Source organism: Sphingomonas sp. GW821-FHT12D09 (genome assembly GCF_058807215.1).
In genome coordinates this window covers 720,229-773,411 of record NZ_JBXAQL010000002.1, presented here as the reverse complement: position 1 = coordinate 773,411, position 53,183 = coordinate 720,229, and the positions used below count along the sequence as shown (strand labels likewise).

The window sequence follows — 53,183 nt, the reverse complement described above, 5'->3', positions numbered from 1 at the left end:
GAACACGAATACCAAATGCCAATCGTCGTCGAGCCCGAGCGCCCGAGAAGAGAACGCGCCGGTCCTTTCCTTCTGCCGATCCCCGGGTGCCCAGGCACGCCGGGCTATCGGCGCATCCCCACCAGCGCCTCCACCAGCGGCACATCCGCCGGCGGCATCGGCATCCCGCGCATCTCCGCCGGGGTCACCCAGCGCAGCTCGGTCGCGTGGTGGGCGACGGGCTCGCCCTGCCAGTCGCGCAGGCCGTAGAGCAGCAGGAGCAGGTGGCGGCCTTCCAGGGGTTCGCTGGCAAAGGCGATGGGGCTCAGGTCTTTTACGCTAAGGGTTATTCCCAGTTCCTCGTGGAGCTCGCGCGCCAAGGCGGCTTCGGGGCGCTCGCCGGGCTCGATCTTGCCTCCCGGGAACTCCCACAGCCCTGCCATCGGCTTGCCCGGCGGGCGCTGCTGGAGGAGCACGCGACCCTCCCCATCTTGCATCGCCACCGCAACGACCAGCAACATATCTGCAACGCGCATCGACACTTCGTTAAGCCTCTTTGGCTAATTTCCGGGCATCCTTGGAGAAGAAGTGCCGTCAATGCGAGCCCTGGTCCACCTTATCCGCACCGCGATCCTCGACAGCCGTGCGGCTACCGCGATCGAATATGGCCTGATCGTCGCCCTCATCGTGATCGCGATGATCGCCAGCCTGCAGGGCGTCGCCGGCACGACTATCGGCATGTGGGGCAATGTGAACAACAAGGTCGCCGCCGCTTCGCAATAGTTTGGTTACGGCATCGTAACGCTTGGTCTTAGGCGTTTTTTTACTTCCGGTTCGTAGTTTGAGCTTGCCGAATCGGAGTCACCTCCGGGCCGGCCGGGTGAATGAAGCTACATTTGAACACTGGAGACCGGTTATGATGAAGATCCGCAACTTCCTTAAGAATTCCAAGGGTGCCACCGCAATCGAGTACGGCCTGATCGCCGCTCTGATCGCCGTTGCCGCGATTGCCGCGATGCAGGGCCTGGGCAACACCCTGAAGTCGACCTTCACCAACGTTTCGTCGAGCATGAAGGTCGGCTAAGCCGAACCTTCCGACAAACGGAAGCGAATTGGGGCGGCGGGACTTCGGTCTCGCCGCCCTTTTTCATTTCCGGTCGGCGCGGGCGCACGCCCCTCAGGACTTTTCCTGAACCCCGGAAAACCAGCCGCTTCAGCCGGCGTACATGCCGACTCCGCTATAAGGAGAGGATGAAGCAGCTATCCTCCAAAAAGGCCGTGACGCCGATCGAGCTGGTGCTGGTCGCGTTCCTTGCGATCTGCGCGATCCTTGCCGTCGTCCAGGGCCTGGGCATGCTGGGCGCGAGCCTGGCCGCCAGCGAGCACAGCGCGCCGGTCCGCTAGGCGAATCGCGTCAGATCCGGCCCATCGCCAGGAACTTGGCGCGGCGGGCCTGGCGCAGGCCCTCGGGCGACATGCCGTCGAGCCTCGCCAGCGATTCCTCGATCGCGTCGCCCAGCGCATGCACCGCGGCGCCGGCATCGCGGTGCGCGCCACCCAGCGGCTCCCCGACGATCCGGTCGATCACCTTCAGTTCCTTCAGATGCTGCGCGGTGACCTTCATCGCCTCCGCGGCGTCGGCCGCCTTGTCCGAGGTGCGCCACAGGATCGAGGCGCAGCCTTCGGGCGAGATCACCGAATAGACCGCATGCTCCATCATCAGCACGGTGTTGCCCGCCGCGAGCGCGACTGCGCCGCCCGAGCCACCTTCGCCGAGGATCGAGGCGATCAGCGGCACGCCCAGGTTGAGGCAGGCCTCGGTCGAGCGCGCGATGGCTTCGGCCTGGCCGCGCTCCTCGGCCTGCACGCCCGGGAACGCGCCCGAGGTGTCGACCAGGGTGATCACCGGTAGGTTGAACTTGTTGGCGAGCGCCATCAGGCGGATCGCCTTGCGATAGCCCTCGGGCTTTCCCATGCCGAAATTGTGCTTGAGCCGGCTGGCGGTATCGTCGCCCTTCTCATGGCCGATCACCATGACGCGGCGCCCGCGGAAGCGGCCCAGGCCGCCCTGGATCGCATTGTCGTCGGCAAAGGCGCGGTCGCCGCCCAGCGGCATGAACTCTTCGATCAGCCCGGCGACATAATGCTTGAAGTGCGGGCGCTCCGGATGGCGGGCGACCTGGGTCTTCTGCCAGGGCGTGAGCTTGGCATAGGTGTCCTTGAGGAGCTTCTCGGCCTTGGCCTGGAGCGGGCCGATCTCGGCATCGATGTTCACCTCGCCGCCCGCGGCGGTCTGGCGCAGTTCGTCGATGCGGGTCTGAAGCTCGGCGATCGGCTTCTCGAAGTCGAGGAAAGTGGTCATCGGTGCGGGGGCTAACCTTGCCGTGTCTTCACGTCAACGAGTGCTTCCCCCAAAGGATGCCGCTGGTTGACCAGTTCGACCAGCCGGCGGCTGTCGACATGCGTGTAGATCTCGGTCGTCGCGATGTCTGCATGCCCCAGCATCGCCTGCAACGCGCGCAGGTCCGCACCGCCATCGAGCAGGTGCGTGGCGAAGGCGTGGCGCAGGACGTGCGGGCTGACGCGATCGGGCGGGATACCCGCCTCCCCGGCCAGCGCGCGGACGAGCTGGTAGAGCCGGACGCGCGAGAGATGGCCCTTGCCCGAAGGGAAGAGGAAGGGCCGGCCGGGCGCGACATGTTCGCGCCATTCGGCCACCGCGGCACGGGCGCGGTCCGAGATCGGCACCAGCCGCTCGCGCCCGCCCTTGCCCTTGAGGATCAGATACGGCCGGTCGGGTGACACGGCGTTGCGCGGGAGCGAGACCAGTTCGGTGGCGCGCAGGCCCGAGCCGTAGAGCAGCTCGATCAGCGCCTGGAGGCGAAGGTCATTCGGATCGGCAGGGACACGCGCGATGCGATCGGCGATCGCCGCGAACATCCGGTCGACATCCTCGATGCTGAGGATCTTGGGGAGCCCGCGCGAAGTGCCGGGACGCGGGAGCGCGGCGGAAGGATCGTCGGCGCGCAGGCCTTCGTCAGCGAGGAAGGCGTAGAAGCGGCGCAGCGACGCCGATTTGCGGGCGACGCTGGCACGGGAGAGCGGCTGCCATTCGGCAGCCAGCTTCTCGAGCTCGGGCCGCCCTGCCCCGCCCAGCCTGCCGCCAAGGAGCTGGGAGGCGAGGCGCAGGTCGGTGCCATAGGCGGCGATGGTATTGGCAGCGGCACCCGCCTCCGCCCGCATCATCTCGAGGAAGCGCTCGATCAGTGCGCGATCGTCGCCGGGGGCGGTCAAGCCGACCGCGTGACCGCTTCCACGGCGATCATCCGCGCATAGCTGGTCATCCCCGCCGCGCGCATCGCCGCTACGATGTGGAACAGCGCTTCGGGCGTGACATTGTCCCAGACGCGCGACTGCATGCCGACCGCGGCGAGCAAGGCGACCATCGCCGAATCGCCGCGCTTGCCGGCAGCGTCGATCGCGCGGGTCCAGTCGTTCTGCGCGCCGATCGGGACATTGAGCGCAGCCGCACCGCGCTGGGCATCGCTGGTCTCGAACCGGCCAAGGCCCGCGAGCCCGGCAAAGGCGAGCTGCGCGCGGCGCTGGCCCGCGGCATCCTTGAACGCGTCGAAATCGCCATATGCGACCGGGCCGGCGGCACCGGGATCGCCGAGCGCGAGCAGGCCCCAGCCGATGGAGCCGCGCGGCACCACGGCGCGCCATTCCATCGCCTTGGTCTCGTAGCCGGCCGAGAGCATCGAGGCGATCAGCTTCTCGGGTTCCTCGACCTTGGCGTCCGCGGGGATCCAGGACGCGGCGCGCGCAGTGAGGATCAGCCGGGCATATTGGGTGCGCGGCGTGGTTGCCTCGGTCCAGAGGGTACGGATCGCCTTTAGGCGATCGCCGACATCGCCGTCGACATAGGCGGTACGCAGGTCGCGGGCGACGGCGCCTTCGGTACTGCCGGAATCGTCGCTGTCGGCGATCTCGCTGTAGAGATCGACCAGACCGGCATTGGAGAAGACGCCGGCGGTGGCGGCGAGCTCGGCCGAAGCGGCGCGCTGCCGCGGCGAGAGCTGCGGGGCGAGCGCCTGCCAATAGCGGACCTGCGGGCCGGCGGTGCCGTAGAGCGAGAGCGGGACTTCCTGCCCGGTCGCAGTCGCCAGGCCCCAGCGCCAGGCAGTCAGGCGGGTGATGCCGGCCCATTCGAGCGTGACTGCGCGGCGGCCCTGCGCGCCGGTGCCGAGCACCTTCTCCGCGAGCAGATTGTCGATGTCGCTGGCCGGCGTGCCGCCGCGTGCCTGGTCGAGCAGTTGGCCGGCCTCATTGGGCTTGCCGGCCAACCCTGCGCACATAGCCCGGGCGAGCGCCCAGCCGCGCTGGTGGATATATTGATTGCCGCGATCGGCGATCCCGCAAAGGCCGCCCGGATCGGCAGTGGCGAGCGAGACCTGCATCGCCACCTGGAGCATGCGGGTGGTATAGTCTTCGCCGTCCACGTCGTTGATCACCGCGCGGGCAGCATTGGCCTCGCCCATGCGCAGTAGCAGCCAGGCGCGCTCGGCGGCGAAATCGGCACCGTTGATATGGGCGGGCGTGTCGAGCGGCGACATCAGCGCACGACGGAGCGCAATCGAGACCCAGCGCGAGGCGACCGGCGCGTTCGTGCGCTGCATCAGCGCTGCTAGGACGCGGCCATCGGTCTTGCCGAAGCTCTTTGCAGGGAACGGAGTGTTGCCCGCGGCGAGCACGCCGACCTTGCCCAGCGAATGCCGGGCGAATTCCGGCAGTTCGTAGCGCGAGAGATCGACCGGGCCGGTGGGCAGCGCCTCGGCCTCGGTGGTGTTGGAGAGAGCGGCAGTGTCGTTGCCGAGCGACGGCGCTACGGTAGGCGCGGCACCGGGCGTGGTCGATGCGGGCGCGGTGGCGCTCGGCGCAGGCGCGGGGCGCGGGGCCGGTGTCGGCGCGGGCTCGTCGAAGCCCGGCGGTAGCAGCGATTCGGGCTTGTCCTGCTGGCCAAGCGCGGGCACCGCCGCGCCAGCCAGCAACAGCCCCGCAAGGGCGAGGTGGCGGCCCTTAATTGGCGAGGTTGTCAAGCGGGACCACCTTCTCCATGCGCACCGGCTCCTTCTTCGTCTCGCGGCCGGCAAGGAAGAAAAGGCCGCCGATCAGGACGACAAGGATGACGATCAACGCAACGATCAAGCGGGACATGAAATTGGGTCCGGAAATTGTGAATTCTCGGGCCTTTTGCCCGAGACCCGCCCTCGCTGTATAGCCCTTCCGAACATGTTACACACGCAGGCAGTGAATACCGGGTGGACGGGCAAGCCGATCGTACTGATCGGCCTGATGGGTGCGGGCAAGACCACGGTCGGCCGGCGCCTGGCGCAGCGCATGCGGCTGTCTTTCGTCGATGCCGACCACGAGATCGAGGCCGCCGCCGGGATGACCGTGGCCGACATCTTCGAGCGCTTCGGCGAGGCGCATTTCCGCGATGGCGAGCGGCGGGTGATCGCGCGGCTGGTCGATGGCGCGCCCAAGATCATCGCCACCGGCGGCGGTGCGTTCATGCATGAAGGCACGCGCGAACTGATCCTGGCGAACGCGATCGCGGTGTGGCTGGATGCCGAGCCGGCAGTGCTCGCCGACCGGGTGCGGCGGCGCGATACGCGGCCGCTGCTGCGCGGGCGCGATCCGGAGGAAGTGCTCGTCGAGCTCGCCGCGGTGCGCAATCCCTATTACGCGCTTGCGCCGATCCGGGTGCCCAGCATAGCAGCGCCGCACGACATCACCGTCGATGCGATCCTGAAGGCGCTCAATCTGTGACTAATGTTCCCGTCGCGCTTGGCGACCGCAGCTATGATGTCCGCATCGAAGCCGGGCTGCTCGCCCGCGCCGGCGAAGCGCTCGCATTGTTCGACAAGAACCGGCGCTGGGTGATCGTCACCGACGAGAACGTCCTTCAGCACCTCGCCACGCTGCAGGCGAGCCTGGGGCCAAGCGAGGCGATCGTCCTCAAGCCCGGCGAGGGCACCAAGAGCTGGGCCCAGCTCGAGGCTTTGCTCGACAAGCTGCTGGCGCTCGGGGTCGAGCGCAGCGACCATGTCATTGCGCTGGGCGGCGGCGTGATCGGCGACCTGGTCGGCTTCGCGACCTCGGTGTTGAAGCGCGGCTGCAACTTCGTCCAGATCCCCACCACCCTGCTCGCCCAGGTGGACAGCTCGGTGGGCGGCAAGACCGCGATCAACACGCGCGCGGGCAAGAATTTGGTCGGCGCCTTCCACCAGCCCAGCCTCGTGCTGATCGACCCTCAGGTGCTCGACACCCTGCCCGCCCGTGACCTCCGCGCCGGCTATGCCGAGGTGGTGAAATACGGGCTGATCGACGATTTCGCGTTTTTCGAATGGTGCGAGGCCAATGCCGGCGCACTGATGGCCGGCGATCCGGCGGCGCGCGAAACTGCGATTTCCCATTCGGTGGGCGCCAAGGCGCGGATCGTCGCGGCAGACGAGCGCGAAACCACCGGCACCCGCGCCCTGCTCAATCTCGGCCACACCTTCGGCCATGCGCTGGAGGCCGAGGCGGGCTTCTCGAACAAGCTGCTCCACGGCGAAGGCGTAGCTGCGGGCATGGCGCTGGCCTTCGGCTTCTCGGCCGCCAAGGGCATCTGCCCCGGCCAGGATGCCGAGCGCGTCTCGGCACATCTCGCCGCGGTCGGCCTGCCCAATGGGCTGAAGGCCGCCGGGATCGACGCCAGCGGCGCGCGGCTGGTCGAGCATATGCTGCACGACAAGAAGATGAGCGCCGGCACCCTGCCCTTCCTGCTCGCCCGCGGGATCGGCCAGACCTATCTCGACAAGACTGTCGACCTTGGCGAGGTCGCGGCGTTCCTCGACGCGCAGCCGCGCTAGATCTCTCCCGTCAGCGTCAAGGTCAGCGTGCGCGGGGAGTTGGCAGTAAGCAGTCCCGAATTGCTCGGATTCCAGACGAACTTGTCGGTGAGGTTGGTGAGCCGCGCCCGTAGCGTGACCGGATAGCCCTCCAGCGCAAAGGCCTGGCGCAGGCCCAGGTTCACCGTCGCAAAGCCAGGCAGCTCGACGCGGTTTTCGCGATCGGCATAGCGGCTGCCGCGGACATTCACCCCGCCGTCCAGGGTCAGCCCTTTCAGACCCGGCACGCGCCAGGTCAGATTGGCGAGCGCGGTGACTTCGGGTCGGCCGATCGGGCGCGGCCCGATCACGCCACGCTCCACCAGCTCGCCCTCGATCGCCGCATCCAGATAGGTCGCGCCGAGCACCGCGCTCAGCCGGGGGGTAAGCGGGCCGGCAAGCGAAAGCTCGACGCCGCGGTGGCGCACCGTGCCGACGAAGTCGAAGGCGCCGTTGGCATCGATGCCGGGGGTGGGCTTGGACAAGTCGAACAGTCCGGAGATCAGCGTCGGGCCGCCGGCGAACGCATATTTCACCCCCAGCTCGGCCTGGCGTGAGATCGCAGCGGGAAGCACCGCGCCGCGATTGCCGGCATTGGCCGGCGCGACGCCGGCTTCCTCGAGTCCGCGGGCATAGCTGGCGAAGCCGATCAGGCGCGAGGTGATCCCGACCGACAGTGCGCCTCCATAGAGCCAAGGCCTGGTGCTCTGCTCGGTCACCCTGCCATCGACCGCGCGGACGCGCTTGGCATAGTCGACCCGTTGCGCATCGAGCCGCAGCTCGGCCAGCGCGCCGATCGAAAGGCGGTAGCCGAGTCCGCCGGTCCATTGCCCGACATCGTCGCGCATCCGCGCCGCGGCGCGTGCGATCGGAGGACCGGCGATCGCCGGCGGGTGGTCCACATCGGCATAGGTACCGAGGGAATAGGCCACGCCCGGATCGCTGATCGCGGTCGAATCGCGCCGCCGCGCCATGGCGAGGATGCGGTGGGTGAGCCGGCCGGTGGTGAAGCTCTTGGCGGCAGTGACTTCGCTCGACACCGCCCAGCGGTTTTCGGGGCCGAACAGCAACCCGCTCTGCACGGCCTCGTTGCCGTTGCCGGTGAAGCGCAGCAGGTTGAAGGCGCTGTGGTGATAGGGCAGCGTATTGCGGAAGATCGAGGCGCCGAAGCGCCAGCCGTTGCCCGCATCGACATCCGCCATCGCGCCGAGCAGGTCGGATTCGTTGCTGTTGCCCATCCAGTCCTGGGTGCGCTCGGTCCAGCGCCTCACGTCACGCGGCGCCCCGGCGGGATTGGCGAAGAAGGTGTCGCCTTCGCGTGGGAACCAGTTGTGGCTCCACAGGCCGGTCAGTTGCACGCCCGGCGCCGGCGACCAGCGCGGGATCAGGCCGACAGCGGTAAAATCGCCGGTGGTCCCGTCGACATAGTCTTGGGCCGGGTTGAGTTGGACGCCACCGGCAACCGAGAAGTTGCCCGTACCGGCGGCCGCCCGCACGATCGCCACCGGACCCGAGCCGCCCCACCAGCCAGTCTCCAGCGAGGCTCGCGCGCCGCTGGTCCCCGCTGGGAGCTGATATTGCACCACCCCCGAAGGCGCGGCGAAATCGGTGCGCAGGCCATTGGCGCCGACGCGGATCGCCGTGCCACCGGTCACCGGCAGCAGCATGCCGGCGACCCGGACATAATAATGGTCCTCGATCCGGTAATTGCCCGCCGCCTGGAGATCGAAGCCGCGGACCTCGCTTTCCGAATAGAGCCCCACCTCCTCATTGCCGATGCGCCGGCCGAACGCATCGTCGGCGGCGCGCACGACATCGGCGCCATTGGCCGGCGGCGGTGCGGCGGTCTGCGCCTGCGCGGCGGGCGCGGCGAGCAGCGAGAGGCAGAAGATCGAACCACGCATGACTATCCCTTTCCAAAGCCCCCGGTGCTGCGGATGCCGGGCATCGCGGGGCCAAAGGGAGCGGCGTGGGACGAACGGCGTACCGGCGTGACGAACGGCGGTTCGCGCGCGCGCGTTCGCGGGCTAGTCTGCGTGCATGCAAACGATGGTGCGCGAGTCGATCTGGAACCTGCGGGTGCCGCTGAGCGCGGCGATCGCGCTAGCGCTCTTCGCCTTTCTGCTCGGCTATGGGATGGGCGGGCTGGAAAGTGCGGGCGGCTATGCCGCCAAGCATGTCGACGAGGCGCGGCTGGCGCGGCTGCTCGTCTGGGGCGCGCTGCTCACTATTGGCTGGGCGAGCCGCAAGCCGCTGCAGGAGCTGCTCGGGCGCCCGGGCAACCCGCCGCTGCTGCTCGGCGCGCTGGGCTTCGTGCCGGTGCTGGTCGCCGAGCTCGCCGCGTCGCGCTTCACCATCGCCTTCTCACCCTATGAGTTTTGCGGGGCTGGCGGCCCGTCCCTGCCGCCGCTGGTCGATCTGCCGCGCTCGGCGATCCTCGGCACCACCGCCTTTCTCTCGCTGATGGCCTGGGGTCGGCATCTGGCGGATCGTCGCGACGGGGTGGAGGAAGAGTCGGCACCTGCCATGTGGCGCATCGCTGCCAGCGAATGGCTGGACCTTCCCGAAGCCCCGTTGCTGCGCCTGCGGGCGAGCGAAGTGTCGCACATCCGCTCGGCGGGCAATTACAGCGAGATCGTCGTGCTTGGCCGCGTCCATCTCGTCCGCGCCACGCTGTCGCAGCTGGCCGCGCGCTTCGCCGGGCACGGCTTCGTGCAGGTGCATCGCCAGGTGGTGGTGAACCGCGGCCATGTCCGCCAGATCTATCGCGAGGCGAGCGGGCGCCCGGCGGTCCAGCTCCAGTGCGGCGCGCTGCTGCCGCTTGGCCGGCGCTATCGTTCGGCGCTTGCCGCGTTCGGCTGATCCCCTACAGATTTACCCGTATCGATCAGGGAGCCGATTGCTGCTGCGCCGCGTTGTCAAACCCGAGGCTGCAGTTCCGCATGCGCAACGAGACCAAGAATGGCCGCGGTGACCCAACCGACCTTATTTGAAACGCTGGGCGAGCTTGGCCGCCTGACCGCCGCGATCGGCACGGATTCGCCGCTCGGGCCGGTCTCGACCTGGTCGAACGCGCTTGCCGCCGCCGTGGGGATGCTGCTGCCGTCGCGCGCCGAGATCGTGATGTTCTGGGGCCCGGACTTCTGCGCGCTCTACAACCAGGCCTATGCGCCGACGATCGGCGACAAGCACCCTCAGGCGCTCGGCCAGCCGGCGCGGCTGTGGTGGGGCGAGCTGTGGGACGATCTGGGACCTTTGCTCCAGGGCGTGCGCGATACCGGCGAGACCTATTGGGCGAAAGACCGCCCCTTCTATATCGAGCGCGACCAGGGGCGCGGCGGCGAGACGGTCTATTTCGACATCAGCTATTCGCCGGTTTTCGACGATGACGGGACGGTGGGCGGCGTGCTTTGCATCGTCAGCGAGACCACCGCACGCGTGGTCGCCGAGCAGGAGGCGATCGCCGAGCGCAACCGGCTGTGGACGCTGGCGCGCGACCCCTTCCTGATCGCCGATACCAAGGGCGTATGGCGTAATGTCAGCCCCGCCTGGACCGAGATCCTGGGCTGGAGCGAGGAAGAGCTGGTCGGCCGCACCTCCGAATGGATGGAGCATCCCAACGATCGTGTGCGGACGCGCGAGGAGATCGAGGACCTGGCGCATGGTGAGGCGACGTTGCGCTTCGAGAACCGCTTCCGCGGCAAGGACGGCGCCTATCGCTGGTTCAGCTGGACGGCGGTGCCCAAGGGCGAGCTGCTCTATTGCGTCGCACGCGACATCACCGCGGAGCGCGAACAGGCGGATGCGCTGGAAGCCGCCGAAGAGGCGCTGCGCCAGTCGCAGAAGATGGAGACGGTGGGCCAGCTGACCGGCGGCGTCGCGCACGATTTCAACAATCTGCTCCAGATCGTCACCGGCAATCTCGATATCCTCCAGCGCAACCTGCCGGCCGACGAGCCGAGGCTTGCACGCGCGGCAGGAGCGGCGATGAACGGGGCCCAGCGCGCCGCGGTACTCACCCAGCGCCTGCTGGCCTTCTCGCGCCGCCAGCCGCTGGCGCCCGAGAGGATCGACGCCAACCGGTTGATTGCCGGCATGTCCGACCTGCTGCACCGCAGTCTCGGTGAGACGGTCGAGCTGGAGGTCGTACAGGGCGGACGCATCTGGCCGGTCGAGGTGGATGCCAATCAGCTCGAGAACGCGCTACTCAACCTGGCGATCAATGCGCGCGACGCGATGCCGCGCGGTGGCAAGCTGACCATCGAGACCGCCAACACGCATCTCGACAGCCATTATACGGCCCGCGATGCCGAAGTGGCGCCTGGCCAATATGTGCTGCTCAGCATCTCGGATACCGGCACCGGCATGAGTGCCGAAACCCTCGCCCATGTCTTCGAGCCGTTCTTCACTACCAAGGAAGTCGGTCGCGGCACGGGCCTGGGCCTGTCGATGGTCTATGGCTTCATCAAGCAGTCCGGCGGGCATGTCCGCATCTATTCCGAAGTCGGGCACGGCACGACGGTGAAGCTCTACCTGCCGCGCTTCTTCGGCGATGCAAGCGACGTACCGGCGCCCGCCCAAAGCGAGCCGCTGCCGCAAGGCAGCCAGGACGAGACGATCCTGGTGTGCGAGGACGACGAGCATGTCCGCGCCTATACCGTCGATGCGTTGCGCGAGCTCGGCTACCGAGTGATCGAGGCAGGGCACGGCCCCGCCGCGCTCGCCGCGATCGACGCCGAGCCAGGCCGGATCGACCTGCTGTTCACCGATGTCGTGCTGCCGCGCGGGATGACCGGCGAAGTGCTCGCCGCCGAAGCGCTGCAAAGGCGGCCGGGGCTGCGGGTGCTGTTCACCACTGGCTATGCCCGCAATGCGATCGTCCACCACGGACGGCTCGATCCGGGCGTCCAGCTGCTACCCAAGCCCTTCACCTATACCGACCTGGCGGCGAAGGTGCGCGACATGCTGGATGGGTGATGCGGGGTTCCGTCCTCCGGTTGTCCGGCGTCGTCGCCGATCAGTTGCCGTTCATCGCCGATCCGCTTAGCACGCAGCCATGCGTATCTTTGCTCCCATGGCCGCCGCGATGCTGATCGCCGCGCCTGCCGCCGCCCAGACCGGCACGACGGCCCCGATCCTCACCACGCCCGAGGCGAAGGACGTGTGGACCCATGCCGAGCCCCAGGTGGCGCGCGTCACGCATGTCGATCTGGACCTCGACGTGGATTTCGCCGGCAAGACGCTGTCGGGTGTCGCGACGCTCGATGTGCTGGCGGCCAAAAGCGCGACGAAGATCGTACTTGATGTGGACGATCTCGATATCCTCTCGGTGACCTGCCCCAAGGGCAAGCCGCTGCCCTTCACGATCGGTCCGCGCGAAACCGAACTCGGGCTCGGCTCGGCGCTGACCGTGCAGCTCGAGGGCAACAAGCAGATCCTTGTGCGCTACAAGACCAGGCCCGGCGCCAGCGCGCTGCAATGGCTCGCGCCCGAGCTGACTGCGGGCAAGGCCAAGCCCTATCTGTTCAGCCAGGGCCAGCCGATCAACAATCGTAGCTGGATCCCGAGCCAGGACAGCCCCGGCATCCGCCAGACCTGGTCCGCGACGCTCACCGTGCCCGAGGGCTTCGTCGCGGTGATGAGCGCCGAGCGGCTGGACGGCGAAAAGGGCCAGCTTACCACCACCGGCAAGCGCGCCTTCCGCTTCCGCATGGACAAGCCCGTCCCGCCCTACCTGATCGCGATGGCGGTCGGCGATCTCGCCTTCAAGGCGACGGGCCCGCGCTCGGGCGTATGGGCCGAGCCGAGCCAGCTCGATGCCGCAGCCTATGAAGTCGGCGACGTCGAGAAGATGATCGACGCGGCGCAGAACCTGTACGGTCCCTATCGCTGGGGCCGCTACGACATGCTCGTGCTGCCGCCGAGCTTCCCCTATGGCGGCATGGAGAACCCCACCCTCACCTTCCTGACCCCGACGATCATCACCGGCGATCGTTCGAACACGGATGTCGTCGCGCATGAGCTGGCGCATAGCTGGTCGGGTAACCTGGTGACCAATGCGACCTGGTCGGACTCCTGGCTCAACGAGGGTTTCACGACCTATTTCGAGAGCCGGATCATGGAGGCGGTGTACGGCAAGGAGCGCGCCGCGATGTATACCGATCTCGACTGGGCCGGGATGCAGCGCGACATCAAGGATGCCGGCGGCCCCGATGCGGCGACCACCCGCCTCCACGGTGATCCCGGCGCGACCTTCGGCCAGCTCGACTATTTCAAGGGATCGGCCTTCCTGCGCACGATCGAGGCGGCAGTGGGCCGCGCGAAGTGGGACGTCTATCTGCGCGGCTATTTCGACCGCCACGCCTTCCAGCCCCAGACCACCGCCGGCTTCCTGGCGGACCTGCGCGCCAACCTGATCAAGGGCGGCAAGGCGCTCGAGGCCAAGCTGGAGCTCGATCGCTGGGCCTATATGGCCGGGCTGCCGGACAATGCGGTTCGGGTGAAGTCGCAGACGCTCGCCGCCGTCGATGCCAAGCTCGCGGCGTTCAATGCCGGCGGCCCGGCGAGCGCCGTGCAGCCCACCGGCTGGGCGACGCAGCAATGGCTGCGCTTCCTCAATGGCCTGCCTCGCCAGCAGGCCCCGGCGCGGCTCAAGGAGCTGGACGAGACGCTCGGCCTGTCGGCGTCGAACAACGCCTATGTCCGCTCCGCCTGGGCAGAACTGGCGATCGCCAACCGCTATGAGCCGGCGCTTCCCTCGATCGAGGAATTCGTCAAGCGCGTCGGTCGGGGCCTGCTGATCTATCCGATCTACAAGGACCTGATGGCCCAGGGCGACTGGGGTAAGCCGATCGCGGTTCGGTTCTACGAAGGCGCCAAGGCGGGGTATCACCCGAACGCGGCAGCTGGCGTGGCGAAGATCGTCGGGGCGGAGTAACCTTACTTCTCCTCCCTTTCAGGGCGGGGAGCAATCAGTCGAACGCGAACACCGCCGTCGGCTTGAACACGCCGTTGTCCGTCTCGGCGAACGCGTACTCCGCGAGCACCCGCAGCCGTTCCAGCGGCAACGGCGCGCGGCGGGGGTCGCCGACCAGCACTTCGATTCCCGCCGCCCGGCAGCGCGCCAGGAACGGCATGGCGCGCGCGGCCGGTTCGGGATCGTAGAAGGTATCGCCGGCCAGGATCAGATCCACCTCGGGCACCGGCCCACCGGTCAGGTCGCCCTGCACTAGATCCAGCTTTACGCCGTTCGCCGCCGCGTTGAGCCCGGCCGCAACCACCGCATAGGGATCGATATCGGTGGCCAGCACGGATGCCGCGCCCGCCTTGGCCGCAGCAATCGCCACCAGACCAGATCCGGTCCCGAGATCAAGCACCCGCCGCCCGGCCACCGTCTCCGGCCGATCCAGTACGAAGCGCGCCAGCGCCAATCCGCCGAGCCAATAATAGGCCCAATAGGGCGAGCTGAACTCCTCGTCCTCCTCCGCCAGTCGGCCGAGTCCGCTGGTGGCTACCGCCTTGTGCAGCACGATCTCCGGAATCCCGGGCACAGGCAGAACCGGCAACCGGGTGCGGATAAAATCGGTGACGTTCAGCCTGGCCGCCGCCACGCGCCGATAGCCAGGCAGACCCAGCCGGCGATCAGCGCCACGCCGCCCAGCGGGGTCACTGCGCCCAGCCAGTGCGGCGCCCCGAACGCCATCAGGTAAAGCGTGCCGGCGAACAGCGCGCCGCCACAGACGAACAGCCAGGGCGAAACCCGCTCGCCCATCCGGACCGCGACCAGCGCCGCGACGGCGTGGATCAGCTGGTAGTGCCCGCCGGTCCTGAGCCACTCGGCCGCCTGACCGCTCGCGCCATGTGCCGCGAACGCGCCCGCCGCCACGGCCAGCGCGCCCGAAAGCGCTGCGAGCACTGCCACGATCCTCAAAGCCCGATCTCCTTCAGAAACTGCGGCCCGCTCGCCACCACCATCGCAATCGCCACGAAGAGCGCAGCGAAGCTCATCACCAGCACTGCGCCGGCCAGCATATCCTTGGCGACCTTCACCGAAGGATGGATGCCCGGGTGGAGCAGGTCGATCACCGCTTCCATCGCCGAATTGACCAGTTCGAGTGCCAGTACGATAGCGCAACACACCGCGACCAGCCCCCACCAGACCGGCGCGGGCCGCAGTACGAGCAGCGCAACGATCGCCGCCCCTGCGAGCCGCGTCTGGCTGCGAAAGCTCGCCTCGCGCGCCCAACCCGTGCGGATGCCGGCGAGCGCGAAGCCCATCCGCTCGCGGAAGGGCCGCCCCTTCACCCCGAGGACTCGAGGTCGATCTCGATCGCCGCGGCCCGGCTGGCATGGGTGATCATTCCGTCGATCCCCGCACGCAAATCGCCGGTTTCGCGCTGCACATCGAGCCGGGCATTGTCGCGCTTGCGATATTCCGCCTCGGTCTTGTCGATCTCCATCTGGTCGACGCCGACGGCCTGCATCGCCTGGCGCGCCATCATCACGGCGCTCTCCAGCACTTCGCGGACGGCGCCGCCGATGGGGGCGCCCTTCATCTTGATCAGGCTGCGCCGGTCGAAGGCGCGCACGAAGATCGTTGCCTTGGGGAAGCCGTGATGGACGGCCTCGAGGAATTCGGCGTCGATCTTGTCGCCGTCATTGCAGAACATGATCAGCTCGGCCTCCGCCGCGCCGGCCTGGCGCAGCATGTCGACGCGCAGGCCATCGCCATAATAGACCTTCATGCCGAAATCGCCGGCGGTCTGGATCATCTCGACATCGATATCGATGGTGGTCACCGGAATATCCTGCGCGAGCAGCATCTGCGCCACCGTCTGGCCGAAGCGGCCATAGCCGACCACGACGGCGTTGGAGCCTTCGTGGCGCGGCAGGTCGAGGTCCTTCGCGCTCGGCGCCGGCTCGGTGCGGATGCGTTTGGTCGCCATCATCAGGAACGGCGTGGTGGCCATGGAAAGCGTGACGATCGCACCGAAGATGCTCGCCGCCTGCCCCTCGATCAGCAGTGCCGACTGGGCTTGGGCGAACAGCACGAAGCCGAACTCGCCGCCCTGGCTGAGCAGCACGCCAAGCGCGAAGGCCTGGCGCCGCGGCATGCCGAACAACATGCCGAGCAGCATGATGATCGCAGCCTTGGCGGCGATCAGCGCAAGCGCCATGCCGACCACGAAGAAGGGCCGCTCGGCGATGGCGTGCAGGTTGAGCGTCATTCCCACCGCCAGGAAGAACAGGCCGAGCAGGATCGAGCGGAACGGCTCGACATCGGCTTCCAGCTCGTGGCGATAGGGCGAGTCCGCCAGCATCACGCCGGCGATGAAGGCGCCCAGCGCCGCCGAAAGCCCGATCATCTCCATGATCGCGGCGGCGGCGATCACGGTGAACAGCCCGGCAAAGATGAACATCTCGCGCTCGCCGAGATTGCCGATCAGGCGGAACAGCGGGCGCAGCAGATAGCGGCCGGCGAGGATCAGGCCGATGATCGCCGCCACGGTATAGATGCCGAGCAGCCAGCCGGGCGTGCCGCTCGCCGCATGCGGGTTGCGTGAGAGCGCGGCGACGATGGTGATCAGCGGGACGATCGACAGGTCCTGGAACAGCAGGATGGCGAAGGCGCGCTCGCCCAGCGGGGTGCGCAGCCGGCCCGCCGATTGGAGCATCGGCAGCACCTGCGCGGTGGAGGACAGCGCCAGCGGCAAGCCGAGCGCAAGCGCCGCACCGACCGAGCTGCCGGTCGCGAACCACACCATGCCGGCGATCACCAGCCCGCAGATCGAAACCTGGAGCAGGCCGAGCCCGAAAATGTCCTTGCGCATCCGCCACAGCCGCGACGGGCTGAGCTCGAGGCCGACGAGGAACAGCAGCAGCGCGATGCCGAGTTCGGCGATGCCCATCTTGCTCTCGGCATCGCCGACAAGTCCCAGCACCTGCGGCCCGACCACGGCGCCAGCGACAAGATAGCCAAGCGTGGCGCCCAGGCCGAAGCGGCGGAAGATCAGGACGAAGACAAGCGCAAAGCCGAGCAGCGGCACATATTCGCCGAGCAGCGACGCGTCGTTGGCGTGTTCCATCAACTACGCGCCCTGCTTGCGGCATCGGCGACGGCCTCGAAGGCGAGCCGGATCGCGGCGTGGCGGCCGCGATGTTCGAGCGCGGGCGTGAACAGGTCGAGCCCCGGCCATTCGGGCGGCGTTGCCTGTTCGCCGGCGAGCCAGGCGGTCAGGCCGTCGCGCGCGGCTTCCAGCTCCTCGATCGAACGGCCGACGGCATGCGCTTCCATAAGCGCCGCCGAAGCCTGGCCGAGTGCGCAGGCGCGCACCACCAGGCCCAGCGCCTCGACCCGGCCTTCGTCGTCAAGCTTCACATCGACAGTGACGCGGCTCCCGCAGACCGGGGAGCGTTTCTCGGAAGAGGCCATCGCCCCTTGCAGCCTCGCCTCGAACGGCACGGAAGCCGCGAGACGCAGGATTTCGGTGTTGTACAGCGGCGCGTTCATTCCACTCCCGACTTAGGGGAGCGAGGCGCAATGCGCGACCCCCTATCGGGTAGAATTCGCCTCGGTTTCGTTCGCGCTGGCATTGCCATGCTCGCCACCGAACACCGGCTCGCCCTTGCGGCGGCGGTCGACGAAATCGGCGATGCTCGCGCTGGTGGCGTTGAGCAACGGATAGGTGGTCGACTTTGTCATCCATTGCGGTCGGTTGGCCGGGCCGCCGCCCACCGTGTCGAACAGCAGCACGAGCAGCAGGAAGGCGATGCTGACCAGGATCAGGCCCTTGAGCGCGCCGAAGCCAAGGCCCAACGCGCGGTCGATCGGACCGAGGAAACTCTCGCGGGTGCGCGAGCCGATCGAGCGGGCCAGCAGCCGGCCGCCGAAATAGGTGACGCCGGTCAGGATCACGAAGGAGAGCACCGCCCCGCCCTGCGCCGTGCCGACCATCCCCGCCAGCGCGGAGGCGAGCGGCGTGTGGAACAGCTTCAACGCCAGCACGATCAGCAGCCAGGCGACCAGCGCCAGCACTTCGGTGACGAAGCCGCGCATGAAACCTAGTACGGCGGCGCCGCCGATCACGAGCAGCACGATGATATCGAGCCCGGTCAAAGTCATTGGAACACGTCCCTCCCGGGGACTCCTATATGCGAAGGTGCCGGGCGGACGGAAGTGGCAAGTCTCCCTCTCCCGCTTTTGCGGGAGAGGGTCGGGGTGAGGGTATGAACGGGAGGCGAGCGACGCATTTGCGGCCAACACGCACCCTCGCCCTGGCTCGCGTGGCTCGCCGTCCCTCACCCGTAAAGCGGTGGGGGGAGTTTACCCCTGCCGCGTGATCCGCAGCGCCCAGCGGTCATAGCCCAGCGTCTCGACTCGCTTCATCACTTCCTGCACCAGCGCCGTGGACGGCACCGCGTCGCGCGCCAGCACCCACAAATACCGCCCGCTCGGGTCGCCGACGATCGACCATCGATAGTCGTCATCATGGTCGAGCACCCAGTAGTCGCCGGTGTAGAGCGGGCCGAAGAACGAGACCTTGAGCTTGGCGCTGGTCGCCTCGTCCACCACGATCGCCTTGCCTTCGGAGACGCTGCGCTCGCCGTTCAGCGTGCCGCTGTTGGTGATGCCGACCTTGCCGTCGGGCAGCAGCGCATATTCGGCGGTGACGGCGTCCAGCCCCTTCTCGAAGCGGTTCTCGTGGCGCGCCAGCTCGTACCATTTACCGAGATAGCGGGCGAGATCGACCGGCTTGGCAGGCTCGGGCACCTTCTTGTTGATCACCGGCGGGCGCGTGGCGCGCGAATAGAGGACGGCACCGCCAATGGCGGCTGCGGCGACGCCGGCGGCGATCTTGAGGGCAGTCGATTGTTTCATGTTCGTCACTTTGCTGCGTAAGTCGTGGAAATGGTAGCCCCTGCGCGCTCCAACTCATCTTCCCAGCAGATGATCCACGAACTGGCCGAGCGACTTGAATCCGGCGAGTTGCAGCCCTCCCTTGTCGTTCACCTGGGTCATCGGTGCCATCGCCCGGCCGAAGCCGAGTTTGGCCGCCTCGCGGCAGCGCAGTGCGCCATGCGCCACCGGTCGGACCTCACCCGAGAGCGCGACTTCGCCGAACACCACGGCGTCCGCCGGAATCGGTCGTTCGGACAGTGCCGAGACGAGCGCGGCCGCCACGGCGAGATCCGCCGCGGGATCCTGCACCCGGTAGCCGCCGGCGATGTTGAGATAGACTTCGCAGGTCGAGAAGCTCAGCCCGCAGCGCGCCTCCAGCACGGCAAGGATCATCGATAGCCGCGCCGAATCCCAGCCGACCACCGCGCGCCGCGGGGTGGCGCCGCTCGCCAGCCGCACGGTCAGCGCCTGCACTTCGACCAGCACCGGCCGCGTGCCTTCCAGCGCGGGGAACACCACGGTGCCGGTGACGCTCTCGTCACGCGAAGTGAGGAACAGCGACGACGGGTTGGAGACTTCGTTCAGCCCTTCGGTCTCCATCGAGAAGACCCCGATCTCGTCGGTGCCGCCGAAGCGGTTCTTCACCGCGCGCAGGATGCGATACTGGTGGCTGCGCTCGCCTTCGAAGCTGAGCACCGTGTCGACCATATGCTCAAGCACGCGCGGCCCGGCGATGCTGCCGTCCTTGGTGACGTGCCCGACAAGCACCACCGCGGTGCCGCGTTCCTTGGCGAAGCGGATCAGCTCGCCCGATGCGGCGCGGACCTGGCTGACCGTGCCTGGCGCACCTTCGATCAGGTCAGAATGCATCGTCTGGATCGAATCGATGATCAGCAGCGCGGGTGGTTCCCCCTCGCCCATCGTCGTCAGGATATCGCGGACCGATGTCGCCGCGGCGAACATCACCGGCGCCCCGCCCAGGCCGAGCCGCCGCGCGCGCAACCTTACCTGATCGCCCGCTTCTTCCCCCGAGACATAGACTACCTTCAGCCCGCGCTGCGCGATCTTGGCGGCCGCCTGGAGCAGCAGCGTGGACTTGCCGATGCCGGGATCGCCGCCGATCAACGTCGCCGACCCCTCAACGAAGCCACCGCCCAGTGCGCGATCGAGCTCGGCGATGCCGGTCGAGGTCCGCTCGGGCAGTTCGATATCGGTGTTCAGCCCCGAGAGCAGGATCGCCCGCCCGCCCGACTGGAGGTTATGCCGCGACTGGAATGGCGTCACGTTGGCGCCGGGGTCTTCGACGAGCTGGTTCCACTCGCTGCAATCGCCGCACTGCCCCGCCCATTGCGAGGTGACCGAGCCGCAGGCCTGGCAGACATAACGCTTCTTTGGTTTCGCCATGCGCCGAGACGTAGCGCGAGAACAGGAAGGGAACAAGAGGCTAGTCGGCGCGCAACTCGCTGCCCAGCTTCAACAGCCTGGTACCGTCCTCCTGCACGATCAGATAGGCCGGGTTCTCGGTCGACCCGTTGCGGACCACTCTGGTGCCCTTGAACGTCCGCTGCACGCGGCGCTCGAAGCGCTCCTGGACCTTGCCGTGCGCCGTGTCGTCCGCCCAGCTCCAGTGGACCTTCTGGCCTTTTCGAAAGCTATTCTCCATGTCCGGGACAATTCGCCACATGCCCACAAGGTTGCCCCATGCGCCCGCGAGCGGTATCGCGCCCGACATGAAGCCCACCGACCTCCGCGTCGCGCTGTTCAGCGGCAACTATAACTATGTCCGCGATGGCGCGAACCAGGCGCTAAACCTGCTTGTCGGGTTCCTGCTCGAACAGGGCGCACAGGTCCGCGTCTATTCGCCGACCACCGATACCCCAGCCTTCCCGCCCACGGGCGACCTGGTCAGCGTGCCCGCCCTCCCAGTCCCGGGCGGACGCGACGAATACAAGTTCGCGCTCGGCCTGCCCAAGCAGGTGCGCGACGATCTGAAGGCGTTCGCGCCGAACATCGTCCATGTCTCGGCGCCCGAGTTCCTCGGCCATGCCGCGGTGCGCTGGGCGCGGCGCAACCACATCGCCTCGGTCGCCTCGCTCCACACTCGCTTCGAGACCTACCCGCGCTATTACGGCGTCGGCTTCCTCGAAAAGCCGCTGATCAAGCTGCTGACGCGTTTCTACAACCGCTTCGACGCGGTCGTGACCACCGGCCCGATGCTCACCGACATGCTGCGCGGCTGGGGCGTGAAGGTGCCGATGAACATCTGGTCGCGCGGCGTGAACCATGCGCGGTTCAACCCCGGCAAGCGCAGCAACGAATGGCGCCGCAGCCTGGGCATCCAAGACGATGAAGTCGCAGTGAGCTTCCTCGGCCGGCTGGTGCTCGAAAAAGGCCTCGACATCTTCGCCGAGGTGATCGCCGACCTGAAGAGCCGCGGCGTGAAGCACCGGGTGCTGGTGATCGGCAAGGGCCCGGCGCAGGAATGGTTCGCCGAGCGCGTGCCCGAAGCGGTGTTCGCCGGGTTCCAGGCGGGCGACGATCTAGGCCGCGCGGTCGCCTCGATGGATATCTTCTTCAACCCCTCGGTAACCGAGAGCTTTGGCAACGTCACGCTGGAGGCTATGGCCGCCGGCGTCGCCGTGGTCGCCGCGCGGGCAACCGGCCCGGTCGGGCTGGTCCAGGAAGGCGTGAACGGCCTGTTGGTCGAGCCCGGCAAGGGCGCCGCCGGCCGCTATGCCGACGCGATCCAGTTCTATTGCCAGGATGACGACGCCCGGAAGGCCGCCGGCGAGGCCGGCCACCGCATCGCCGCTGCCTATGACTGGAACTCGATCAACCAGAAGGTGCTGGACACCTATCTGGAAGCGCTAGAGCGGCGCGAAAGCTGAGTCCTTCTCCCTGAGGGGAGAGGGAGGCCTCACTTCCAGTCGTATTTCAACCCTTCCTCGCGGAAGGCGAACCGGTCGAGGTGCCGCTCCACTGCGCCCTTCAGCCCATCGAGTTGCTCGGCCGAGCTGGCGTCGATGCGGATATCGAGCCCGGTTTCGGCGACGTTGAAGGTCACCACCGCGTCGCCCGGGTGATTGGCGCCGCGCGCATCCCTGGGGAAGATCACCGTGCCGTTCTCCGGCGTGAACTCGACCTGGAGATTATGCTCCCAATGCTTGCACAGCTGCTGGAGGTAGCGGCTGGCATGTTCGGTTGGCGCCAGCGTCTCGGCCGAAAGCGTGGTCATGGTCATGTGTTTCGTCTCCATCGGCCGCGGCACGATTCCGAGCCGCCGCCGCAATAGTTCTAGCCTGGGCAAAGGCTCAGAGCCGCTCGATCTTCCGCGCGGCTTCGTCGAGGATCTCGGCGACGTCGTGCAAAGTCTCGGGATCAACGCCGTCGGCGCTCAGACGCTCCTGCAGCACGGCGCGAAGATTGCCCATCGCGCGGCGGATCGGGCCACCGCTGGTGCGCTCGCGCTCCTGGCCAAGCATCTGGAGCCGTTCGAACAGCGCGGCCACTTCCTCGGTCCGCTCGGCGAGATGTGCCGTGCCGGCGTCGGTGATCGCGAACTGCTTCTTGGCGCCTTCGCTCTTGCTCTCCTCGATCAGGCCCATGTCGTCGAGCATGGTCAAGGTCGGATAGACCACGCCCGGGCTCGGGGCATAGGCGCCGCCCGAACGCTCCTCGATCTCGCGGATCAGGTCATAGCCGTGACGCGGCTGCTCCTCGATCAGCTTGAGCAGGACAAGGCGAAGCTCGGTGCCGTCGAACACCCGGCGGCGACCGCCACGCTCTCCACGCTCCCCGCCGAAGCCGCCATGGCCGCGTCCGAAGGCCATGAAGAAGTCGGCGCCTCCGCCGAAGCCGCCGCGGCGGCCGAAATGCATGCCACGCTGGCCGCAATGATGATGTCGCATAAATACTCCTTGTACGACTCTTGATGCGCACAAGATATATCTTAGACTGTTTTTTACAAGTCCCTTATCGCGCCATCAACATCCCCCGCACCTGCGATCGGAAGATCGGTAACCGCGTACCGAGACGAAGGCCGGCATGGCGGGCGGCGCGGGCGAGCGGGCGCTCGTCGGTGTAGAGCTTCACCAGCGCGTTGGTGCCGAGATAGAGCGGGCGGGCGGTGGCGCGGTGTCGCATCTCATAGGCACGGATCACCGCATCACTGCCGGGATCGCGCCCGCGCCGCGCCGCCTCGCCCAGCTGCGCCGCGAGCAACGCCTGCCCGCTCAACCCCAGGTTGAAGCCGTGCGCGGTCACCGGATGCATGCCGACTGCGGCATCGCCGATCAGCGCCGCACGGTGCGCACCGAAGTGCTTCGCCCAAGTCGTCGCCAGAGGGTAAACATGGCGCAAGCCGGCGATCTCCATCGGCCCGTGCAGGTTCGCCGAACGCCGCGTCAGCTCGACCGCCAGCGCGGTGTCGCAAAGGCCGGCCAGTCGGGTGATCTCGTCGTCGGGCAGCGTCAGCACCACCGAGGACAGGCCGCCATTAAGCGGCAGCAGCGCGATCGTCTGGTCGTGGCCGAACCATTCGGTGGCGACCTGATCGTGCGGCTTGGGGTGTGCGACGCGGCATACCAGCATCGAACGGCCGAGCCGGTTGACCTCGGCGGCGATGCCCAGCGCATCGCGCAGTGGCGAGAAGCGCGAATCCGCCGCGACGAGCAGCCGCCCGCGCACCGTCTCGCCGGTCGACAGCTTCGCCTCGGCAAAGCGCCGCTCGGTCCGCGCCGAGACCAGGCTCGACCCGCAGGCGAGACGCAGTCCAGGTTGCTCGGCCACCGTCTCGAACAATGCGCGGCGGATCAGGTGATTAGGCACCAGCCAGCCGAGCGCCTCGCCCGCCGGCCTGGCGTCGAAATCCAGCGCGAAAGCCGAACGCCCGTTGCGCACCTGTGCAGCCCGGAGCAGTGAGACGCGGGTCTCGGCGATCCGTTGCCACGCCCCCAGCCGCTCGAGAATGGCGCGCGAGCCATGGGTCAGCGCGATCTCCCGCCCGTCATAGGCGGGGTCGGCCAGCGCGGGATAGGGCTGGCGCTCGACCAGGAGCGTCTCCAGCCCCATGTCGTTCAGCGACCGCGCAAAGGCCAGGCCCGCCGGGCCGCCGCCTGCGATGATGACGTCATAGTCCATCGTCCGTTTCCTTTGCCGGCAGTGTGCACCCTCAGGCGGCACCGCCAATTGCGTTTGGTCAAAGCTTGGGATGCAGAATTCGTCCGCTGCGCCTATCTTCGGGAAATGGCCGATCTCTTTGCTGCCCAGGAACAGCCCAACCCCGCCGATGCGACGCCGCTGAATGGTCCGCTCGCCGACCGCCTGCGCCCGCAACAGCTCGCCGATGTCGTCGGACAGGAGCATCTTACCGGTCCGGAAGGCGCGATCGGGCGGATGGTCGCGGCGGGCAAGCTCAGCTCGATCATCCTCTGGGGCCCGCCCGGCACCGGCAAGACCACGATCGCGCGGCTACTCGCCGACGCGGTGGGCCTGCGCTTCGTTGCAATCAGCGCGGTGTTCTCGGGCGTGGCGGACCTCAAGAAGGTGTTCGCCGAGGCGAAGGAATATGCCCGGCTCGGCCGCAAGACGCTGCTCTTCGTGGACGAGATCCACCGCTTCAACCGCGCGCAGCAGGACGGCTTCCTGCCCTATGTCGAGAACGGCACGGTCACCCTGGTCGGCGCTACCACCGAAAATCCCAGCTTCGAGCTCAACGCCGCCGTGCTCAGCCGGGCGCAGGTGCTGATCCTTCACCGGCTCGGCGCCACTGCGCTGACGCGACTGCTCGATCGCGCCGAAGCTGCCGAAGGGACTCCACTCCCCCTCACCTCCGATGCACGCGATGCGCTGGTGGCGAGCGCGGACGGCGATGGCCGCTTCCTGCTCAACCAGGCCGAGACGTTGTTCTCGGTCCATTTCGAGCAACCGCTCGACCCCGCCGCGCTCGGCGATTTCCTCCAGCGCCGCGTCGCAGTCTACGACAAGGATCGCGAGGGGCATTACAACCTGATCTCGGCGCTCCATAAGTCGGTGCGCGGATCGGATCCGGACGCCGCGCTCTATTATCTCGCGCGCATGCTCACCGCCGGCGAGGAGCCGCTCTACCTCCTGCGCCGGCTGGTGCGCATGGCAGTGGAGGACATCGGCCTGGCCGATCCCCAGGCGCTGGTCCAGTGTCTCGCGGCCAAGGACACCTATGAGTTCCTCGGCAGCCCCGAGGGCGAACTGGCGATCGCGCAGGCCTGTCTCTACCTCGCCACCGCGCCCAAATCGAACGCGGCCTACACCGCGCAGAAGGCGGCGTGGCGCAGCGCGAAGGAAACCGGCTCGCTGATGCCGCCGCAGAACATCCTCAACGCGCCGACCAAGCTGATGAAGGACATCGGCTATGGTAAGGGCTACACCTACGATCATGATGCCGAAGGCGGCTTCTCGGGCGACAATTACTGGCCCGACGAGATGGCACCTCAGAATTTCTACACCCCCACCGAGCGCGGCCACGAAAAGCGCATCGCCGAGCGAATCGCGTGGTGGAACGAGATGCGGGAGAAACGGCGCGATGGGTGAGCCCGGTCGCTTTTCGCGGCGCCCTCGTCTCCTCTCCCGTCATCCCCGCGAAGGAGGGGATCCAGAGCCAAGAGCCACAGCGCCCGTTACGCTGGACCCCCGCCTTCGCGGGGATGACGAAGGAAGGGTAGGTCCGTGAAAGATTGGGAAGACGTCACCACCTTCGCCTGCACTCTGCCGGAGGTCGTGATGGAAAGCTGGTGGGGCACGCCCTGCCCCAAGATCAACGGCAAGGGCCTGATGTCGCCCGGCCGGGAAAAGGGCAGCTTCGGGCTGATGGTCGCCAACGCGGAGAAGGAAATCCTTTTCGAGACCGATCCGGACACCTTCTGGCAGACCGACCACTACGCCAATTATCCGATGTTGCTGGTCCGCTACGGCACCGACAGCCGCGAGCGGATCGAGCTCTATATCCAGCGCGCCTGGTGGGACCGCGCCAAGAAACCCCAGCGCATCGCCGCGGGGATGGCGGAGCGACCGTGAACCCCCTCCGTCATGCTGAACTTGTTTCAGCATCCAAGGCGCCGCAAAGGATGTCACCCGTGGAAAGTTGGGCCCTGAAACAAGTTCAGGGTGACGGACTCTTCTAACGCGATGCCCGCCTTCACCGATTTCATCGCGATCGACTGGTCGGGCCAGGCGGTCGAGCGTCCCAAGGGCCTCGCCGTCGCCCGCGCTTCGACCGGAACGGCCGCACCCGTGCTGGTCGAGCGCAATTGGTCGCGCCAGGATATCGCCGACTGGCTCGCCGAACTCGCCGACAATGGCACACGCGCGCTGATCGGGCTCGACCTGTCCCCTGCCCTCCCGCTTGTCGATGAAAGCGCCTATTTTCCCGGCTGGCAGCTGTCCCCGCCCGACGGGCCTGCGCTCTGGAAACTGGTCGATGAACTAAGCGCCGATGACCCGCACCTCGCAGCCACCAGCTTCGTCAACCACCCTCAAGCCCGCCGCCATTTCCGCCAGATGGGCGATTGCGGCGACCTTTTCCCGCCCGGACGCGGGCGCTTCCGGATATGCGAGCATGGCCAAGAGGCGATGCGCCTGTCGCCCTACAGCTGCTTCAACCTGGTCGGCGCCAGCCAGGTCGGCAAGTCTAGCCTCACCGGCATGCGGGTGCTGCATCGCCTGCGCGGCAAGGTGCCGCTCTGGCCGTTCGATCCGCCGCCCGAGCGCGGGCCGATACTGGTCGAGATCTACACCGCCCTCGCCGCACGCACCGCCGGCATGCGCAAGGGGATATCGAAGATCCGCGACGCCGCGACGCTGGACGAAATGCTCGCCGCGCTAGGCTCGAAGGCGCACGCGCCGCTCGCGCGCTATGACGACCATGCCACCGATGCGGTGCTCAGCGCCGCCTGGCTGCGCGCGGTGGCGGACGATCCCGGGCTATGGAGCCCAGCGGCACTCACACCGGAGCTGGCCCGCACCGAAGGCTGGACGTTCGGCGTGCGCTAGGCGGCACTCGTCGCAGGCGCATCCGCCTTCGTCGCGCGACGGCCGTCAGCGGAAGCCGAGACATGCAGAGCGCGGAAAACCACAGAAAGTATCCGCGTGCACAGTATTCTTCTCCTTTTCTCCGCCCTCACCCTCGCTTCCCAGGCGGCATCCGCTCCGGTATCCGAAAGCATTACGGTGCAGGACGGCATGGCGGTGATTTCGTCGGACGGGGTTACCGTCGCCAAGACTGCCTATATCCCCAAGCCCAGCCAGACCTATGTCGCGGAGAAGAGCTTCTTCACGCTCGAGGAGCGCATCTTCTTCCTGCGACGCATCTATCCGCGCGAAGCCTGGGTCGACGGCAATGTCGTGCGCTTGCGGATGACCGCGAAGCAATTCCGCGCCCGCTCACAGAACCCGCCGGCCTATTAAGCCGCCGTCTGCGCCGCGATCTCACGCAGCGCCTGCTCGAACGCCTCGGGCGGCTGGCCGCCGGAGATCAGCCACTTGTCCTCGATCACGATCGCCGGGACGGAGTTGATCCCCCGGCCCTGCCAGAGCTGTTCGGCAGCGCGCACGTCTTCGGCATAGCGGCCCGAGGCGAGCACCTCGCGCGCCGCCGCGCCGTCCAGTCCTGCCTTCTCGGCAGCGGCGACCAGCACGTCGTGGTTCGACGGGTCCTGCTGGTCGGTGAAATACGCCTTGAACAGCGCATGTTTGAGCACTGCCTGCCTCCCTTCCAACTCGGCCCAGTGGAGCAGCCGGTGGGCGTCGAAGGTGTTGTAGATACGGCTGTCGGCGGAGCTGTTCATCGCGAAACCCAATGCGGCGGCGCGGTCTCGGATCATTTGGCGGTTCGCCGCCGACTGTTCGGGCGTCGAGCCATATTTCCGCGCGATGTGCTCGCCGATATTCTCGCCCCCCGGCGCCATGCCCGGATTGAGCTCGAAGGGCTGGAAATGGATCCGCGCATCGACCAGGTCGCCGGTCCGCGCAAGCGCTTCCTCCAGCCCGCGCAGGCCGATGATGCACCAGGGGCAAGAAACATCGGACACGAAATCGATCTTCAGCGGACGCGGCATGTGCTTCCTTTCAGGCGGTCGACGCGCAGATGGGGTGCGTGCACCCCAATGCCAACGCCCATGCCAGCGACAGCACCGCGTAATGCGACGACGAAGTACCGATAGCGTAGCGGCACCAGTACGCAGGAGCGCTCTTCATTCCCTTTTCATGATAAGTGGTCAGATTGGCCAGAATAGCGTATAGTGGGCTAGACCAGTTCTTGGAGTGGCAATGGCCGAGCGCGTGATCCAGGGCTTTTTCGTTGGCGGACGGATGCATCCGATGCCGGGCCTTGTGGCTGCCGGTCCGGTGCAGCGCGCCGAGGCGCCCTCCCGCGCATCCGGGCCGCCGCGCGCAGCGTTCGCGCCGCGCGCGCAACCGGCCCAGCGGCACGGCGGCAACGGCAATTTCGAAATCGATCCGGTCCAGCTCGGGCTGGCGCGTGGGGGCGGCAAGCCGCTGCCGCAGTCGGTGCTCGCCAAGATGGAAGCCGCATTCGATGCGGATTTCTCGGCGGTGCGCGTCCATGTCGGGCCGCAGGCGGCGCGGATCGGCGCGATCGCGTTCACCACAGGCAATGATCTCTATTTCGCGCCGGGCCGCTATCAGCCGGACTCGGTGCAGGGCCAACAGCTGATCGGTCACGAGCTCGCCCACGTCATCCAGCAGCGCCAGGGCCGCGTTCGTACGCCGGGCAGCGGTGTGGCGGTAGTCCAGGATCACGCGCTCGAGGCCGAGGCCGATCGGCTCGGCATGCGCGCGGCGATGCACCGCGCGGCACCGGTCCAGGCAAAGCTTGCCCCTGCCGGCGGGGGGCGTCCCGCAGCCAGCCCGGTACAACGTCACGCGGCGCCGGGCGAAGCCGGGTTTCGTATCTCGGCGCCCGTTCCCGCCGGGCAAGGTCGCTTCCGCATTTCGGCCTCGGCCGGTGCCTCCGATATCGGCTCGGTGATGGTCCATACCGGCGGATCGATCGCGCACATTACCGACCTGGCGGTGGACCCCTCGCATCGTGACCAGGGGGTGGGCAAGATGCTGCTCGCCTCGGCAGCACGTACCGGACTTGCCCATGGCAGCCCGCGCGTCTCGCTCCATTCCGGCGACACCGGCAGCGGCCGGCTGACGCGCTGGTACCGCGAGGTCGGCTTCACCGAGCAAGGGCCACGCCATAGAGGCCAGCCGCGACTCGAGGCGGCGGCGATCCGTGTTGCGGGCGCCACGGCGCAGCGTAGCGTGGCGATGCCGGCGCGACCGGGGCCAAAGGCGCGCTGACCCGACGAGCTGATCCGGCTGGCGCACCTATGAGAAATCAAGTTCAACTTGAACAAAATATTACGAAATACTGCAGACCGTTGATAGCGGCCTGAAATACCCCACGAGTTAGCTTGTCGTTTGGGATCAAAAATCTAGTATCGCGCAAATCGGCGAGGAGCCCGGTCTTGGCGACACGAGTCATCCAGGGATTTTTCATCGGCGGACGCGCCCAGCCGTCACCGGGAATCGTGCGCGCCGTCGCACTCCAGCGCAAAACGCAGGCCCCGGCACACACCCTGGCAGGCCCGCCGGCGCCCGCTCATGCCGGCCGCGGCGCAGCGCTTCAGCGTTTCGGCGGCGCCGAAAGCTTCGAGATCGACACCACCCGGCTCGGGCTCGCGCGGAGCGGCGGCCGCCCCCTGCCCACCCCGCTTCTCGCCAAGATGGAATCCGCGTTGGGCGCGGACTTTTCCGCGGTGCGCGTCCATGTCGGGCCCCAGGCGCCGCGAATCGGTGCCGTCGCCTTCACCACTGGAAACGACATCTATTTCGCGCCGGGCCGCTACCAACCGGACTCGATGCAGGGCCAGCAGTTGATTGGCCACGAACTCGCGCACGTCGTCCAGCAGCGCCAAGGACGGGTCCGCACGCCTGTTTCGGGCGTGGCAATCGTGCAAGATCGCGCGCTGGAGGCCGAGGCGGATCGGATGGGCATGCGCGCCGCGATGCAGCGGATGGCGGGGCCCGCAAGGCCAGTCCAGCGCAGGGCGGCGCCAGTCCCGCAGTCCCGCTTCCCGACATCTATCCAGCGCGTCTCGTCCTTCGCATCGACCAAGACCTATGACGGCCAGATCTACGGCATCTGGAAGAACCCCCAATACCCCAAGGGCAAGATCAAAAAGACCGACATGGACATGAAGAAGGTCCTGTATATCGGAAAAACGGTCGACAAGCAGGATGTCGGCGCCCGCTTCATCTCCCATGCCAGCGGCGACAAGGACCAGCCCTGGTTCGTCTGCAGCACCTGCTCTTATGACTCCGACGACGATGAGGAATGGCCGTTCGTCGTTCGCGAGCTCTATGCCATCAAGGAATTGACGAAGTTCGACATCGCCGTCGCCGAGCAATATTATATCGACGAGCATAGCCCGCCGCACAACAAGATCGATGCGATATCGCGCAAGAAATACATGATGTTCAAGGACGATCCGGACGTCTTCACCACCAAGAGCGAATATCCGAAGAGCTACAAGCCGGGTAAGTGAAGAATCGATGCCTGGCAGAGGGGCGGGGGCGCTTCGGTAAAGGTGACGGCCCCGTCATTGCTTCAAATCCGTTCATGCTGTGCTTTCGTCGCAGCTGCCGATCCGATATCCTCGCAAGTAAGGGAGCGGTCAGACAGATGTCCGGCAAGGTGATCCAGGGTTTCTTCATCGGCGGCCGGATTCCGGCTGCCGTCACCGGTCATCCGCGGCTCGTGGCGCAACCCAAGCCGATGGCGGGCGCGATACAGAACCGGCCCATGCCCGGCCCACCACCCGCAGCCTTTGGCGGCGCCGCAAGGCCGGCGCAGGCACGCACCGCGCCAGGCCAGCCACCGGTCGCACGCGAAGCCGGCGTACCGCCGATCCAGTGCCATGGTGACAGCAACAGCTTTCCGGTCGACCCGGTGCAGATCGGCTTGGCCCGCGGTGGCGGCACCCCGCTGCCCGCGCCACTCCTCGCCAAGATGGAAGCGGCATTCGGCGCGGACTTCTCGACGGTGCGCGTACATGTCGGCCCGCAGGCGGCGCGCGTCGGCGCGATCGCCTTCACCACGGGCAATGATCTCTATTTCGCACCCGGCCGCTATCAGCCGGACTCGATGCAGGGCCAGCAGCTGATCGGCCACGAACTCGCCCATGTCATCCAGCAACGCCAGGGCCGGGTACGCGCGCCGGGCTCCGGCGTCGCGGTCGTCGCGGATCGCGCGCTTGAAGCGGAGGCCGACCGGCTGGGCACGCGCGCGGCGATGCATCCCGGACCGTCGGCACGACGGCATTTTCAGCCCGGCGCGCTGCAGCGGACGGCCAGTCCGCCGGGAACGGCCGTCCAGCGTATGCAGGAACCGTCTTTCCCGATCACCAAGGAAGCCCGCAAGCTCATTACCCAGCATCGGACGACCACGCACCAGAAGCAGCTGCGCGGAAAGTCCAAGGCATCCGGCCGCTCCACCCACCGCGACCACAGTCACATCACGAAGCCCAAGTTCCACAAATACGTCCACGCGGGAGGCAAGGACAGCAAAGGCCATGAACACAGCGCCGGCGTCGTCTCGTTCCTGAAGTTCAACGGCAAATATCTGTCGATGGGTGAGAACGAGAAGGCCGGGCCAGGGATGAAGTTCGAGCATATCGGCCACGAAAATTTTCGCGGCACCAAGGACAATTTCCACGCCGAGGACTGGAGCATCCAGAGCTTCAAGCATCAGTTCAACACCAGCGGCCATGACGAAATGGAGGACTGGCTCGAGGAGATCGGATGCGAGTCGACGGGCAACACCGGCCAGGGCGGCCGGCACGTGATCAGCGTCATCATCAACTATTCGTCGTGCATGGGCTGCGTCACCACCATCCGCGAATTCCACACCTATCTCGCGGACCATCTCGGGGCGGGCGCGTTCCTGTTGCGGGTCAAGTTCCTGCGGCCCTACGACTTCCCGGTCACGGTCACCCGTTCGAGTGCGCGCGTCGTACTGAACTTCATCTCAGGCATCGGGGCGCTGCGCGAAAAGGGCATCTTTGTCCGCATGCAATCCGAATCCTCCGTGCGCCGATTGCTGGGCGGTGCGATCGACAAGGGCATCCTCAGCACGATCGCGGTCAATCACCGCGGCGTGGCGAAGGCATTGAGCACGGAACAATATGACTATCTGACCCAGACCTGGACGCAGTTGCGGGCCAACCGAAAGGGCATTTCGGCGCTCGGCAAGAAGAAGGCGACGGCGAAGGCGGTCGGCAAGGCCAGTTTGATAGGGATAAACAAGATCGGCAAACCGGCGACGACGGTTTGCAACAAGCCGAAGCGCGTCGGCGGTGGGCGGTGCAAGCGCCGGATAAGACTGGGCGGGCGCTGCCCCGTTCACGGATAGGACAGGATGCACGGCAAGATCATCCAAGGTTTCTTTCTCGGCGGCGCCGCACGGCCGCTGCCCAGTGCACGGATCGCTGCGCCCGTGCAGGCCAAACCAAGCCAAATCGCCAACGCGCCGACACTGGCAGGCCCGCCGCGGCCAGCCTTTGCGGGCAGCGCAGTTGCACAGCGCTTCGGGGGCGCAGGCAGCTTCGCGGTCGATCCGGTGCAGCTTGGCCTGGCGCGCGGCGGCGGATCGCCCTTGCCGGACGCTTTGCTAGCCAAGATGGAGACGGCGTTCGATGCGGACTTTTCGGGCGTGCGCATCCATGTAGGGCCGCAGGCGGCGCGGATCGGCGCGATCGCCTTCACCACGGGCAACGACCTTTATTTCGCGCCGGGCCGTTATCAGCCGGATTCGGTGCAGGGCCAGCAACTGATCGGACACGAACTGGCCCATGTCATCCAGCAACGCCAAGGCCGCGTGCGCACGCCGGGATCGGGCGTGTCGGTGGTGCAGGACCATGCGCTCGAGGCTGAGGCCGATCGACTGGGGATGCGCGCGGCGATGCACCGTGGGCCCGTGCAGGCAAAGCTGGCGTCGGGAAGTGTGAAGTCGCCCACGCGCCATGTGGCCGCGCCGATCCAGCGAAAGCCCGATTTCGTGATCCCGGCGCATTTCACCGGTGAGCAATATATCACCAAAGCCGCACTGCTCGTAAATCCGAGGGCCACGGTGACCGTCTACGCCGCTCCCGATGCGATCGAAGACCAGTATCGCAAAGACGCCGAGCTGATCGGCGTGACCTTCTTCCAAATCTACAATCGCCGGCACCGCACCAATTTCCTCAGGGACGAGGATGCCAAGGCGCACCTGGTCGACGCGCAGCAGGCCCAGCTGGCACGGACCGTAGCCTATATGCGCTCAGGTCTGGAAAGAGCGGATGAACGCGTTCGGGTGAGCGACCATCCCCTCGACACGATGACCAGCGGTTCCACCCAAGCGGTACGAGATGCCTATAAGAGGAACCCGCAAGAGGCATCCAAACAGATTCTCGACAATATCGAGAGCAGCGTTCCACGCGATGTGCAGATCGAGATCCTGCGCTATTTCTTCCGCAAGGGTTTCCGGCTCGGGGGCAAATATGTGCTCTTCTGGGGCCGCCGATCGGGCGAGGCGGTGGGAGCAGGTGCCTATCTGGACACCAACGAGCAGATGATTGCCCAGATGATGATCACGATCCGGCTAAAGGACCCGAGCCGGCGGTTCGTGCTCATCGGCGACGAGATCAACATTCCCAGGACGATGGACGGCATGGCGGTGCCGCCCATCGACCTGAGCCTCGTCGCCTATTGGCGCAACGGCCTGCCCGGCAATGGCGACGTCAACGCCCAGCTATATTTCCTGAACCTGCTGGCCATGGCTACCGACACCGTAGCGATCGGCACCAACAGCGGAATCCTGGAGATTCCGCACCTGCTCGGCATGGCGACGGTCTATCTGGAGAACACGCACCTCCACAAACGCAAAGGGCTGCGCTGGCAACTGCTTGCCCATAAATATGAGTTCGAGCAGAGCGACGGGGATATTAGGTCGCTTATCCGCAGGCGTGACGGCGCCAAGGCCAATAAGCAGAAGGCGCTCGACGACGAGCTCCGAAGTTCCGGGCTGCAGCGTGTCAGCGTCGGAAACCGGCTCCGGCCCCGCCTAGTTCGTTTCTCGACGACCGGCGCGACGGAACTCTGGGTGACTCGCAAGCAGGTGCTCGGCGAGATCAAGGCCTGGATCCTCCGCGCGAGCAGCGGCGGCCAGAGTGCTGCCAAGGAAGCCCCGCCCGAACATGACGCACTGCTCCAGCTAATCGTCCATTGCGACGCTACTGACGATGAAGAGGTCGGGCCCCGGGGCAACCGCGTCTCCTATGACCTGTTGCATCAGGTCAAGCGCCAATGGGCCGCGATCAACGCCAGCAAGGCCGAATGCCTCTCTATGCCCGATCTCAGGCTGACGGCCGTCACGGCGATCGACAGACTCATTCGCCGGCACGCTCTCACGGCGCAGGAGGTCGATCGGTTCTGGGAAACGTTCAACTACACCTACGTAAATGAAAACATGCGCCAGGCACCCGATTTCCGGGCGGGCATGCGCGCCTGGCTGCGCGATTCCGAGCAAGTCTGGAACACGATCAAGAACAAAGGGACGCTCGGCACCCGCGTGGACCTGATCAGGGCAGAGATGGCGCGTGAGGAGGCCGAGGAACGCGCGCGTAGGGAAGCTGCCCAACGCGCGCGGCTCGAACAGACGCTGCGGGGCACGCGCGACTGGCTCGCCCAGACGCAGGGCCAATGGCTGGCGGCAAAGAGGCGTTACCGATCCTAGTTCAGCTTCACCATCCCGCCCTTAAGCTCGAGCATTCCGCCGCCATCGAACTTGCCCGACGCGCTTCCCGTCAATTCGACCGATAGTCCCTTGAGCGTCAGCGCGGTGCCCGCTTCGATCGCGACGCTGGCACCGCTTTTGAGCGACATGTCGGCACCGGACTCGATCTTCACCGATCCGCTCGCCTTGATCGTGACGTTGCCGGTGACGTTGATCGTCAGGTTGCCCTTCACCGTGTCATCGCCATTGCCGTCCACGGTGCGGGTCAAGTTGCCCTTCACCGTCTCCTCGGCATTGCCCTGGATCGTGACCGTCGAATTGCCCTTCACACCGTGGGTGGCGTTGCCGGTCGAGACATCCGTCGTCCAGTTGCCCTTGGACACGGTGAAGCTGTCATTGCCCTCCTGCACCGTCACCGTCCGGTCCTGCTTGACCATCTCGGTGCTGCTGTTGAGCACGGTGACGTTGAGGTCCTTCTGTGCCTGGACGAAGATCTCCTCCTCGCCTGCCTTGTCCTCGAAGCGCAGTTCATTGAACCCCTCGGCGCTCGGCGTCGACTGGCTCTTGAGCGTGGTGCGGCTCTGATTGTCCGGCAGCGCATAGGGCACCGGATTGTCGCCATTATAAACGCAACCGGTGACCAAGGGCCGGTCGGGATCGCCCTCGAGGAAGCTCACCACCACTTCCTGCCCGATGCGCGGCAGGGTGAAGGCACCCCAGCTCTTGCCCGACCAGCTTTGCGACACGCGCACCCAGCAGGAGCTGTCGGCGTCGCTCTTGCCCTCGCGGTCCCAGTGGAACTGGACCTTGATCCGCCCATATTCGTCGGTCCAGATCTCCTTGCCGTCGGGTCCGACCACCTTTGCAGTCTGCGCGCCGGCGATGCGTGGGCGCGGGGTGATCCGCGCCGGGCGAAACGGCACGGTAGCGGGAAAGGCGGCGAAACGGTTGGAATAGCTGCGCCGCTCGGCCTGGTGGTGCACCGAAAACAGCGCGTATTTGGCGTTAAGCGCGTCCGCCGGATGGCCGGTCAGGGTAAAGGTCGTCCCGCTCGCGAGATGGCGCAGCGGCGAGCTGCCACGGATCATCGTCGCCAGCGCCGCCAGCTCCTCGCCGCGCCGCTTCGATACCGCGTCACCATCCGCCTTGAGTTGGAAATCGCCCGGATACTCGTAGACGATGCCGGTCCCGACCGTGCCGAGCAGCATCGTCTCCGGCGTGGTAAAATTATAGTCCACCGCCTTGTAGCCCGCCGGCACCACCGCCTGTTCGTGCACCACATCGTCGATGCGCGCATCGGTAAGCCAGGCATTGCCCGCTTCCAGCGCCAGCCAGGGCACCGTCGCGGCATTGGGACAGGCCGGGAACTTGGCCGGATCGTCGACCAGCACCATGGTGTGCGTGCCGGCCTTGTGCTCGAAATAATAGGCGATGCCAGCCTGTTCGAGCAGCCGGCTGACGAAATCGAAATCGGACTCGCCATACTGCACGCAATATTCGATCTTGTCGTAGCTGAGCACGAGATCGCTGCGCATCGTCGCGGTGCCGTAATCGGCGAACACCTTGGCCAGGATGTCCTTCACCGCGAGGTTCTGGAAGATGCGATGGTTGCGCGACAAAGTGAGCAGCCAAAGCCATGCCCGCATCTCGATCACGCATTGCGAGCTGCCCTGCGATACCCGCGCGGCGATGCCATTGAAGACCCGCGCGATGCCGTCGCCGCCCTTGAGCGTCACGTCGATCGGCTTGCCGAGCAATTGCGACGGATCCACATAGGTGGCGCCCATTCCGGCGACGAGCGTGAATTTGAAGGGCGCCGAAATCTGCTCGACGCCCTCGAAGCTGCCCAGCGACAGCACGCCTGCGCCGAGCGGCGTGGCAAGCTCGAGCGACCAGGACGTATCACTCATCGGGAGATGTCGATCCGCAGCCGTTGATCGGGCCCGACCGAGAGATGCGCGGCGCGCGCCGGCGCGGCCTCGGCCAGCCGGTCGAGCAGGCGGATCGAGAGCTCGGGCAGGAGCTGGTGCGCGATGATCGCATCGACGCTGCGTGCGCCGCCGTCGGTCAGGTCGGCGGCATGCGCGATTGCCTTCACCACCTGATCATCATAGGTCAGTTCGCCGTGCCGTGCCGCGGTGAAGCGTTCGCCGACCCGCGCCAGCTTCAACCGCACGATCGCCTCGATCTCCGCCGCGGCGAGCGGGCGATAGGGCACCGGCACCAGCCGCGCGAGGAAGGCGGGGGCGAAATGCCTGACCAGCTCGGCCTGCAGCCCTTCGGCCGGGCCGCCCGCGGCGAGCAGCTCGGTGCCGATATTCGACGTGAGCAGGATCAGCGTGTGGGTGAAATCCACCGCCACGCCCTCGCTGTCCTCGAGCATGCCGCGGTCGAACACCTGGTAGAAGATCTCGAGCACGTCGGGATGCGCCTTCTCGACCTCGTCGAGCAGCACCACCGAATAGGGCTGGCGCCGCACCGCTTCGGTAAGCACCCCGCCCTTGCCATAGCCGACATAGCCCGGCGGCGCGCCCTTGAGCCCGGAGACCGAATGCGCGGCCTGATATTCTGACATGTTGACCGTGATCAGTGCACGCTGCCCGCCGAACAGCAGGTCGGCAAGCGCCAGCGCGGTCTCGGTCTTGCCGACGCCGCTCGGGCCGCACAGCAGGAACACGCCGGTCGGCTTGGTCGGATCGCCGAGCCCGGCCTGGAAGGTCTGGACGCGCCGCACGATCGTATCGAGCGCAGTATCCTGGCCGATGATGCGCTCCGATAGCTGTGCCTTGAGGTCGCGCGCCGTGCTGCTCGCGCTGCCCAGGATCGCGTCGAGCGGCACACCTGTCCAGGCCGACACGACATCGGCAACCGCGCGGCGATCGACCGCGACGGGCACGAGCGGCGCATCCTGCTGGATCTCGGCGAGCTCCAGGCGAAGACCCTGCAGCTCGGGATCGTCCGCATCGGCCTGTTTTTCGAGCTTGCTCAGCCGATCGAAGGTATAGCGTTCCTGCTCCCAGCGGCTGGCGATCGCGTCGCGCGTATCCTGTACCTCGTCGCGTTCGGCCTCGAGCTGGTCGAGCCGGTCATCGGGAGCGGCGCCGAGCCGGTCGAGCTCGGCGGTGAGATCGGCCAAGCGCGCCTCGGCGGCATCGAGTGCCGGCGGGCGGCAGGATTGTGCGATCGCCACCCGCGCGCAGGCAGTATCGAGCACATTGATCGCCTTGTCGGGCAGCTTGCGCTCCGCGACGTAGCGCTGCGACAGATGTGCCGCCGCGGCGAGTGCGTCCTCGGCAATGCGTACCCCGTGGAACCGCTCCAGCCGCCCGCTCAGCTGGCGCAGGATCGTGATCGTGGTCGCCGCATCGGGCTGCTCGATCTTGACCGGATGGAAGCGCCGCGCCAGCGCCGCATCCTTCTCGAAATAGCGCTTATACTCGGCCCAGGTCGTCGCCGCGATCGTACGCAGTCCACCGCGTGCTAGCGCCGGCTTCAGCAGATTGGCCGCATCCCCCTGTCCGGCCGCGCCGCCCGCGCCGATCAGCATATGCGCCTCATCGATGAACAGCATAGTGCGATCGGGGGCGCCATTCACTTCGGCGATCACCCCGCGCAGCCGCCGCTCATACTCGCCTTTCACGCTCGCGCCGGCCTGGAGCAGCCCCAGGTCGAGCGAGCGCACCGCCACGCCGATCAGCGCCTCGGGCACCTGGCCGGCGGCAATCCGCTGCGCCAGCCCTTCGACCACCGCGGTCTTGCCCACCCCCGCATCGCCGGTGAGGATCGGGTTGTTCTGCCGGCGCCGCATCAGGATTTCGATGACCTGGTCGATCTCTGCATCGCGGCCGACCACGGGATCGAGCCCGCCTTCACGCGCCAGCGTGGTGAGATCGATCGTATAGGCATCGAGCGCCGAGCCCCCTGACTCCGGAATGATTCCGCCCGCGACCAGCAAACCGCCCGCACCCTCGCGTCCCGTCGCGACGATCTCCGCCAGCTCCTCACCCAGCCGATCGCGCGGCACCGCGGCGAAGCCCGGCACCGCGTCGAGCAACCGTGCGCGCAGGCCCGCATCTTCGATCGCGGCGCGCAACAGGCAGGCGGAGCTGATCGTCCCGAGCCCAAGATCGATCGAGGCGACGCCCCACCCCTTCTCGACCGCGGCGGCCAACTGGTCCGATACGCCGGGGTTGCCACTGTTGCCGATGGGGTAGCGGCGTGTCGCAGCGCGCATTGCGTCGGCCAGCGCGCGCCGGTCGAGGTTGTAGCGGTCCAGCGCTCGGGCAAGATCGGAATCGGCTTGCTCCGCCAGTTCGCCGAACAGATGCTCGATCTCGACCGCGAAATTTCCGGCCGCGAGGCAGCGCCCGGCTGCGCGCTCCAGCGCGTCGCTGCACGTCCGGCTCAACTTGCCGATCAAGGGCTTCAGCGCGATCATCTCTTGGTCAGCCTGAGAGGTACCGCGACCTGGGGTCGGAGCACAATCACCGAGGTGCCGTGGGTTTCAGGTTTCGGCGCGCGACCAAGCCATGCATTCAATCCAAGCCGCATCCGCCGGCCATTGCCGATCCGCGAGGGATGAACGCTCGCCTTGTTCACGCGCAGGCGCACTTCGACACCGACTGTGTCGGAAAGCAGGAAGCGGAGCAGCCGCGCCAGCCGCAGATGCGCGCCGTCTCCGGGCAGGAAAGTGCTGGCGTGCCCGGCCGGCATCGGCCCCAGGGTGAGCGTGATATTCGCCGACTGGTCCCACACTCGCCCGCCGAGCATCGCGCTGCGCCCAAGCCGCTGATGCCGTCCGCCCAGGCCCAATGTGGTGCACTGGCTGGCCGGCACCTCCATCCAGTCGCCGCGGAACGGCGTCACGCAGGCAGGCACGCCGAACTGCGACGAGACCGCCCGCTCGATCGCATGCGCGCTGAGCGGCGCCTGGTTGAGCAGGCCGGCGAGCGGCAGCAGCGACGCGGTGAGCCGTGGATCACGTTCGACCAGGCTTGGGGTCGCAAGGCCTAGCAGCGCGTGCAGCCGCCCGGCATGCAGCGACTTCTGCGGATACTGCGCCTGCAGCGCCGGGCGATACAGCTTGCCGAGATCGAGCGAGGCGGTGACCAGCCGGTGGTTGAACAGGTCGAGAAAGTCGCGCGCGGCGACTTGGCCGCGGCGCGCCGCAGCGCTTACATATTCGGTATAGGGCGTCGGCAGCGGCCCGGTGGCGCCGCCCAAGCCGATATAGTTCACCGTCACTTCGGGCGGCTGGTTCGAGTTCCCCGGGCGCACCAAATCGAGATCGCTGAGCGGAAAGGCCAGGCTCAGGTTGCTGCGATAGCGGATCGGCTTGAGCTTCGCCTTCACGCGCCACGCCTCGAGCACCCGCACCGCCTGATGCGTGTCGAAGCGATAGGGCTCGGCAACGAGCAGGTTGATCAGAGAATTGGCTGGTCCCCGGCGCGGGCTGGCCATCGTTTCCAATCCTCATTGTGATGCGCTCGCCGGACCGCGAGCTCGGTGAAGCTGTTGACCCCGGCGTAGAGCGCGAAGAAGCGATCGAGCACCGATCCCAGCAACAGCGCGCTGTTGCCGACGAACTGCTCTTCGTTGAAGCTCACCACGATCTCGGTGCCCCGCACGAAACCACGCCAGTGCGAGCCTCCGAGCCGGCGGATGATCGGGCGCGTGACTAGCGCGTGGATACCCTCGATCTGCCGGCGCTTGCGCGCATCGACATCGGCGCCACTGTAGAGCAGCAGGACCTGCTTGAGCGTATCGAGCCGCGACGGCCCTTCGAGCGACCATTTGTTGAGCGTCAGCTGCGACACCAGCCGCCACAGATTCTCACCACCGAGCGGCGGATAGGCCGGCGGGGTCGGCTTGGCGAGGCAGCGTATGTCGTCCTTGGGCAGATCGAGCTCGACCCCCAGGCGCGTGGCGAGCGTGATGTGGCGCGGCAGCTCGCGGTTGGTGCACAGCGTCTGCGCGAACAGCACATCCTCGGCCGCAACCGTCGGGTTCATCTGCGGATCGACGAACGACAGCATCATCTCGGTGCCGGACAGCGCGGGGTTCGAGACCGGCGCGCGCCGCGCCATCCAGCGCAACTGCCCTTCTCCCTCGATATCGGGTTCGGGGCTGAAGAAGGGCGAGACCACTTCGCTCTTGCGCGTACCCGTGGCACCTGCCGAGCGAGTGACGCGCAGCACGCTGTGCACTTCGGTCACATCGGCGGCGCGCAGATCGGGTTCGAGCAGATATTCGGTGCTGAAATGGTCGAGCCGTAGCGGCTCGCTGGTCTGCGGGAAAAGATTGACCATCGGCACGCAGTTGAGCCGCATCGATCGCCGGTCGAGCTCCAGAGGCTCCTCGGGATCGATGTCGAGGAAGAAGAGCAGGTCGATCTCCTGCGCATCGCCGAGCATGCCGGCCTCGAGGCCCGTCAATTCGAGGAACAGGAACTTGTCGGGGAAATTGAAATATTCCTGGAGAAGCCGATATCCGTGATGCGCGGTATCGGGATAGGGCAGCATCGCGTCTTCGGGCTCCAGCCCGGCCTGGCGCAATCCAAGCTGCGGCTGACGCGGCACCTTCGCCGCCGAATCGCTGCCCCGCGGCGCGATGCGAATCTCGATGCGGTGATTGGTAAGCAGTTCGTAGAGCCGATACCGCGCATTGCGGTCGCCATCGAGGAAGAAGCGCAGGGATCCCGGCGCGAGATCGGCGAATTTACGCTCGCCCAGGCATTTGAGCGTGACGCGCAGGCAGGAATGCACATCGCTGCGATTGTCGAGCAGCGTCAGCTCGCTCGCCGGGCGCAGCGACACCGCCGACACTTCGATCGGCCACAGCTGCAGCATGGAGGTGGTTGTGAAGCGACACTCGGCGCCGCCCGCGATGCCAGCGTACAGACCCGTCTGACGCGGCACCTTCACGCCTTCGATCGCGCGCTGCTGCTTGGGCGAGACCGTGAAATGGGCCACCGCCATCGAAGGCACCGGTGCCACCAGTTGCGGGTACAGCGCCTCGAGCAAGGCCGTCGGCACTTCGGGGAACTGCGCGTCATATTGCCGCTGCAGCTTTGCGGTGAGGAAGGCGAAGGACTCGATCAGCCGCGCGATCTGCGGATCGTCGGTCTCCGCGCTGGCGAAATCGAGCCCGCCGGCAAGATCGGGGTGACTGCGCGCGAACTCGGTGCCGGCGAGGCGGAGATGGTTGAGTTCGTTCAGATAATAAGTGACGAACCCGGGATCAGTGGCCATCGCGCGGTCCATCGAACTGCATCGGAAAATCGAAGGTGACGGGCACGGTGACACTTCCCAGGATGAGGTCGCCGGCGATCTCGACGACGAGCACGTCGCTGCGATCGGCGCGGGGGCTGAGCTGGACCCGCGGATTGCCGAGCCGCGGCTCATAGATCGCGATCGTCTCGGCGATGTGCTGCGCCAGCCGCGCGGTGCGGCTGGCATCATCGACCCGGTAGACGGTTAGATCGGGCAGGCCATAGTCTATCGTAGTGCGCGAGCCACTGCGTGTGCGCGCATCCATCTCGGCATAGCTGATCGGCACGCGCGTGTTGAGCAGCCAGCCAAGCTGCTCGGCAATCGACGCTTCGAGCTGCTTGCGGTCATAGACTTCGCGCCAGCCCATCCGCGCGGCGCGCAGGCGATAATCCCCTGCCCGCCCGCGCGGGATCAGCCGGTCGAACAGCAATACCGGCGCACCGCGCTTTTGGCGGATAACCGGCATGCTGCGATCACGCGACCGTCTGCTTGATCAGATCATGCGACACCGGCTGGACCCCGCCCGCCGCACCCGTATCTGGCTTCTGCGACTTGTAGGTGTAGGTCACCTTGCCATAGGCCAGCGAGATATTCTCGGTCGGCAGATCGCCCGGGCCGCCGCCGATGCTGACATTACTGATGATGATATCCTCCATGTCGATCTGGAGGTAGAGGATCGCCTGATTATCGCCGTCCGAGCGATAGCAGGTGAGCGTTGCCTTGCCGATCTGCTTGCCGTTCCAGCAATATTTCAGCAGGTCGTCGGTCGCGGTGTCGAGATACTTCGAGAAAGTGAAATCCGAGTGATTCGCCTGCTCGACGGTGCCGCCACCCGCGCTGCTGCGCGTGACCTTGGTCGGCTGGTTGAAGCTGTGGCTCCACGACAGGACCTGGATTTCCTCGGCATGCGCCGAGTCGGTGGATTCACCCTTGATGTCCGGTTCGGAGAATTTGAGGAAGACATTGACGGCCATCGAAAGAGCCCCTTTTCAAGCGATTTGGCTGCTGCTGTGTCTGCGCGCGGGCGCGCGTCAGGCAGCGGCGGGCGGCGGCAGCTCGGCGACGAGGCGCAGCGATGCGGAGAGCCCTTCCAGCTGGAAATGCGGCCGCAGGAACACCGTCGCGCTATAGGCGCCCGGCTGGCCCGGCACGTCGACCACGTCGATCCGTGCTTCGCGCAGCGGGTATTTTGCCTTCAGCTCCTGGCCCGCATCGTCCTTGTCGAGGACATAGTCGCTGATCCAGGTGGTGAGGTACGACTGCACATTCTCCTTGGTCATGAACGTGCCGATGCGATTGCGCATCATGACCTTGATGTAATGGGCGAAGCGCGAGGTGTTGAGGATATAGGGCAGCCGCGCCGAGAGCTCGGCGTTCGAATTGGCGAAGCTGGTGTTGAACTTCTTCGGCTTGTTGACCGTCTGCGAGCCGAAGAACGCCGCGTAATTGGTGTCCTTGCAATAGACCAGCGAGATGAAGCCCTGGTCGCTCAGTTCCTTCTCGCGACGGTCGGTGATCGCCACCTGGGTGGGGATGATCACGGCACGGTCGCCATTGACGGTCTTGAACTTGTGCAGCGGCAGATCCTCGACCTTGCCGCCACCCTCGACACCGCGGATCGCAGCGGTCCAGCTATATTTGGCAAAGGCATCGGTGATGCGCTGCGCGAAGATATAGGAGGGGTTGCCCCAGAGGTAATTGTCGGAAAGCGGATCGAGCCGAAGCACCTTCTCGTCGATCGGCTTGCCGTTGGCGTCGTTGGCAACGCCCCCATGCTCGACGTCGAAATCGGTATTGTCCGGCAGCAGCCGAAATCCCACCCGCTCGCGGTAGGACAGCCCTTCGACCGGGTTCTCCACCGGGTCATAGGGCAGGCGCATCAGCACCTTGGGCAGTGTCAGCGTGACGTAGCGGCTGTCCTCGCTGTCGCGGAACGCCGTCCATTCGGCCATCTCGACCGACTCGAATATCTTCGACAGGTCGCGCGGCTTGGCGAGCTCGTCGAACTCCTTGAGGTCGAACAGGATCGGATCCGCCGCCGAAATCAGCGGAGCATGCGCCGCCGCCGCGACCGAAGCCAGCTTCTTGAGGAACGTCATCGAAGGCGTCGAGCGGTCGAAATAGAAATCGCCGACCAGGCAGCCATAAGGCTTGCCGCCCAGCGTGCCATATTCCTCTTCATAGACCTTCTTGAAGAGTGCGCTCTGGTCGAAATCGACGGCCTTCTCGAGATCCGCCTGGAGCTCCTTGCGGCTCACATCGAGCACACGCAGCTTGAGCCGGGTCGAGGTCTCGGTCTTGTCGACAAGATAGAAAAGCCCGCGCCAGCTGGCCTCGAGTTTCTGGAAATCCTTGTCGTGCAGAACGCTGTCGAGCTTTTCGGTGATGTCGCGATCGAGTTGGTCGATCCGATCCTGAATCACCTGGTAGAGGTCGATCTTCTGCTTGTCCTGCGTGGTCTTCTCCACGGTTTCGGTAAAGACCTTGACCATGTTGAGGTTGCGGATCTTGCTTTCCTTCGACTCATCGCTTGCGATGGCCGGCAGACGCGCCGTTACGAACACAGCGTTCAGATCCAACTCTTTGGTCGCCGTCTCAGTCGTATCGGCTTCAGGCTTGTCAGCAGGCATGATCGCCCTTTCTCATCTCGCAGTGCATCTGCCGCATCGCATGCGGCGGTGGACGTCGATCAATTCCGTCCGGCCGCAGCCGGCGCGGCACCCTTACTTCTCGGGCGTCGGGGCTCGCAGATCGGCGAGCTGCTTGGCCGCGTCGTCGCCGATCTTCTGGATGCTGTTGCTCACCACCGCTTCCCGCAGCTGGGTGTGCAGCTCGTCGTTGCTGTCGATCTTGGTCAGGATGTCCCGCAGCGCCGAGCGCTGGTCGTAGAGGTCCTTGATCGGCTGGATCCGCTTGACCAGCGAACCCGGACCGAAGTCTTCGAGCGACTTGAAGTGGAGGAGCTCCGCGCCATCCGGATTGCCTTGCTCGTCGAGTGCGCCGGCTATCTTCAGCGACGGTGCGATCTTGGCCATCACCTCGCCGAAATTGTCGCGGTCGATCTCGACGAAGCTGCGCGACTTGTCCTTGAGCGGCTTCGGATGGTCGCCAAGGCCGGTCGCCGACAGGTCGGCCATGATGCCGACCACGAAGGGAATCTCGACCTTCTCGATCGCGCCGCCCGTTTCCACGTCATAGGTGATCTGCACCCGCGGCGGGCGATTGCGGTCAATCTTGTGTTGAGTACTATCCGCCATACGCCCCTCCCAAAGTGCCCACGCAAGACAATTGTCTTCTCGGAGAATCAGGGACCTGCCCCTGTCCCACTAAGGGACGAGTAAACATGAGTTTTTGGGATTTACAACTAGATTCTAAAATAGAACCGAAACGGTTGTAGAGATTTATTCTTCGCGCATCGCCAGCCCGATCGCGGAGAGCAGAATAGACATGCCGCTGCCATTGGCATTCAGCTCTGATTCCAATTGATTCAAAGGCATGTCACCCCACTCCACCAAGTAATCCAGGACGTAGGGAACGGGGCTGTGCGGCTCGACGACTCGAAGGAGATCGGCGATCGCGGCAAGCTGGCGATAGGCGGCTTCGCGCGAAGCCGGCGGTGCGGGAATTGCCAGCGCCGACGCCGGCACCACGCGTGCCGCGACCGGCGAGGGAGCAGCCACCGATTCGGGCAGCGCCAGCGGCACCGGTGCCCCCCTCCCCGCCAGCGTTTCGGTGGCGAAGGCTCCGATTTCCATGACGACGCCGCGGATGCGGCCCAGCCCGGGGGCGTCGCGGCCGCACTTCGCGTCGAGCACCGTGTCGAGCGCATCGAGCGCTTCACGCGCGTCGGCCATCGCCGCGGCGATCTCGACCAGGACCTCGGTGGCGGTCCGGTCCCGGCAACCATCGAACCGCTCGCGCGTCACGGATCCACCCGCCTCGGCACGCTGTGCCGCAGCGGTATCCTTCAACCGTACGGTCTCGAGCTGCTCGGCATTGACGTGATCGGCCCAGCTGAAGCGGGTGTCCGGCACCAGGGCGTGAATCACAACCGGCAGCTGGCGCAGGACCAGCGGCAGCCGCTGGTTCAGCCACTCTATCGCCCCGATATGCACATCGGCATCGCCGTCGATGTTGGGGTGGAGCGCATCCCAATAACGCTCGCAGAGGCCCGCGATCAGATGCAACGTCGGTGCGAGAGCAGCGAAGCCATGGCGATGCACCCATGCCTCGCCGAGCCAGCCGGCGACACGCAGGTCCTTCGACTTTTCGCGCAACAGATCGCTGCACAGGCGCTCGACCAGCGCCCAATCGGCCTGCTTGACCTCGCGCACCCACACGCCGCGCGGCGTGCGCGCATCCTCTTCGCGGCGCGCCTCGAGGATGCTGCGATATTCCTTCTCATAGCGCATGTCCCGTCCGGTCGGCGCGTCGCCGGGAATCGGCTCGAGCAGCTCGGCGACGCGCTCCGCCAGATCCGCGTTCATCGCTGCGCGCCCGCGACCAGCGACGGCACGCTTTCCGGGAACGGCGGCAGGACTACCGGCACTTGGCGGTCCGGCTTGTCGGGCGTGTGCACCGTCCGCGACAAGGTGAGGCGCAGGAAGATACGTGCGCGGTCCCGTATCGGATCGCCGCCCGAGGCGCGCGCGCGGTTCTCGCACAGCGGCACTTCGAACGCGATGGCGACGCCCGGCGCGGTCTCGCCGATGCGCGGCGATGGGCCCTGCGCGCGCAGCAGGCGGAGCAGCGCCCAATTACCGGCGACATCCTGCTCGAAGAAATTGCCTCCCGGCAGCGGCAGGCATTTTCCGTCTGCGGTAAGCGGCAGCGTCGGCGCATTCGCCGCCCAGCGCAGCCGCATCGCGACCGGCTCCCCATTGTGCCAGAGGAAATTGGCCGCTCCGTCGTCCCGGGCAAGCGATTCCGGCGTGCCGATGGTCGCGCCGAGCACCTGCGACTGGCCGACGGCGATCGGCAGGTTCGGGAAGAAGTCGACGCCGACATTGTAGGTGAGCGTGGCATCGCCCGCATCGAGCATCGGCGCGAGCGCCTTTTCGACGTCGATCAGCTGGTCGAGCACGATCGCAGCCCTGCGCCCAGGCTCGCCAAGATGCGTCGCCGATTCAAGCGCGGTCTTCAGCTCCGGCAGCAGCGGACCATATTGCGCGAAGAATTCCTGGACGTTCGCCGGATCGGCCGCGGGCGAGGATGTGTAGCTGGAGAAGGGGAAGCGCCCGGCCAGCGTAGCGTTGAAGAGCTGGCGCAGGCCGTTATACTTCTCCTCGATCGTCGCGGTCGCCACGCGCCGGCAATGCGCGATCATCTTGACCTTGATCGCCGCCTGCTGCTGCGCGAAATAATCGCCCTGCCGGATGCGCCCCCCAAGCGTCTGCGCGCATTTGCGCCAGTCGAGCTTGTCGAGATCGACCGTGATGTACTGTTCGAGCCGGCTCAGCGAATTGCTGGGACTGTTGCCGTCATAGGCGTCCAGCGTCTGCAGGATCGCCTGCCAGCGATTGGCGCGCGCGAGATTGGCCGCGCTGGCCGCCGGGGTTTCGCGCAGATAGGTCACGAGCGGCGCCACTCGCCCCCGCGCCAGCGCGATCACGCGCCCGCGGCGCTGGGGCAGCGTCGCCTTGAGATCGTCGATCGTGTCGACGCCGTAAGCCGCCGCTGCCGGCGAGCCGGTGCCATCCCATGCCCTGAGGCTGATATCGTCGACCGCATAGGGGCCCCCGCCATTGTCGAGCTCGCGATCCGCATCGGCAAGCAGCAGCCCGGCCTGTGCGGCGACGCGCTGGTCCAGCCGGGCGGCGACATCACCCGAGCCGATGCCGCGCAGCGTCTCGCGGATGTTGATCAGCAGCGGGAGCGCCTGGCCGAAATTGGCCGCCCCTGCATCCACGCCGTTCTGCGCTCCGCCGACCACGGCCGACAAGGGCTGCGCGGCCTGGGAGACCAGACGCTCGGCATATTGGCCGAAGCGTTGCGCGGAGAGGTCGATCGCGATCTTGTGCAGCGTCCCCGGCATCTGGCCGCTGCTCTCGGCCAGGAAATCGGTATAGTTTTTCAGCGCGCCCTGCACCGCCTGCAGACGCGCTATGTCCCAGCCGGCGCGTGCGCCGGTATAGCCGATGCCCGGCTCGCCCTCGGGCACCATGAAAGGCTGGGCGAACAGCGCGCGCAGGAAGTTGCGCGTATCGATCGTCGGCTGGGAAAGCTTGGGCAGGGCCACCGGCGGGTTGACCGGGGCGGTGGCGACCGAGGGCGGCACCGGCTTGGCCAGCAGCGCCAGCGCCTCCGGGCTGGCATCGCGATCGAGCAGCAGCGAGCCGAACAGCTGCGCCGAACGCAAGTCCTGGGCCTGTCGCTCGGCGAGCGACAGCGCCTGGCCGGGCAGGTCGGTCAACTGCGCCGTGTGTACGGTCTCCAGCCCCTCCAGCGCGGCCATGTTCGGGAGCGGCAGATCGCTGCCGCTGGCATAGATCCAGGCGTAACGGCGCGGCTCGGCCAGCGCGGCGGCCATGATGTCGATATGCTCGACCAGCTTGCGCAGCCCCTCCTCGGAGATTCCGGTCTGGGACTTGTCATCGACCCAGTTCGATATCTTGTGCCAGGAGTCGGAGACCGGATTGCCGAGATAGTAGATGCGGGCCGCGGTCTTGTAGCGCTTGTACACGATGCGCCGGAGCGTGTCCTGGACGATCCTGGTGTTGAGGCACGGCACCGAAGCCTCGGTTATGCCCTGCGAATAGACGCGGTAGTTGCGGGTGAACTGCGGCGGCAGCTGCTCGCCGAGCGAATATTGCACGACTTCGGAGAAGCCGCGCAGCACGCCCACGCTTTCCGGCGTCTTGCCGCTCATGTCGCTGGCGAGCTGGAAATGGCGATCATAGGTGGCGATGTTGCGCAGCGTGGCACCCCAATAGCCTTCGAAATCGCCGCCGAAGCTCGCGATATCGCTGCGATCGTCAGCGACATCGCCGCCATTCTCCTCGGCATTGCGCAAATCGGCGCCGACATAGTGCCATTTTTCGTCGGGACGCCAATTCTCGATCGGCTTGTCGCCCGCGAGCAGCGCGGTGATGCCCGCCGGGGTCGCCATGCTGTCGCCGATCGCGTTGAACACCACGTCGTGGAAGCTCTTCTTGATCGCATCCTCGACCATCTGGTTGGCGCCGGTCAAATAGGACGTCGGCGCCAGCCAGGTCTCGATGCGGTGCAGGTCGAGCTCGGACATGCGCTGAAGCAGCTGCACCGAGTTTTTGCGGCTTTCCTGGAATTCCTTTTCGGTCTTGTCGCCGCCGACGCGCGCCTTGCGCTCGGAACAGCCTCCCGACCCATCGCGCGTCTCGGTGCGGTTCTGATCTGCCGCGACTTCGATCGCTGCAATGTTGCGGAGCAGCGTATCGAGCGGCGGCACGCTATGCCCGGCATAATAGCGGATCAGCCCGATCCCGACCGCGAAACCCAGGCAGGCGGCGAGCAGCGCATATTGGGTGCGGCGGATCATGCGGTGGCGCCGCGTGCGCTCGCCATAGGCCGGCTGGGCAAGGCCGGATTCGGGGAATATCTTTTCGAGGAACAGCAGCTGCGCGAGACGTTCTGGAAGGCGCGGTCGCGTCGCCTCCGCGCTTGGCGGTGGAGCCCCCCCTGCAGCATCCCCGACGGGATTGGGCGCCGGCGGCTCGGTATCTCCAGTGAGGAAGATGCCGCGCAGCATGAAGGATTCGTGGTAGACGCTGTTCTCCAGCATCTGGCCAAGCAGCGTCCGCAGCGCCGGCCGCTTCTCGGCGAGCCGGGCGGGCAGCAGCAGCACGTCTTCGGAAAGCTGGTCGTTGGCGGCTGGGCCCAGCGCCGGGTCGGTAGGCGCGCCTTCGATCCCCATCAGCACGTGCAGTTGCTCGATCGACAGCGCGCCGCACATCGCGTCGAATGCATCGTCCACCCAGCTCGACTGGAATACCGAATCCAGCGTCCTGGGCGCCGCCCATCCGACCACCGGGTTGAGCGCCTGCGCCAGCACCGCGCGGGCGATCGCGGGGAATCCCGGCAGCTGCTCGGCCTCGGTAACCAGCACATAGACCGGCAGGCGCCAGCCCGTGCGCTGCTGCACGGTCAGGATGAGATTGTAGAGCTGGCGCCCGCGTGCATTGAGCGCGGCCTCCTCCGCTTCGGCAAGGAAGGTCCAGGGCACGACGATGACGAGCGAATCGACCGGCCGGTCGGGCCGGATAACCTCGACCTCGCGCAGCAGGTCCACCAGACGCCGCTCGGCCTGGGGCTGGGCGACCAGCCCGTCCTCGAAGCCGATCACCACGCCGCCGGTGCGGAAGCTCATCGTGCCGGCGCGGGCAACGTCCTGGTCGTCGAGCCAGCCCATGGCATATTCGGCCTCGATCGGCGGCGGCGGCAGCAGCGGCGCGAGCGTGTCGCCGCCAGCGCCGATCACCAGCGACCAGGGCATGTCGGTCGGCCCCCTGCCCCCGGCGACGAGCACGCGCAGCTCGCGCATCGCGATCGCCAGCGCGGTGCGCAACGTCGCCGGCGGCGCGATGTCGCCGGGCTTACGGACCGGCTCTTCGGCTTCGGCGGGCGGCGCCCCGGGGAGCACGCTGATCTTGGTGGCCTTGGTCAGGCTGCTGCGGACCACGAGGATGACCCCTACGATCAGGAGGATCACCAGGATGCCGATGATTGCCGCGAGCCACGCGCTGTTCATGGCCGCGGCGACCGTGCTGGGAGGGGCGTATCGTCCTTCACGATCGCCTCTGCGCGGTGATAGACGCGCTCGGCCTGCAACCACCAGACGAGATGGCTCACCGGCAGATAGGCCAGCAGCACGGCGGCCAACCCGATGATCCACGGCCACAGTCGGGGCAGCGGGCGCTGGCTCTCGCCGGTAAGCGTGATCCCGCTCACATCGGGCAGGTTATAGGGCGAAGGATCGTCCGCGACATAGGGCTGGCGGCAGACCAGCTCGTACAGCGCCTGTTGCCGCCGCCAGACCTCGCCATGGTCGGAGCGGCCCTCGAACCGGCCGCGAAAGCCGGAGAGCAAAGCGAGCAGGATCACCATCGCGGTGCGCGGATCTGCGCGGTCGCGGCGGATCAGCTCGTCGAGCGCCTCGAATACCCGGTCGCCGGCGAGCCGGCTGCCGAATAGCCGGAATTCAAGCGGTTCGTCGATCCACGCCGCCTGCCCCGCCCAGCGCGGGCATTGGACCAGCAACACCTCGTCGGCGACCGCGGCCATGACATAGCCCGGATCGACCATGCCCAGCGTCTCGGCGGCATCGGGATGATAGCCGAATCCGGCGATCGCCCGCGCCAGTTGCCCGCGGACCGTATCGGGGGTCGGTTGCCGCCCGAGCCCCGCGGCTACCGCATCGCCTTCAGCCGCCTGGGCCGGCGCGGCATTGATCGCATCGCGGATCGCGGCCAGCTGCGCATAGAAGCTGCGGAATTGCTCCGCCGCCAACTCCTCCTGCTGGCCCAGCGCGAACGGCTTCATGGCGCGCCATGCACATCGTCCGCCTCGATATTACGCGGCACGTAGAGCAGCATGTCGGTCGGGCCCTCGGCTGCGTTGTTCTCGATGACGAGCAGCCCGTCTTCGATACTGATGTCCGCGGACACTTCGATGCTGAACAGGCTGGTGAGCGGCGAAGGTGAGAGATCGAGCGTGTCGTCACGTTCGATCGCCTTGCGCGGGGCACCGGCGACGCGGCGGCGGCGCAGGTCAGGCATCTGGTCGCCCGAGGCGATCGCGGCCTTGGCGACCCAGCCGCCGACCGTGCTGGCGGCCGCGCCGCGCCCGCGCACCGCGCCGATGGTGAAGCGGCTGCCCAGATCCTCGGGGCGGAAGCGCAGCTCGAACCGGCTCTCGCTCGCGCGCTCGAACGGCACGGTGCGGAAGCGCTGGTTGAGCGTATCGAGCATGCGGATGATATGCGTCTTCAATGCCTCGAACCCGGGCAGCGTGTCGGCATGGCAATAGGGAGGCAGATCGGGCAGGTTGAGTTCGCCGCTGATCAGCGCGAGATCGCCCACCACGTCGCACAGGGCGAGGTAGAGCGTGAAGGGATGCGCGGTTCCGTCGCGCAGCAGCGCCTCGAGCCGTGGCACCGACCGCGCCACCGCCTGCAGCTTCTCGGAATTGTTCTGGAGCGTCTGGAAGCGGCGCATCACGATGCGCAGGTGCATCTCGATCGCCTGGAGGCCGCCGCCGGCATCCTGCTGCATCATCCCCGGATCGGTACGCATCCGCTCGGAAAGGAACCGCGCCTTGGCCCGCAGCTCCTGCGTCACGTCGCGTGCGCATTGCTGGAGGTAGCGCGACGCGCCGATGTCGAGCCGGGGCGGCTCATAGGAATCGGGGCCGATCGTCGATTCCGGATCCTGGAAGACACGCACCAGCGGCAGGCTGGCATATTTGGCGCCGGGCGGATCGAGCGCGTCGTCGGTGACCACAAGATCGAACGCCGGGCGCAGCCAGGGCCGCTCGCGCATCGCCTCGCTCGCCGCATCCTCATCCCCGGGCAAGTCGTCGGGCTCCAGCCGGGTGCCGGGCACCGAACGATAGCGCAGCAGCACGCCCGGCTCCGGTTCGTCCATCGCCGCCGTCCGCCGGCTCCAGATGGGGACGACAAGGAACACCGTCTTGGGCTTGCGCCCTTCGAACCGGTCCTTGAGGAGGATGCGCAGCGGAAGGTCATTGCCCTTCCCCGCGTCATGGATGACGACCATGCCGTCCGGCATCACGGCCTCGAGCTCGAGCACTTCGAGCACGCCGTCCTCCAGCCGGAAGCGCAGCCGGCGCACGCCCCAGGCATGCGGAATGGCCGCCTGGGCGAGATAGCCGCTAAGCGCTTCCTGCCGGCGGCTCGCCTCCTGGAAATGCGCGGGCATGAGCAGCATGCCCTCATACCAGTGGATCATGTCCGGAATCGCGGCGGGATCAATCGGCATCGCTGGTCAGCCCTTTTCCGGAATCCATTTGAAGTCCTTCTTCCCCAGCATAAGCGTGCCTCGTTTCTCCTTGCCCAGGCGCTGGCGGAACTCGCCGTCGCCGCGATAACTAACGAAGATGAAGCTGCCGATCAGATTGCATGGCGCATGCGCGGCAGTGGCTTCGAGATATTGCCCGGGCTGCACCTGCCACTGGGTGAAACGATAGCCCTTGGGGAAATCCCGCTCGAGCTGCTCGTGGTTCTTGAAATAGTCCTGCGCCTTCATCTTCGAGATCGACTGGTACACCTCCTTCTCGGTGATGAAGACCAGGTC

The 53,183-nt window shown here is 66.6% G+C and carries 49 protein-coding genes (1 of these 49 running past the window's edge); 17 read left to right on the top strand and 32 right to left on the bottom strand.

Annotated features, from left to right (window positions below; all coding sequences use genetic code 11):
• Positions 1-104 precede the first annotated feature (104 nt).
• Positions 105-515 (bottom strand): (deoxy)nucleoside triphosphate pyrophosphohydrolase, encoded by a 411-nt coding sequence (locus AC1RPL_RS13635; RefSeq protein ID WP_493069829.1) that lies wholly within the window; start codon positions 513-515, stop codon positions 105-107.
• Between the two features lie 61 nt (positions 516-576).
• Between AC1RPL_RS13635 and AC1RPL_RS13630 the strand changes: the two genes are divergently transcribed.
• The 3 genes from AC1RPL_RS13630 (at position 577) to AC1RPL_RS13620 (ending at position 1,383) form a co-directional block, all read left to right on the top strand.
• Entirely contained in the window at positions 577-762 is a 186-nt protein-coding gene (locus tag AC1RPL_RS13630; protein WP_493069828.1) for a Flp family type IVb pilin, read from the top strand.
• A 133-nt stretch (positions 763-895) separates the two neighbouring features.
• Positions 896-1,063, top strand: a complete 168-nt coding sequence (locus AC1RPL_RS13625) for a Flp family type IVb pilin (protein ID WP_493069827.1) — start codon at positions 896-898, stop codon at positions 1,061-1,063.
• Between the two features lie 167 nt (positions 1,064-1,230).
• Positions 1,231-1,383, top strand: coding sequence for a hypothetical protein (locus tag AC1RPL_RS13620; protein ID WP_493069826.1), 153 nt, complete (start codon positions 1,231-1,233; stop codon positions 1,381-1,383).
• Positions 1,384-1,393: 10 nt separating this feature from the next.
• On the opposite strand, the gene AC1RPL_RS13615 is transcribed toward AC1RPL_RS13620, so the two are convergent.
• From AC1RPL_RS13615 to AC1RPL_RS13600, 4 genes are read right to left on the bottom strand one after another with little or no spacing between them, the layout of a single operon-like run.
• Positions 1,394-2,341, bottom strand: a complete 948-nt coding sequence (locus AC1RPL_RS13615; protein WP_493069825.1) for an acetyl-CoA carboxylase carboxyltransferase subunit alpha — start codon at positions 2,339-2,341, stop codon at positions 1,394-1,396.
• A gap of 11 nt (positions 2,342-2,352) precedes the next feature.
• Positions 2,353-3,273 (bottom strand): tyrosine-type recombinase/integrase, encoded by a 921-nt coding sequence (locus AC1RPL_RS13610; protein ID WP_493069824.1) that lies wholly within the window; start codon positions 3,271-3,273, stop codon positions 2,353-2,355.
• The gene (locus tag AC1RPL_RS13605) at positions 3,270-5,075 is read right to left on the bottom strand and encodes a hypothetical protein (RefSeq protein WP_493069823.1); all 1,806 of its coding nucleotides are present in this window, start codon (positions 5,073-5,075) and stop codon (positions 3,270-3,272) included. Before AC1RPL_RS13605 ends, AC1RPL_RS13610 begins: the two co-directional genes overlap by 4 nt.
• Complete coding sequence (locus AC1RPL_RS13600) at positions 5,056-5,193, bottom strand: hypothetical protein (protein ID WP_493069822.1); 138 nt, start codon at positions 5,191-5,193, stop codon at positions 5,056-5,058. Before AC1RPL_RS13600 ends, AC1RPL_RS13605 begins: the two co-directional genes overlap by 20 nt.
• A 75-nt stretch (positions 5,194-5,268) precedes the next feature.
• Here AC1RPL_RS13600 and AC1RPL_RS13595 point away from each other — a divergent pair, with 75 nt between their 5' ends.
• Both AC1RPL_RS13595 and aroB read left to right on the top strand, forming a co-directional pair.
• A complete protein-coding gene (locus AC1RPL_RS13595) occupies positions 5,269-5,808 on the top strand; it encodes a shikimate kinase (RefSeq protein ID WP_493069821.1) in 540 nt (179 codons plus the stop codon).
• A complete protein-coding gene (gene aroB, locus AC1RPL_RS13590) occupies positions 5,805-6,893 on the top strand; it encodes a 3-dehydroquinate synthase (protein ID WP_493069820.1) in 1,089 nt (362 codons plus the stop codon). Before AC1RPL_RS13595 ends, aroB begins: the two co-directional genes overlap by 4 nt.
• Here aroB and AC1RPL_RS13585 read toward each other — a convergent pair.
• A complete protein-coding gene (locus AC1RPL_RS13585; RefSeq protein ID WP_493069819.1) occupies positions 6,890-8,815 on the bottom strand; it encodes a TonB-dependent receptor in 1,926 nt (641 codons plus the stop codon). The genes aroB and AC1RPL_RS13585 overlap by 4 nt on opposite strands.
• A gap of 136 nt (positions 8,816-8,951) precedes the next feature.
• On the opposite strand from AC1RPL_RS13585, the gene AC1RPL_RS13580 reads away from it, so the two are divergent.
• The 3 genes from AC1RPL_RS13580 (at position 8,952) to AC1RPL_RS13570 (ending at position 13,848) form a co-directional block, all read left to right on the top strand.
• Positions 8,952-9,773 (top strand): LytTR family DNA-binding domain-containing protein, encoded by an 822-nt coding sequence (locus AC1RPL_RS13580; protein ID WP_493069818.1) that lies wholly within the window; start codon positions 8,952-8,954, stop codon positions 9,771-9,773.
• Positions 9,774-9,872: 99 nt separating this feature from the next.
• On the top strand, positions 9,873-11,888 hold the full coding sequence (locus tag AC1RPL_RS13575; protein WP_493069817.1) for a hybrid sensor histidine kinase/response regulator: 2,016 nt from the start codon (positions 9,873-9,875) through the stop codon (positions 11,886-11,888).
• Positions 11,889-11,967: 79 nt separating this feature from the next.
• The gene (locus tag AC1RPL_RS13570; protein WP_493069816.1) at positions 11,968-13,848 is read left to right on the top strand and encodes a M1 family metallopeptidase; all 1,881 of its coding nucleotides are present in this window, start codon (positions 11,968-11,970) and stop codon (positions 13,846-13,848) included.
• A gap of 34 nt (positions 13,849-13,882) precedes the next feature.
• On the opposite strand, the gene AC1RPL_RS13565 is transcribed toward AC1RPL_RS13570, so the two are convergent.
• The 9 genes from AC1RPL_RS13565 to AC1RPL_RS13525 all read right to left on the bottom strand — a co-directional run bounded on the left by AC1RPL_RS13565 (position 13,883) and on the right by AC1RPL_RS13525 (position 20,494).
• Entirely contained in the window at positions 13,883-14,521 is a 639-nt protein-coding gene (locus tag AC1RPL_RS13565) for a class I SAM-dependent methyltransferase (RefSeq protein WP_493069815.1), read from the bottom strand.
• On the bottom strand, positions 14,503-14,841 hold the full coding sequence (locus AC1RPL_RS13560; RefSeq protein WP_493069814.1) for a DUF423 domain-containing protein: 339 nt from the start codon (positions 14,839-14,841) through the stop codon (positions 14,503-14,505). The genes AC1RPL_RS13565 and AC1RPL_RS13560 overlap by 19 nt, the downstream gene beginning before the upstream one ends.
• Positions 14,838-15,215 (bottom strand): diacylglycerol kinase, encoded by a 378-nt coding sequence (locus AC1RPL_RS13555; RefSeq protein WP_493069813.1) that lies wholly within the window; start codon positions 15,213-15,215, stop codon positions 14,838-14,840. Before AC1RPL_RS13555 ends, AC1RPL_RS13560 begins: the two co-directional genes overlap by 4 nt.
• The gene (locus AC1RPL_RS13550; protein ID WP_493069812.1) at positions 15,212-16,996 is read right to left on the bottom strand and encodes a cation:proton antiporter domain-containing protein; all 1,785 of its coding nucleotides are present in this window, start codon (positions 16,994-16,996) and stop codon (positions 15,212-15,214) included. The genes AC1RPL_RS13555 and AC1RPL_RS13550 overlap by 4 nt, the downstream gene beginning before the upstream one ends.
• Positions 16,996-17,421, bottom strand: a complete 426-nt coding sequence (locus AC1RPL_RS13545) for an iron-sulfur cluster assembly scaffold protein (RefSeq protein ID WP_493069811.1) — start codon at positions 17,419-17,421, stop codon at positions 16,996-16,998. Before AC1RPL_RS13545 ends, AC1RPL_RS13550 begins: the two co-directional genes overlap by 1 nt.
• Positions 17,422-17,463: 42 nt before the next feature.
• The gene (locus tag AC1RPL_RS13540; RefSeq protein ID WP_493069810.1) at positions 17,464-18,033 is read right to left on the bottom strand and encodes a CvpA family protein; all 570 of its coding nucleotides are present in this window, start codon (positions 18,031-18,033) and stop codon (positions 17,464-17,466) included.
• A gap of 201 nt (positions 18,034-18,234) precedes the next feature.
• Positions 18,235-18,789 carry a lipocalin family protein gene (locus tag AC1RPL_RS13535; protein ID WP_493069809.1) on the bottom strand — a complete coding sequence of 185 codons (555 nt, stop codon included), beginning with the start codon at positions 18,787-18,789 and terminating at the stop codon, positions 18,235-18,237.
• 54 nt (positions 18,790-18,843) lie between these two features.
• Positions 18,844-20,214 (bottom strand): DNA repair protein RadA, encoded by a 1,371-nt coding sequence (radA, locus tag AC1RPL_RS13530; RefSeq protein ID WP_493069808.1) that lies wholly within the window; start codon positions 20,212-20,214, stop codon positions 18,844-18,846.
• Between the two features lie 40 nt (positions 20,215-20,254).
• Entirely contained in the window at positions 20,255-20,494 is a 240-nt protein-coding gene (locus AC1RPL_RS13525) for a hypervirulence associated TUDOR domain-containing protein (protein ID WP_493069807.1), read from the bottom strand.
• A gap of 46 nt (positions 20,495-20,540) precedes the next feature.
• Between AC1RPL_RS13525 and AC1RPL_RS13520 the strand changes: the two genes are divergently transcribed.
• Positions 20,541-21,698 carry a glycosyltransferase family 4 protein gene (locus tag AC1RPL_RS13520; RefSeq protein ID WP_493069806.1) on the top strand — a complete coding sequence of 386 codons (1,158 nt, stop codon included), beginning with the start codon at positions 20,541-20,543 and terminating at the stop codon, positions 21,696-21,698.
• A gap of 29 nt (positions 21,699-21,727) precedes the next feature.
• Here AC1RPL_RS13520 and AC1RPL_RS13515 read toward each other — a convergent pair whose 3' ends face one another.
• The 3 genes from AC1RPL_RS13515 to ubiM form a co-directional block, all read right to left on the bottom strand.
• Positions 21,728-22,051 (bottom strand): DUF2218 domain-containing protein, encoded by a 324-nt coding sequence (locus AC1RPL_RS13515; protein WP_493069805.1) that lies wholly within the window; start codon positions 22,049-22,051, stop codon positions 21,728-21,730.
• Positions 22,052-22,121: 70 nt separating this feature from the next.
• Positions 22,122-22,718 carry a PadR family transcriptional regulator gene (locus AC1RPL_RS13510; protein ID WP_493069804.1) on the bottom strand — a complete coding sequence of 199 codons (597 nt, stop codon included), beginning with the start codon at positions 22,716-22,718 and terminating at the stop codon, positions 22,122-22,124.
• Positions 22,719-22,782: 64 nt separating this feature from the next.
• Complete coding sequence (ubiM, locus tag AC1RPL_RS13505; RefSeq protein WP_493069803.1) at positions 22,783-23,949, bottom strand: 5-demethoxyubiquinol-8 5-hydroxylase UbiM; 1,167 nt, start codon at positions 23,947-23,949, stop codon at positions 22,783-22,785.
• 105 nt (positions 23,950-24,054) lie between these two features.
• On the opposite strand from ubiM, the gene AC1RPL_RS13500 reads away from it, so the two are divergent.
• From AC1RPL_RS13500 to AC1RPL_RS13485, 4 genes are all read left to right on the top strand, one after another.
• Complete coding sequence (locus tag AC1RPL_RS13500) at positions 24,055-25,377, top strand: replication-associated recombination protein A (protein ID WP_493069802.1); 1,323 nt, start codon at positions 24,055-24,057, stop codon at positions 25,375-25,377.
• 135 nt (positions 25,378-25,512) lie between these two features.
• Entirely contained in the window at positions 25,513-25,860 is a 348-nt protein-coding gene (locus AC1RPL_RS13495; RefSeq protein WP_493069801.1) for a hypothetical protein, read from the top strand.
• 111 nt (positions 25,861-25,971) lie between these two features.
• Positions 25,972-26,835 (top strand): hypothetical protein, encoded by an 864-nt coding sequence (locus AC1RPL_RS13490; protein ID WP_493069854.1) that lies wholly within the window; start codon positions 25,972-25,974, stop codon positions 26,833-26,835.
• Between the two features lie 96 nt (positions 26,836-26,931).
• Positions 26,932-27,249: a hypothetical protein gene (locus AC1RPL_RS13485; RefSeq protein ID WP_493069800.1), complete on the top strand. Its 318-nt coding sequence runs from the start codon at positions 26,932-26,934 to the stop codon at positions 27,247-27,249.
• On the opposite strand, the gene AC1RPL_RS13480 is transcribed toward AC1RPL_RS13485, so the two are convergent.
• The gene (locus AC1RPL_RS13480; RefSeq protein ID WP_493069799.1) at positions 27,246-27,899 is read right to left on the bottom strand and encodes a DsbA family oxidoreductase; all 654 of its coding nucleotides are present in this window, start codon (positions 27,897-27,899) and stop codon (positions 27,246-27,248) included. The genes AC1RPL_RS13485 and AC1RPL_RS13480 overlap by 4 nt on opposite strands.
• Positions 27,900-28,110: 211 nt before the next feature.
• On the opposite strand from AC1RPL_RS13480, the gene AC1RPL_RS13475 reads away from it, so the two are divergent.
• The 4 genes from AC1RPL_RS13475 (at position 28,111) to AC1RPL_RS13460 (ending at position 34,624) form a co-directional block, all read left to right on the top strand.
• Complete coding sequence (locus tag AC1RPL_RS13475; RefSeq protein WP_493069798.1) at positions 28,111-29,151, top strand: GNAT family N-acetyltransferase; 1,041 nt, start codon at positions 28,111-28,113, stop codon at positions 29,149-29,151.
• Positions 29,152-29,318: 167 nt separating this feature from the next.
• Positions 29,319-30,398 (top strand): DUF4157 domain-containing protein, encoded by a 1,080-nt coding sequence (locus AC1RPL_RS13470; protein WP_493069797.1) that lies wholly within the window; start codon positions 29,319-29,321, stop codon positions 30,396-30,398.
• 137 nt (positions 30,399-30,535) lie between these two features.
• On the top strand, positions 30,536-32,263 hold the full coding sequence (locus AC1RPL_RS13465) for a DUF4157 domain-containing protein (RefSeq protein WP_493069796.1): 1,728 nt from the start codon (positions 30,536-30,538) through the stop codon (positions 32,261-32,263).
• Between the two features lie 6 nt (positions 32,264-32,269).
• Complete coding sequence (locus AC1RPL_RS13460) at positions 32,270-34,624, top strand: eCIS core domain-containing protein (RefSeq protein WP_493069795.1); 2,355 nt, start codon at positions 32,270-32,272, stop codon at positions 34,622-34,624.
• Here the strand turns inward: AC1RPL_RS13460 and AC1RPL_RS13455 are convergent.
• The 13 genes from AC1RPL_RS13455 to AC1RPL_RS13395 all read right to left on the bottom strand — a co-directional run.
• Positions 34,621-36,534, bottom strand: coding sequence for a type VI secretion system Vgr family protein (locus AC1RPL_RS13455; RefSeq protein ID WP_493069794.1), 1,914 nt, complete (start codon positions 36,532-36,534; stop codon positions 34,621-34,623). The two genes, AC1RPL_RS13460 and AC1RPL_RS13455, sit on opposite strands and share 4 nt — an antisense overlap.
• Complete coding sequence (gene tssH, locus AC1RPL_RS13450) at positions 36,531-39,062, bottom strand: type VI secretion system ATPase TssH (RefSeq protein ID WP_493069793.1); 2,532 nt, start codon at positions 39,060-39,062, stop codon at positions 36,531-36,533. The genes AC1RPL_RS13455 and tssH overlap by 4 nt, the downstream gene beginning before the upstream one ends.
• The gene (gene tssG, locus AC1RPL_RS13445) at positions 39,059-40,084 is read right to left on the bottom strand and encodes a type VI secretion system baseplate subunit TssG (RefSeq protein ID WP_493069792.1); all 1,026 of its coding nucleotides are present in this window, start codon (positions 40,082-40,084) and stop codon (positions 39,059-39,061) included. The genes tssH and tssG overlap by 4 nt, the downstream gene beginning before the upstream one ends.
• The gene (tssF, locus tag AC1RPL_RS13440; protein WP_493069791.1) at positions 40,048-41,874 is read right to left on the bottom strand and encodes a type VI secretion system baseplate subunit TssF; all 1,827 of its coding nucleotides are present in this window, start codon (positions 41,872-41,874) and stop codon (positions 40,048-40,050) included. The genes tssG and tssF overlap by 37 nt, the downstream gene beginning before the upstream one ends.
• Positions 41,864-42,361 (bottom strand): type VI secretion system baseplate subunit TssE, encoded by a 498-nt coding sequence (tssE, locus tag AC1RPL_RS13435; protein ID WP_493069790.1) that lies wholly within the window; start codon positions 42,359-42,361, stop codon positions 41,864-41,866. The genes tssF and tssE overlap by 11 nt, the downstream gene beginning before the upstream one ends.
• A gap of 7 nt (positions 42,362-42,368) precedes the next feature.
• Positions 42,369-42,869: an Hcp family type VI secretion system effector gene (locus tag AC1RPL_RS13430; protein ID WP_493069789.1), complete on the bottom strand. Its 501-nt coding sequence runs from the start codon at positions 42,867-42,869 to the stop codon at positions 42,369-42,371.
• 57 nt (positions 42,870-42,926) lie between these two features.
• Positions 42,927-44,474, bottom strand: coding sequence for a type VI secretion system contractile sheath large subunit (gene tssC / locus AC1RPL_RS13425; RefSeq protein ID WP_493069788.1), 1,548 nt, complete (start codon positions 44,472-44,474; stop codon positions 42,927-42,929).
• 144 nt (positions 44,475-44,618) lie between these two features.
• Complete coding sequence (gene tssB, locus AC1RPL_RS13420) at positions 44,619-45,152, bottom strand: type VI secretion system contractile sheath small subunit (protein WP_493069787.1); 534 nt, start codon at positions 45,150-45,152, stop codon at positions 44,619-44,621.
• A 144-nt stretch (positions 45,153-45,296) separates the two neighbouring features.
• Complete coding sequence (gene tssA, locus AC1RPL_RS13415) at positions 45,297-46,382, bottom strand: type VI secretion system protein TssA (protein ID WP_493069786.1); 1,086 nt, start codon at positions 46,380-46,382, stop codon at positions 45,297-45,299.
• A complete protein-coding gene (locus AC1RPL_RS13410) occupies positions 46,379-50,620 on the bottom strand; it encodes a type VI secretion system protein (RefSeq protein WP_493069785.1) in 4,242 nt (1,413 codons plus the stop codon). Before AC1RPL_RS13410 ends, tssA begins: the two co-directional genes overlap by 4 nt.
• Entirely contained in the window at positions 50,617-51,411 is a 795-nt protein-coding gene (locus AC1RPL_RS13405; protein ID WP_493069784.1) for a DotU family type IV/VI secretion system protein, read from the bottom strand. Before AC1RPL_RS13405 ends, AC1RPL_RS13410 begins: the two co-directional genes overlap by 4 nt.
• Entirely contained in the window at positions 51,408-52,868 is a 1,461-nt protein-coding gene (gene tssK / locus AC1RPL_RS13400) for a type VI secretion system baseplate subunit TssK (protein WP_493069783.1), read from the bottom strand. The genes AC1RPL_RS13405 and tssK overlap by 4 nt, the downstream gene beginning before the upstream one ends.
• 6 nt (positions 52,869-52,874) lie before the next feature.
• Positions 52,875-53,183, bottom strand: partial view of a hypothetical protein gene (locus AC1RPL_RS13395; RefSeq protein WP_493069782.1) — the 3' portion only. It continues 132 nt past the right edge of the window; only the last 309 of its 441 coding nucleotides appear in the window; its start codon lies off the right edge, out of view; it ends in the stop codon at positions 52,875-52,877.

Bases quoted from the DNA above. Each gene is read 5' to 3' on its own strand.
- radA (WP_493069808.1), bottom strand. From the start codon at position 20,214: ATGGCGAAACCAAAGAAGCGTTATGTCTGCCAGGCCTGCGGCTCGGTC.
- AC1RPL_RS13410 (WP_493069785.1), bottom strand. From the start codon at position 50,620: ATGAACAGCGCGTGGCTCGCGGCAATCATCGGCATCCTGGTGATCCTC.
- tssB (WP_493069787.1), bottom strand. From the start codon at position 45,152: ATGGCGGATAGTACTCAACACAAGATTGACCGCAATCGCCCGCCGCGG.
- tssH (WP_493069793.1), bottom strand. From the start codon at position 39,062: ATGATCGCGCTGAAGCCCTTGATCGGCAAGTTGAGCCGGACGTGCAGC.
- AC1RPL_RS13510 (WP_493069804.1), bottom strand. From the start codon at position 22,718: ATGCGACATCATCATTGCGGCCAGCGTGGCATGCATTTCGGCCGCCGC.
- AC1RPL_RS13480 (WP_493069799.1), bottom strand. From the start codon at position 27,899: ATGCCGCGTCCGCTGAAGATCGATTTCGTGTCCGATGTTTCTTGCCCC.
- AC1RPL_RS13540 (WP_493069810.1), bottom strand. From the start codon at position 18,033: ATGACTTTGACCGGGCTCGATATCATCGTGCTGCTCGTGATCGGCGGC.
- AC1RPL_RS13600 (WP_493069822.1), bottom strand. From the start codon at position 5,193: ATGTCCCGCTTGATCGTTGCGTTGATCGTCATCCTTGTCGTCCTGATC.
- AC1RPL_RS13615 (WP_493069825.1), bottom strand. From the start codon at position 2,341: ATGACCACTTTCCTCGACTTCGAGAAGCCGATCGCCGAGCTTCAGACC.
- AC1RPL_RS13500 (WP_493069802.1), top strand. From the start codon at position 24,055: ATGGCCGATCTCTTTGCTGCCCAGGAACAGCCCAACCCCGCCGATGCG.
- AC1RPL_RS13625 (WP_493069827.1), top strand. From the start codon at position 896: ATGATGAAGATCCGCAACTTCCTTAAGAATTCCAAGGGTGCCACCGCA.
- AC1RPL_RS13535 (WP_493069809.1), bottom strand. From the start codon at position 18,789: ATGAAACAATCGACTGCCCTCAAGATCGCCGCCGGCGTCGCCGCAGCC.
- AC1RPL_RS13405 (WP_493069784.1), bottom strand. From the start codon at position 51,411: ATGAAGCCGTTCGCGCTGGGCCAGCAGGAGGAGTTGGCGGCGGAGCAA.
- AC1RPL_RS13430 (WP_493069789.1), bottom strand. From the start codon at position 42,869: ATGGCCGTCAATGTCTTCCTCAAATTCTCCGAACCGGACATCAAGGGT.
- AC1RPL_RS13620 (WP_493069826.1), top strand. From the start codon at position 1,231: ATGAAGCAGCTATCCTCCAAAAAGGCCGTGACGCCGATCGAGCTGGTG.
- AC1RPL_RS13490 (WP_493069854.1), top strand. From the start codon at position 25,972: ATGCCCGCCTTCACCGATTTCATCGCGATCGACTGGTCGGGCCAGGCG.
- AC1RPL_RS13585 (WP_493069819.1), bottom strand. From the start codon at position 8,815: ATGCGTGGTTCGATCTTCTGCCTCTCGCTGCTCGCCGCGCCCGCCGCG.
- AC1RPL_RS13520 (WP_493069806.1), top strand. From the start codon at position 20,541: ATGAAGCCCACCGACCTCCGCGTCGCGCTGTTCAGCGGCAACTATAAC.
- ubiM (WP_493069803.1), bottom strand. From the start codon at position 23,949: ATGGACTATGACGTCATCATCGCAGGCGGCGGCCCGGCGGGCCTGGCC.
- AC1RPL_RS13460 (WP_493069795.1), top strand. From the start codon at position 32,270: ATGCACGGCAAGATCATCCAAGGTTTCTTTCTCGGCGGCGCCGCACGG.
- tssG (WP_493069792.1), bottom strand. From the start codon at position 40,084: ATGGCCAGCCCGCGCCGGGGACCAGCCAATTCTCTGATCAACCTGCTC.
- AC1RPL_RS13570 (WP_493069816.1), top strand. From the start codon at position 11,968: ATGCGTATCTTTGCTCCCATGGCCGCCGCGATGCTGATCGCCGCGCCT.
- tssA (WP_493069786.1), bottom strand. From the start codon at position 46,382: ATGAACGCGGATCTGGCGGAGCGCGTCGCCGAGCTGCTCGAGCCGATT.
- AC1RPL_RS13580 (WP_493069818.1), top strand. From the start codon at position 8,952: ATGCAAACGATGGTGCGCGAGTCGATCTGGAACCTGCGGGTGCCGCTG.
- AC1RPL_RS13545 (WP_493069811.1), bottom strand. From the start codon at position 17,421: ATGAACGCGCCGCTGTACAACACCGAAATCCTGCGTCTCGCGGCTTCC.
- tssE (WP_493069790.1), bottom strand. From the start codon at position 42,361: ATGCCGGTTATCCGCCAAAAGCGCGGTGCGCCGGTATTGCTGTTCGAC.
- AC1RPL_RS13550 (WP_493069812.1), bottom strand. From the start codon at position 16,996: ATGGAACACGCCAACGACGCGTCGCTGCTCGGCGAATATGTGCCGCTG.
- AC1RPL_RS13515 (WP_493069805.1), bottom strand. From the start codon at position 22,051: ATGACCATGACCACGCTTTCGGCCGAGACGCTGGCGCCAACCGAACAT.
- AC1RPL_RS13455 (WP_493069794.1), bottom strand. From the start codon at position 36,534: ATGAGTGATACGTCCTGGTCGCTCGAGCTTGCCACGCCGCTCGGCGCA.
- AC1RPL_RS13595 (WP_493069821.1), top strand. From the start codon at position 5,269: ATGTTACACACGCAGGCAGTGAATACCGGGTGGACGGGCAAGCCGATC.
- AC1RPL_RS13525 (WP_493069807.1), bottom strand. From the start codon at position 20,494: ATGTGGCGAATTGTCCCGGACATGGAGAATAGCTTTCGAAAAGGCCAG.
- tssK (WP_493069783.1), bottom strand. From the start codon at position 52,868: ATGCCGATTGATCCCGCCGCGATTCCGGACATGATCCACTGGTATGAG.
- AC1RPL_RS13475 (WP_493069798.1), top strand. From the start codon at position 28,111: ATGGCCGAGCGCGTGATCCAGGGCTTTTTCGTTGGCGGACGGATGCAT.
- AC1RPL_RS13575 (WP_493069817.1), top strand. From the start codon at position 9,873: ATGGCCGCGGTGACCCAACCGACCTTATTTGAAACGCTGGGCGAGCTT.
- AC1RPL_RS13630 (WP_493069828.1), top strand. From the start codon at position 577: ATGCGAGCCCTGGTCCACCTTATCCGCACCGCGATCCTCGACAGCCGT.
- AC1RPL_RS13635 (WP_493069829.1), bottom strand. From the start codon at position 515: ATGCGCGTTGCAGATATGTTGCTGGTCGTTGCGGTGGCGATGCAAGAT.
- tssF (WP_493069791.1), bottom strand. From the start codon at position 41,874: ATGGCCACTGATCCCGGGTTCGTCACTTATTATCTGAACGAACTCAAC.
- AC1RPL_RS13465 (WP_493069796.1), top strand. From the start codon at position 30,536: ATGTCCGGCAAGGTGATCCAGGGTTTCTTCATCGGCGGCCGGATTCCG.